General features: G+C 49.4%; 55 protein-coding genes (2 of these 55 cut by a window edge). 36 read left to right on the plus strand and 19 right to left on the minus strand.

Annotation, left to right across the window (positions count from 1 at the left end):
- A protein-coding gene (gene malQ, locus AJE_RS07945; protein WP_008950417.1) for a 4-alpha-glucanotransferase crosses the window boundary here: on the plus strand, positions 1-629 show its 3' end. The gene continues 1510 nt to the left of window position 1, outside the view; the window shows 629 of its 2139 coding nt (coding positions 1511-2139); its start codon lies beyond the left edge, outside the window; its stop codon occupies positions 627-629.
- Positions 630-740: 111 nt separating this feature from the next.
- Positions 741-2642, plus strand: a complete 1902-nt coding sequence (locus tag AJE_RS07950; RefSeq protein ID WP_237709325.1) for a glycoside hydrolase family 13 protein — start codon at positions 741-743, stop codon at positions 2640-2642.
- A 257-nt stretch (positions 2643-2899) separates the two neighbouring features.
- On the opposite strand, the gene AJE_RS07955 is transcribed toward AJE_RS07950, so the two are convergent.
- A complete protein-coding gene (locus tag AJE_RS07955) occupies positions 2900-3136 on the minus strand; it encodes a hypothetical protein (protein ID WP_008950419.1) in 237 nt (78 codons plus the stop codon).
- A gap of 200 nt (positions 3137-3336) precedes the next feature.
- A complete protein-coding gene (locus AJE_RS07960; RefSeq protein ID WP_008950420.1) occupies positions 3337-5757 on the minus strand; it encodes an alpha/beta hydrolase family protein in 2421 nt (806 codons plus the stop codon).
- A 237-nt stretch (positions 5758-5994) separates the two neighbouring features.
- Here AJE_RS07960 and AJE_RS07965 point away from each other — a divergent pair, with 237 nt between their 5' ends.
- Entirely contained in the window at positions 5995-6570 is a 576-nt protein-coding gene (locus AJE_RS07965) for a porin family protein (RefSeq protein ID WP_008950421.1), read from the plus strand.
- A gap of 47 nt (positions 6571-6617) precedes the next feature.
- On the opposite strand, the gene AJE_RS07970 is transcribed toward AJE_RS07965, so the two are convergent.
- Complete coding sequence (locus AJE_RS07970) at positions 6618-7985, minus strand: IS4 family transposase (RefSeq protein ID WP_008949889.1); 1368 nt, start codon at positions 7983-7985, stop codon at positions 6618-6620.
- Between the two features lie 155 nt (positions 7986-8140).
- Between AJE_RS07970 and AJE_RS07975 the strand changes: the two genes are divergently transcribed.
- Together AJE_RS07975 and AJE_RS07980 are read left to right on the plus strand one after the other, a co-directional pair.
- Entirely contained in the window at positions 8141-8608 is a 468-nt protein-coding gene (locus AJE_RS07975; protein WP_237709326.1) for a DNA-3-methyladenine glycosylase family protein, read from the plus strand.
- Between the two features lie 10 nt (positions 8609-8618).
- Positions 8619-9065, plus strand: coding sequence for a methylated-DNA--[protein]-cysteine S-methyltransferase (locus AJE_RS07980; RefSeq protein WP_008950423.1), 447 nt, complete (start codon positions 8619-8621; stop codon positions 9063-9065).
- Positions 9066-9102: 37 nt separating this feature from the next.
- Here AJE_RS07980 and AJE_RS07985 read toward each other — a convergent pair whose 3' ends face one another.
- Positions 9103-10755, minus strand: coding sequence for a coiled-coil domain-containing protein (locus tag AJE_RS07985; RefSeq protein ID WP_008950424.1), 1653 nt, complete (start codon positions 10753-10755; stop codon positions 9103-9105).
- A gap of 243 nt (positions 10756-10998) precedes the next feature.
- Between AJE_RS07985 and AJE_RS18135 the strand changes: the two genes are divergently transcribed.
- Positions 10999-11172, plus strand: coding sequence for a DUF3012 domain-containing protein (locus tag AJE_RS18135; protein WP_008950425.1), 174 nt, complete (start codon positions 10999-11001; stop codon positions 11170-11172).
- A 59-nt stretch (positions 11173-11231) separates the two neighbouring features.
- On the opposite strand, the gene AJE_RS07990 is transcribed toward AJE_RS18135, so the two are convergent.
- Positions 11232-12539: a short-chain fatty acid transporter gene (locus tag AJE_RS07990; RefSeq protein WP_008606309.1), complete on the minus strand. Its 1308-nt coding sequence runs from the start codon at positions 12537-12539 to the stop codon at positions 11232-11234.
- A gap of 186 nt (positions 12540-12725) precedes the next feature.
- Between AJE_RS07990 and AJE_RS07995 the strand changes: the two genes are divergently transcribed.
- From AJE_RS07995 to AJE_RS08010, 4 genes are all read left to right on the plus strand, one after another.
- Positions 12726-13514, plus strand: coding sequence for a peptidylprolyl isomerase (locus AJE_RS07995; RefSeq protein WP_008950426.1), 789 nt, complete (start codon positions 12726-12728; stop codon positions 13512-13514).
- A 129-nt stretch (positions 13515-13643) separates the two neighbouring features.
- Positions 13644-14393 (plus strand): kinase, encoded by a 750-nt coding sequence (locus AJE_RS08000; protein WP_008950427.1) that lies wholly within the window; start codon positions 13644-13646, stop codon positions 14391-14393.
- 13 nt (positions 14394-14406) lie between these two features.
- Positions 14407-14910 carry a GNAT family N-acetyltransferase gene (locus AJE_RS08005; RefSeq protein ID WP_008606313.1) on the plus strand — a complete coding sequence of 168 codons (504 nt, stop codon included), beginning with the start codon at positions 14407-14409 and terminating at the stop codon, positions 14908-14910.
- A gap of 44 nt (positions 14911-14954) precedes the next feature.
- Entirely contained in the window at positions 14955-16058 is a 1104-nt protein-coding gene (locus AJE_RS08010; RefSeq protein WP_008950428.1) for an SLC13 family permease, read from the plus strand.
- Positions 16059-16084: 26 nt separating this feature from the next.
- On the opposite strand, the gene AJE_RS08015 is transcribed toward AJE_RS08010, so the two are convergent.
- A complete protein-coding gene (locus AJE_RS08015) occupies positions 16085-16678 on the minus strand; it encodes a hypothetical protein (protein WP_008606317.1) in 594 nt (197 codons plus the stop codon).
- Positions 16668-17192 carry an RNA polymerase sigma factor gene (locus AJE_RS08020; protein ID WP_008950429.1) on the minus strand — a complete coding sequence of 175 codons (525 nt, stop codon included), beginning with the start codon at positions 17190-17192 and terminating at the stop codon, positions 16668-16670. Before AJE_RS08020 ends, AJE_RS08015 begins: the two co-directional genes overlap by 11 nt.
- 243 nt (positions 17193-17435) lie before the next feature.
- Here AJE_RS08020 and AJE_RS08025 point away from each other — a divergent pair, with 243 nt between their 5' ends.
- The 5 genes from AJE_RS08025 to AJE_RS08045 all read left to right on the plus strand — a co-directional run bounded on the left by AJE_RS08025 (position 17436) and on the right by AJE_RS08045 (position 21194).
- Positions 17436-18893 (plus strand): amidohydrolase family protein, encoded by a 1458-nt coding sequence (locus AJE_RS08025; RefSeq protein ID WP_008950430.1) that lies wholly within the window; start codon positions 17436-17438, stop codon positions 18891-18893.
- 202 nt (positions 18894-19095) lie between these two features.
- Positions 19096-19374 carry a superinfection immunity protein gene (locus AJE_RS08030; RefSeq protein WP_008606321.1) on the plus strand — a complete coding sequence of 93 codons (279 nt, stop codon included), beginning with the start codon at positions 19096-19098 and terminating at the stop codon, positions 19372-19374.
- Positions 19375-19539: 165 nt separating this feature from the next.
- Positions 19540-19779, plus strand: coding sequence for a type II toxin-antitoxin system ParD family antitoxin (locus tag AJE_RS08035; RefSeq protein WP_008606322.1), 240 nt, complete (start codon positions 19540-19542; stop codon positions 19777-19779).
- 1 nt (position 19780) lies between these two features.
- A complete protein-coding gene (locus AJE_RS08040; protein ID WP_008606325.1) occupies positions 19781-20086 on the plus strand; it encodes a type II toxin-antitoxin system RelE/ParE family toxin in 306 nt (101 codons plus the stop codon).
- 214 nt (positions 20087-20300) lie between these two features.
- The gene (locus tag AJE_RS08045; protein ID WP_008950431.1) at positions 20301-21194 is read left to right on the plus strand and encodes a type 2 periplasmic-binding domain-containing protein; all 894 of its coding nucleotides are present in this window, start codon (positions 20301-20303) and stop codon (positions 21192-21194) included.
- A 13-nt stretch (positions 21195-21207) separates the two neighbouring features.
- Here AJE_RS08045 and AJE_RS08050 read toward each other — a convergent pair whose 3' ends face one another.
- Positions 21208-22965: a coiled-coil domain-containing protein gene (locus AJE_RS08050; RefSeq protein ID WP_008950432.1), complete on the minus strand. Its 1758-nt coding sequence runs from the start codon at positions 22963-22965 to the stop codon at positions 21208-21210.
- A gap of 324 nt (positions 22966-23289) precedes the next feature.
- On the opposite strand from AJE_RS08050, the gene AJE_RS08055 reads away from it, so the two are divergent.
- The 3 genes from AJE_RS08055 (at position 23290) to AJE_RS08065 (ending at position 26448) form a co-directional block, all read left to right on the plus strand.
- The gene (locus tag AJE_RS08055; protein WP_008950433.1) at positions 23290-25233 is read left to right on the plus strand and encodes a DNA topoisomerase III; all 1944 of its coding nucleotides are present in this window, start codon (positions 23290-23292) and stop codon (positions 25231-25233) included.
- Positions 25234-25445: 212 nt separating this feature from the next.
- Positions 25446-26144, plus strand: a complete 699-nt coding sequence (locus AJE_RS08060) for a nucleotide-binding protein (protein WP_008950434.1) — start codon at positions 25446-25448, stop codon at positions 26142-26144.
- A complete protein-coding gene (locus AJE_RS08065) occupies positions 26131-26448 on the plus strand; it encodes a hypothetical protein (protein ID WP_008950435.1) in 318 nt (105 codons plus the stop codon). Before AJE_RS08060 ends, AJE_RS08065 begins: the two co-directional genes overlap by 14 nt.
- A 74-nt stretch (positions 26449-26522) precedes the next feature.
- On the opposite strand, the gene AJE_RS08070 is transcribed toward AJE_RS08065, so the two are convergent.
- Together AJE_RS08070 and AJE_RS08075 are read right to left on the minus strand one after the other, a co-directional pair.
- Positions 26523-26945, minus strand: a complete 423-nt coding sequence (locus AJE_RS08070; protein WP_008950436.1) for a DUF3010 family protein — start codon at positions 26943-26945, stop codon at positions 26523-26525.
- A gap of 13 nt (positions 26946-26958) precedes the next feature.
- On the minus strand, positions 26959-27321 hold the full coding sequence (locus tag AJE_RS08075; RefSeq protein ID WP_008950437.1) for a hypothetical protein: 363 nt from the start codon (positions 27319-27321) through the stop codon (positions 26959-26961).
- Positions 27322-27488: 167 nt separating this feature from the next.
- On the opposite strand from AJE_RS08075, the gene ccoG reads away from it, so the two are divergent.
- From ccoG to AJE_RS08090, 3 genes are read left to right on the plus strand one after another with little or no spacing between them, the layout of a single operon-like run.
- Positions 27489-28922 (plus strand): cytochrome c oxidase accessory protein CcoG, encoded by a 1434-nt coding sequence (gene ccoG / locus AJE_RS08080; protein WP_008950438.1) that lies wholly within the window; start codon positions 27489-27491, stop codon positions 28920-28922.
- Positions 28923-28926: 4 nt separating this feature from the next.
- On the plus strand, positions 28927-29922 hold the full coding sequence (locus tag AJE_RS08085; RefSeq protein ID WP_039928317.1) for a serine/threonine protein kinase: 996 nt from the start codon (positions 28927-28929) through the stop codon (positions 29920-29922).
- A 46-nt stretch (positions 29923-29968) separates the two neighbouring features.
- Complete coding sequence (locus tag AJE_RS08090) at positions 29969-30604, plus strand: thiol:disulfide interchange protein DsbA/DsbL (RefSeq protein ID WP_008950440.1); 636 nt, start codon at positions 29969-29971, stop codon at positions 30602-30604.
- A gap of 53 nt (positions 30605-30657) precedes the next feature.
- Here the strand turns inward: AJE_RS08090 and AJE_RS08095 are convergent, their stop codons facing one another.
- Entirely contained in the window at positions 30658-31050 is a 393-nt protein-coding gene (locus tag AJE_RS08095) for a DUF4920 domain-containing protein (protein WP_008606338.1), read from the minus strand.
- Positions 31051-31181: 131 nt separating this feature from the next.
- Positions 31182-33212 carry a S9 family peptidase gene (locus tag AJE_RS08100; protein ID WP_008950441.1) on the minus strand — a complete coding sequence of 677 codons (2031 nt, stop codon included), beginning with the start codon at positions 33210-33212 and terminating at the stop codon, positions 31182-31184.
- A gap of 233 nt (positions 33213-33445) precedes the next feature.
- Between AJE_RS08100 and AJE_RS08105 the strand changes: the two genes are divergently transcribed.
- Together AJE_RS08105 and AJE_RS08110 are read left to right on the plus strand one after the other, a co-directional pair.
- Entirely contained in the window at positions 33446-34006 is a 561-nt protein-coding gene (locus tag AJE_RS08105) for a DUF6942 family protein (RefSeq protein ID WP_008950442.1), read from the plus strand.
- Positions 34006-34479 (plus strand): hypothetical protein, encoded by a 474-nt coding sequence (locus tag AJE_RS08110; RefSeq protein WP_008950443.1) that lies wholly within the window; start codon positions 34006-34008, stop codon positions 34477-34479. The genes AJE_RS08105 and AJE_RS08110 overlap by 1 nt, the downstream gene beginning before the upstream one ends.
- Here the strand turns inward: AJE_RS08110 and AJE_RS18435 are convergent.
- From AJE_RS18435 to tnpA, 4 genes are all read right to left on the minus strand, one after another.
- Complete coding sequence (locus AJE_RS18435) at positions 34397-34864, minus strand: hypothetical protein (RefSeq protein ID WP_138984215.1); 468 nt, start codon at positions 34862-34864, stop codon at positions 34397-34399. The genes AJE_RS08110 and AJE_RS18435 overlap by 83 nt on opposite strands.
- Positions 34865-35183: 319 nt before the next feature.
- On the minus strand, positions 35184-36713 hold the full coding sequence (gene tnpC, locus AJE_RS08115) for an IS66 family transposase (protein ID WP_039927826.1): 1530 nt from the start codon (positions 36711-36713) through the stop codon (positions 35184-35186).
- Positions 36714-36762: 49 nt separating this feature from the next.
- Positions 36763-37110 carry an IS66 family insertion sequence element accessory protein TnpB gene (tnpB, locus tag AJE_RS08120; RefSeq protein WP_008606915.1) on the minus strand — a complete coding sequence of 116 codons (348 nt, stop codon included), beginning with the start codon at positions 37108-37110 and terminating at the stop codon, positions 36763-36765.
- Entirely contained in the window at positions 37107-37484 is a 378-nt protein-coding gene (tnpA, locus tag AJE_RS08125; RefSeq protein WP_008606916.1) for an IS66-like element accessory protein TnpA, read from the minus strand. The genes tnpB and tnpA overlap by 4 nt, the downstream gene beginning before the upstream one ends.
- A 34-nt stretch (positions 37485-37518) precedes the next feature.
- Between tnpA and AJE_RS08130 the strand changes: the two genes are divergently transcribed.
- The 4 genes from AJE_RS08130 to AJE_RS08145 all read left to right on the plus strand — a co-directional run bounded on the left by AJE_RS08130 (position 37519) and on the right by AJE_RS08145 (position 43012).
- Entirely contained in the window at positions 37519-38244 is a 726-nt protein-coding gene (locus AJE_RS08130; RefSeq protein WP_237709327.1) for an HNH endonuclease, read from the plus strand.
- 190 nt (positions 38245-38434) lie between these two features.
- Entirely contained in the window at positions 38435-39757 is a 1323-nt protein-coding gene (locus AJE_RS08135) for an ATP-binding protein (RefSeq protein WP_008950445.1), read from the plus strand.
- Positions 39758-39789: 32 nt separating this feature from the next.
- Positions 39790-40263: a methyltransferase family protein gene (locus AJE_RS08140; RefSeq protein ID WP_008950446.1), complete on the plus strand. Its 474-nt coding sequence runs from the start codon at positions 39790-39792 to the stop codon at positions 40261-40263.
- A 160-nt stretch (positions 40264-40423) separates the two neighbouring features.
- A complete protein-coding gene (locus tag AJE_RS08145; RefSeq protein WP_008950447.1) occupies positions 40424-43012 on the plus strand; it encodes a TonB-dependent receptor plug domain-containing protein in 2589 nt (862 codons plus the stop codon).
- Positions 43013-43062: 50 nt separating this feature from the next.
- Here AJE_RS08145 and uvrA read toward each other — a convergent pair whose 3' ends face one another.
- Positions 43063-45885, minus strand: coding sequence for an excinuclease ABC subunit UvrA (gene uvrA, locus AJE_RS08150; protein ID WP_008950448.1), 2823 nt, complete (start codon positions 45883-45885; stop codon positions 43063-43065).
- A gap of 22 nt (positions 45886-45907) precedes the next feature.
- On the opposite strand from uvrA, the gene AJE_RS08155 reads away from it, so the two are divergent.
- The 7 genes from AJE_RS08155 to AJE_RS08185 all read left to right on the plus strand — a co-directional run bounded on the left by AJE_RS08155 (position 45908) and on the right by AJE_RS08185 (position 54794).
- Positions 45908-47482 (plus strand): MFS transporter, encoded by a 1575-nt coding sequence (locus tag AJE_RS08155; protein ID WP_039928320.1) that lies wholly within the window; start codon positions 45908-45910, stop codon positions 47480-47482.
- Positions 47483-47504: 22 nt separating this feature from the next.
- A complete protein-coding gene (ssb, locus tag AJE_RS08160; protein WP_008606349.1) occupies positions 47505-48089 on the plus strand; it encodes a single-stranded DNA-binding protein in 585 nt (194 codons plus the stop codon).
- 151 nt (positions 48090-48240) lie between these two features.
- Positions 48241-49497 carry a tyrosine-type recombinase/integrase gene (locus AJE_RS08165; RefSeq protein WP_039928303.1) on the plus strand — a complete coding sequence of 419 codons (1257 nt, stop codon included), beginning with the start codon at positions 48241-48243 and terminating at the stop codon, positions 49495-49497.
- Entirely contained in the window at positions 49487-51061 is a 1575-nt protein-coding gene (locus AJE_RS08170; RefSeq protein ID WP_008950451.1) for a site-specific integrase, read from the plus strand. The genes AJE_RS08165 and AJE_RS08170 overlap by 11 nt, the downstream gene beginning before the upstream one ends.
- A complete protein-coding gene (locus tag AJE_RS08175) occupies positions 51033-53084 on the plus strand; it encodes an integrase (protein ID WP_202799378.1) in 2052 nt (683 codons plus the stop codon). Before AJE_RS08170 ends, AJE_RS08175 begins: the two co-directional genes overlap by 29 nt.
- Positions 53071-53496 carry a hypothetical protein gene (locus AJE_RS08180; protein WP_237709328.1) on the plus strand — a complete coding sequence of 142 codons (426 nt, stop codon included), beginning with the start codon at positions 53071-53073 and terminating at the stop codon, positions 53494-53496. The genes AJE_RS08175 and AJE_RS08180 overlap by 14 nt, the downstream gene beginning before the upstream one ends.
- A 257-nt stretch (positions 53497-53753) precedes the next feature.
- On the plus strand, positions 53754-54794 hold the full coding sequence (locus tag AJE_RS08185; RefSeq protein ID WP_008950454.1) for an IS481 family transposase: 1041 nt from the start codon (positions 53754-53756) through the stop codon (positions 54792-54794).
- A 47-nt stretch (positions 54795-54841) separates the two neighbouring features.
- Here the strand turns inward: AJE_RS08185 and AJE_RS08190 are convergent, their stop codons facing one another.
- Positions 54842-55156 carry a helix-turn-helix domain-containing protein gene (locus tag AJE_RS08190; RefSeq protein WP_039928305.1) on the minus strand — a complete coding sequence of 105 codons (315 nt, stop codon included), beginning with the start codon at positions 55154-55156 and terminating at the stop codon, positions 54842-54844.
- 141 nt (positions 55157-55297) lie between these two features.
- Between AJE_RS08190 and AJE_RS08195 the strand changes: the two genes are divergently transcribed.
- Positions 55298-55807 carry a hypothetical protein gene (locus AJE_RS08195; protein ID WP_008950456.1) on the plus strand — a complete coding sequence of 170 codons (510 nt, stop codon included), beginning with the start codon at positions 55298-55300 and terminating at the stop codon, positions 55805-55807.
- Positions 55798-57165: a DEAD/DEAH box helicase gene (locus tag AJE_RS08200; protein WP_008950457.1), complete on the plus strand. Its 1368-nt coding sequence runs from the start codon at positions 55798-55800 to the stop codon at positions 57163-57165. The genes AJE_RS08195 and AJE_RS08200 overlap by 10 nt, the downstream gene beginning before the upstream one ends.
- 146 nt (positions 57166-57311) lie before the next feature.
- Here AJE_RS08200 and AJE_RS08205 read toward each other — a convergent pair whose 3' ends face one another.
- Positions 57312-57671 carry the 3' end of an endonuclease gene (locus AJE_RS08205; protein WP_039928322.1) on the minus strand. 579 nt of this gene lie beyond the right edge of the window, so the window shows 360 of its 939 coding nt (coding positions 580-939); its start codon lies beyond the right edge, outside the window; it ends in the stop codon at positions 57312-57314.

Here is a 57671-nt window from a genome sequence, read left to right on the forward strand (position 1 = left end):
CCGGCTGTTATTTGCGGATGCCGGCGCAGGAGTTGTTTGCCATTTTGGCACTGGAAAGCCAGCGTAATCACTGCGTCGTGATTGGGGAAGATTTGGGCACGGTACCAGCGGAAATCAGTGAACTGATGCAGCATTATCAGGTACTGTCTTACCGGGTATTTATGCTGGAGCAAAAGGCTGGCAGCTATCAACACCGGGATCTGACCTATCCACCGCAGGCACTGGCAACAGTTACCACACACGATATGCCTACGCTGGTCGGCTTCTGGCAGGAACTGGACTTAGCGCTACGTCATCAATTGGATTTATTCCCCAGCCCAGCCGTGGCCGACAGCCTGCACCAGCTAAGAGAGAGCGAAAAGCAGATCCTGCAACAGCAGCTCGGCATTGCGCAGCCGGATGCGGCAACGCTGGTTCGTGCCTGTCATCTGTATACCGCAGCGACGCCGGCACGCTTATTCGCCTATCAGTTGGAAGACCTGGTATTGCTGGAAACGCCGGTCAATATACCGGGTACCAGCACTGAATATGCGAACTGGCAGCGCAAGTTACCGCAGAATATCGAGACGATTCTGAGCGATAACAAGGTACTGCAGCTGATGCAAGAAATTAAGCAGGCGCGCAGTTAAGCGCTCACAGCAGGTTGAAATTAAACGCGGGCTTAATGCTATCGTGCAGCGGCCAGCAGAACGCCACGCCACCCAAAACGGTGGCGTTTTTCTAACAATAAATGAGAGAACATGATGTTAAGAAAATCCCTGGCTCTAATGCTGGCAAGCGCCGTCACTGGCATTATCTTGTGTTATCCGCAACCCGCTCAGGCTTACTGCCCGCAAACATCCGATGCTACTCCCAGAGGCCCGATCGCGTTAAACGAACAAGGTGAATTCGTGCCAGACTGGGCAAAAAGTGCGGTTTGGTATCAGGTGTTTCCGGAGCGCTTTCGCGATGGTGATCCCAGCAATAACCCGACGGTAGGGGATATTGCCGGTGCCGATCCGGCTGAGCCACCTAAAGTCTGGCAGATCCATCCATGGGGCAGCGACTGGTACAAACGCCAGCCCTACGAAGTGGCCAACGGTGAACCTGAATTATGGCGACATCTGTTACGCCGCCGCTACGGTGGCGATCTGCAGGGGGTGATTGACAAGCTCGACTATATTCAAGATATGGGTTTCAATGCGATCTATTTAAACCCGGTTTTTACTGCTCCCTCACTGCATAAATACGATGCGGCCAGCTTTCACCATATCGACCCAAATTTCGGTCCGGATCCGGCGGGTGACCGGGCACTGATTGCCACCGAGAATCCATTAGACCCCAGCACCTGGGTCTGGACCAAAGCCGATGAACTGGCGCTGGAACTGATCAAACAAGCGAAGCAACGTGGTATCCGGGTTATTTTTGATGGTGTGTTTAACCATATGGGCATTAACAGTTTTGCCTTTCAGCATCTGCAACAGCATCAGCAGCAATCGCCCTACAAAGACTGGTTTACCGTACACAGCTTTCGTGATGAAAAAACCGGTAGTGAATTCCGGTATGAGGGCTGGTTTGGTGTCGCGTCATTACCCGAGTTTAAAGAGGATGCCCAGGGTCTGGTTGCCGGGCCACGGGATTATGTATTTGCCGCCACTGCGCGCTGGATGAATCCGAAAGGTCAGGGCCGCGAGTTCGGTATTGATGGCTGGCGATTAGATGTCGCTTTCTGTGTCGCCCATGGCTTTTGGAAAGACTGGCGGCAGCATGTCAAAACACTGAACCCTGACGCCTACATCACTGCCGAACTGGTGATGCCGCCGGAGTTGGTAAAACCTTATTTTCAGGGCGATGAGTTTGACGGTGAAATGAACTATAACTTTGCCTTCACCGCCGCTGAGTTTATGTTTAACCCGGCGCCACAACGGATTAAGGCAAGCGAATTTGACGCCAAGCTGGCTGAAATGCGCGCGCTGTACCCCAAGGGCGTGGCTTACGTCACCCAGAATTTATTTGGCAGTCACGATTCGAACCGGATTGGCTCCCATATTGTGAACCGTGGCATCGGTAACTTCCGCGACTGGGGCACCTATTTTCAGTTGTCACAAGTCAGCCAGAATCCAGCGTATCAGGTGCGCAAACCTAACGCTGAGGAACTGCGGTTACAAAAGCTGTTTGTTATTTTTCAAATGACCTATGTCGGGGCACCGATGGTCTACTATGGCGATGAAGTCGGGATGTGGGGCGCTAACGACCCTGATGATCGTAAGCCAATGATCTGGGACGATATTCGTTACGAAGACGAAATCACTAACCCGGATGGGAGTTTACGGCCTGCTGACAAGGTTACGGTAAATCGTCAGTTACAGCAGCATTACCGGCAATTGATTCAACTGCGCCAGCAACTGCCGGCTTTGCGACTGGGGGATTATCAGACCCTGTTGGTCGATGACCAGCGCGAGCTGTATGGCTTTGAGCGCCGTTACCAACAACAACGGGTACGGGTACTGTTAAACAATAGCGAGCAGCCACAGCAGATCACCCTACCAAAAGCACAGGCCAACTGGCAGGATGCGCTAAGCCAACTAGCAATCAGCCACAATGGCGATACCATGCAACTAACGATTCCAGCCAAATGGGGCGCTGTACTGGTTGCTAACTAACGGCCAGACAAGATCTGCGTTTTTGACCCGCTCTGAAAAGTGCGCACTTTATGCAGAGCACTGCATGATTGAAAGAACGCATTTGTGTTGTCTACAGATTGAGGTAATGGAATACCAAACCGATCAACCAGGTAATGATACCGCAGTAAAGAGCCTGCTTATTTTCGTCTGGTTTAGGCTCTTTGTTCTGCAGCGCACAAGCAAACTTATAGCCAAAACCAGCTCCCACTGATGTAAAACTCAGCTGTAATAACAGATCAATTGTCATTCTTTTTATGTTGCGATGATGGCTGGCCTATTTTCCGATAGCGGTCTGCGAGCTTAGCAAGCGCGAATATCAGACCACTATACAATAAGCCCAACGGCAAAATTGCCGGGATTAAATAGTCAACACTAATCAGCACCTGACCAGTATTTAGCTTATCGAAAATATTCCATAATCCAAGTCCGCCAAAAAATAGCAGTAGTAATATCATGGGGATATATGGCCGCATGCTCTCTCCTTATTAAGCCTCGCAGCGTTGATAAACTCAGTACCAAACACCTCACTTATGAGCAGCGACGAGGCGCTAAAACAATGTCGGAAATCTCTGTTCGCGCTTTTGCGCAGATCTCGTGTCCTAGTCGCAGCAAAAGAAAAAGCGCTGGGTTTAGCAGCGCTTTTTATTATAGATTAACTTTATTGCAACACAACTTACTTGGCAGTATCGGCCTTAGCGTTTTTCACAAACTCATCCAGCCAGGCCGTGGTTTCCCACAGCATATGTAGCACAGACTCACGGGCGCGGTAGCCGTGTGATTCCAGTGGCAACATCACTAAGCGGGTGGTGCCGCCGTTGCCTTTAATCGCCTGATATAAGCGCTCGCTCTGCATGGGGAAAGTGCCGGCGTTATTATCATCACTACCATGGATCAGCAGTATGGGTGTCTTAATTTTTTCGGCATGGAAGAACGGCGACATCCGCACATATAACTCCGGATCATCCCACAGGGTACGCTGCTCCATCTGGAAACCGAACGGCGTTAAGCTACGGTTGTAGGCGCCGCTGCGGGCAATACCGGCTTTAAACAAATTGGAGTGCGCCAGTAGATTTGCTGTCATAAAGGCACCATAAGAATGACCGCCAATCGCCACCCGGTTCGGGTCTGTTACGCCGCGCTCTACACCTGCAGCAATCGCCGCTTCCGCATTTAAGATCAGTTGCTCGATAAAGCTATCATTCGGCTCCTGCGTCCCTTCGCCAACGATCGGCATGGTGGCATTATCCAATACCGCATAGCCCTGAGTTGCCAGGAACTGCGGTGTCCAGTAACTGATGCGGTTAAAACGGTACGGCGAATCACTAACCTGACCGGCAGCGTCAGCACTGCGGAACTCGCGCGGATAAGCCCAAATCACGGTCGGCAGTGCGCCATCGCGGGCTTTATCGTAGCCGGCAGGTAGCAGCAGTGTCGCCGACATCGGAATACCATCAGCACGCTGATAATTAATCAGCTCACGGCTAATACCCTGGGTATGCGGCATCGGGTGCGGTGTTTTGGTCAGGGCTGTCAGTTCACCGCTGCTGAGATCGCGCAGGTAGAAATCCGGCGGCAGATCCGGCGCCTCACGCTGGGTTAACAGCTTGCCTGATGGTAACAGCGTATAAGGGAACTCGTAGAAAGGCGCTTCCGAACGCCATAAACGGCGGGTTTCGCCAGTAGCCAGCTGACGTTGATCGATAAAGGGTCTGTTACCCTCTGGTGACGCGCCTACGCCCGTTAAATAAATAGCGCCATCCGCTACCCGCAACAAGCGCTGGCCGTTAGCGGCCGTGGTTAATAACGGACTGCCCGGATCATTATAACGATCTTCAGAGGAGCGCTCCCAGAATACCCGGGCTTGCTGCGCCGGATCCAGATACCAGACTTTTTCATTGCGATCCTGCCACCAACGCTCCCAGACCAACAGGCTGCCATCGGCGGCCGCTAACAGGTAGGAGAAACGGAAGCTTAAATCCAACAGCTTTTCTGGCTCGGCGTTAAAAGGTGCAGCCAGTTGGAACAGCTGATCCCGTACTGTCACTTTATTCGCCGGATCGCCACCATCCGCCGCTTCAGCCCAGTAAAGTGTTGCCGCCTGATCCGGGCGCCAGCCTACACTGCGCCGGCCAGTGATAACCGCGTCAAAGGCTATCGGTAAATTATCGGCTACCGGTTGCTGCACCACCTGATATTGCAGCTTGCCGCTGGCGTCCCACACCTCGGTGGTATAAGCAAAGCGCGATACCGGTACCGCATAGGAAAACGGCTGCTCAATACGGCTGACCAGAATAAAGTTATTGTCCGGCGATAACTCGGCACCACGCAGCAGTTGTGGCTTGCCCAGGGTAGTCACCTTATTGTTCAGGCCGACTTTTACCAGCTGACTGGTAAAGTAGTAGCTAAACAGGGCTTCATCATGTTTGTTTTTTAATAAGTCCTGATAGGTACGGGCTGGTGCAGTGCGGCCACGGGCTTCGGTAATCACCGGGCCAGTTGGCACCTTGCTTTGCACCGGTTCAGCACCCCGTTTGGCCGGAATACTGGCGGCAAAAATCGCTTTGCTATCAGCAGTCCATTGCAGCGAGCCCCCCCAGATGGCATTTAACCGGATATTGCTCCAGCGGCTGGCCCGCAGTTTTTGCAGATCCACCTGCCACAGTTGGGCTTCGTTATCTTCCAGTTGAATAAAAGCCAGATAACGGCTGTCGGGGGAGAAATTCAGATTGACCGCTTTCAGATCCTTCGGCAAGCCTTTGATCGTTTTTGTCTGCTGCGTATCCAACTCGATCAATTGTAATGACGAGACATAGCGTGGTTGTGACGGACCATTATTCGCCGGATTAAACCTTACGCCAGCCAGCCGGTATTCCGGTGCCGCCAGATCGGCAATACCCGGTAAGGCGGCAAAACCGGTACTTAGCATCAGCTTGCCATTTGGGCTTAACATCGCCCCCGGTGCCGGTGCCGCATCAACGATAGCTACAATCTCTTTTACCGGCTGCTGATAGCCAATATCCACAGCCGTTGCCAGTGCCAGTTGACTGCAACTGAGCAAGCTACCCAGTAACGCAGCGCGAAGGAACATCTTCATTGTTGGATTCCCTGTCTTTTTGTTAGCCCTTTGTTATAACAGCTTTTGCCGGCAATACCAGCTTGCTTTCGACCATGTTGAGAAAAACTGAGATAAGCGCCAGCAAGACTGCGCTGCGAGTTACAAGTTGTTACATTGTCGTAGCGAACATAACGCAAAGGCTCAGCGCTATTAAGGTGCAATTCAGCGGGCGGGCTGCAGTATCGATAGCGTTACCCCAACTAAGAGGACGCTGTTATGTTAAAACCCTTTATCGCGCTTTTCGTGATCAGCGCTCTGGCTGCACCAGCTCTGGCTATGGATTCGCCGTTCTATGTCGGTGGCCAGGTCAGCGCCACTAAGCTAAAAGAAAGGGACAGTAGTGAGAGTATTTCCTTCGACTTTACCACCTTATCTGTGCTGGCTGGCTACCAGTTTAATCCTTACGTCGCTGCTGAGGTACGCTTTGGTACCGGTGTCAAAGGCGAGCGTTACCGCGAGCCGGGTTATCTGGAGGAACTGACCGTTGACCAACAAAGTATGCTGCTGTTAAAGGCCGGCGTACCGTTTTCCAATAGCTTATCGCTGTACGGTTTAGCCGGTTATGGTGCCAGTAAATTTAAATATGAGGTGCAGGACGAGGGTTTTCGTTTTACCGATAGCGAGACGCTGGATGGCTTTGCCTGGGGCGTCGGCGCTGGTCTGAAATTTACCCCCAGACTCACCGCGACCCTGGAATATTTACAGCTACCGCAGGAGCGCTTCCGTGACGGCAGTGAAAGCTACAAGTTAAAAGCCAATAATCTGAGCCTGGGTATTAATTACCAGTTCTGATTAAGCGCCATAAAAAACAAACCCCGGTCAACTGCCCTGTCTCTTGATCACAAGTCAGCCTCAAGAGACTTTGCTAGGTCATAACCTTCAAGGATGGTTTGTAGTTTGAACCATCCTTGCCACAATACCTTGACCGAGGCCTTGCCGGTTTGTTTTGTATCTTTCCACCCACCGAGCTTTGCAAGCTCGGTATAAGCCCACTTCATCGAGGGGACGGTGTCAGGTAAGGTCCTGCTGACCCGTTTTATCCATAACAATTTCCAGGCTTTTGGCGACAGCACCTGTTCACAACTTATCTCGTCTGGTTGTTCGCGCGCAAACTTCAGCTGCACTATTCTTACAGCAATAAAGGCGCTGATGGTCACAAGCCGCTCAATGTTATCTTTACTTTGTAAGCGGGCATTCTCAATATCTGTACCATCCGTTTTCCAGGCTTTGTGATATTCTTCTACTAACCAGCGATGCTCGTAATAACGGATGATGTTCAGTGCATCTGCTTTGCTCTGGACTGGTTCGGTAGTCAGCAAATGCCAATTTAACGCGTTTTTGTCATCGGCTCGCTCTTCGCACCCGACATAATAAAGCGATAGTGATTCGCCACGCTTATTTGCCGGCACTTGCAACGTGACTGGCGCAAAGACAATGTCTACTGTTGCTGTACGTGCTTTACGTCCACCTTTTTGCGCTATATGGATTTGCTTTTGTCCGGCGCTTTCAAGACCTGCAGCATAGTCGTAGAGCTTCTGTTCAGACTGCTCAATATGGCGACTCTGCATGGAACGAACCACGAAGCGATGTTGCTTTGAGAGCTTATACTGCAAGTACTCATAGATATCAGCTTCGCGGTCGCAGACGGATATCACATCGGCCATTTTAGCGCCTAATCGTGCCGATAGATTGACCGAAGCAGACTGCCACTTGAAGCTTTCTTTCTCTTCATAAGGTGTTTGTGTTCGCACATGTTTCTTTCCGCGCGTGCTGATATCCCGTGTCCAGCGGGATTGTTCAATTAATCCAACAAGCTCTTGTTGCTCAGGAGCGAATAACAAAACGCTGTGCGCAAGTATGCCCCGATAGTTATTTCCTTGATTGACATGACCAAGCTCATCTCGCACGGAACGATGGCTGTAAGTGATGGCAGTGGTATCCTCTAAAGCCAGTAATAAATTATGTTTGGCGGCTTGCGCTGCTGTGACCAGATAGCCTGCTTTTGCTATCGCGTCAGCATTGACGTGCTCATTACGGATAAAACGATAAGCGCCTTCCATATCGGCGGGGGATTGTGTAATAGACACGAATGGCTTTCCTGGATCGTTTGCTAAGGTTTCCGCTAACTTTACCAGACGTGTGGTTCGGCGGGGATCCCCTAAGTCGGCCTGACCAAAAGTACTTTTTGCCCATTGTGCATTGTTCATCAGTATTCACCTTTAGATTAAGTGAAAGATCTGATCGGAAAGCGTGCGGAGAGTTCAAAAAATCCCCCAGTAAAAACCGGGGGATTTGTGTATAAGAGACAGGCTATTGCCAGGGCCTGCGCTTACCCGGCTTATGGAGCCCTTTTGAAGCTGGAGTGCGGGCAATTCTAGGGCAGCAAGTTAGCGTGCAGGCCGCCCGGCAGCTATTAAATACGCTGGTAAAGCAGCTGGGTGCACCCTGTGGCGTGGCGGCTACTCTGGTGGAGGCGCCGCGCTTCTTTCCTACTGCGCAAGCAATCGCGGCTAGTGAATTAGGTTTTTTGAAAATGCCACAGGCGCGACGGGATACCTTGCGTCGCTTTAGTGAACATATGCTGCATGATACCGAGCCGGATAATATCGACCGCTGGCAACAGCTAAAAGGTATTGGCCCCTGGACCTGCCAGTACGCCCGGATGCGCGGTTTGGGCGATCCGGATATCTGGCTGGCCGGTGATGCCGGTATTAAGAACGCCCTGCAGCAAACTGAGCTGGCGTTAACCGCAGAGAGCGGCCGGCCCTGGCGTAGTTATTTAACCCTGCAGTTGTGGCAGTCGCTGGCAAAACCGCCGCTGGCTGATTAGGAGAGTGAGAATGTATTACAACTATCTGCACAGTCCATTGGGGCTGATTGAAATTGCGGCTAACGAGCAAGGTCTTACTGCTGTCAGCTTTTGTGCTGCGGCGACACAAGCTTGCAGTGAGCAACCGCTGCTGCTGGCGGCCAAAACGCAACTGGCTGCCTATTTTGGCAAAGAACTGACCGAATTTGATTTACCGCTGGCCGCAAGCGGCACCGCCTTTCAGCAGCAGGTCTGGCGCGCCCTGACCGGAGTACCCTATGGTCGCACCGCCAGCTATCGTGATATCGCTATCGCTATTGCGAATCCAAAAGGTGTGCGGGCGGTAGGACTGGCCAACAGTAAAAACCCGCTGGCGATTATTGTGCCCTGTCATCGGGTGATTGGTGCTAACGGTACTTTGACCGGCTATGCCGGCGGGCTGGATAAAAAAGCCTGGTTACTGGCGCACGAGCAATGATGGGCGGCAGCTACCGCTGCCGCCAGTTGGATCAGGGCTAGGCTTCTACCCCTGCATTTTTGAGTTGCTGCTCCAGGGCGGCAATTTTTAACTGCGCCTGTTTGTTGGAGAAGGTTAAACGCTCAATGGTCGAACTGCTATTGTCTTTAACAAAGCTTAATTGTTCTTCCAGCTTGATAAGCTGCTGTTGAATCTGCGACTTTTCCAGTAGCGCCTGTTGTTGCGCTTCCCGCAGCTGCTGCGACTCATCTCGTTGCAGTTTAATAGTTTCGCGTTGTCTGGCGATATTGGCGGCGGTAACTTCACTTTGCTCTTTTAGCATCACATTAGCATCGCGTAAGTGAGCCAGCTTGCTTTCATAAACTTGTAACTGAGCTCTTAGACGCTGTAACTCCTGCTCTTGTGCTTCAAATTCATGTTCAGAGCGCATCTCTGGTAATTGGGCAGTCAGTGATTCAAGCTGCCGGGTTTGGTTGGCAATTTGCTCGGCTTGCTCTTCTATCACTTCTTTCGCTTCTTTCAGCTGTTCAAGATAATGTTCCTGAGCCTGCTGCAGTTTAACCAGTTGCTGCTCCTGCTCGGCCAGTTGTGCCTGCGCCTGGCTAAAGGCTGCCAGTTGTTTTGCCGCGTCTTCCTGTTCCTGTTGCAGCTTTTTCTGCTGATTGTCATAGGCCTGCTCGGCCTTTTGTAATTGCTGCTCCAGCAAGGCAACCTGTTGTTTCTGCTGCGACAACTCCTGTTGCATCTGCTCCAGCCGTTGCTCCAGTTGCGTTACATGCTCAGATTGTTTTGAGCTGGATGAGGAGTGCAGCTCATTATAGGCAAGCTGCAGGCTGTCAAACTTCTGGGTCAGGATCTCCAGTTGCTCAGTTGCCGCTCTGGCGGCCTCATGAGCCGTGGTTTTCTGTTGTTCCAGCTGATGCAACTGTTGTTTTAATTGACTGATATCGGCCTGGTGCTGATTCAGGTTTTGCTGTAACTCATTCAGTGCTTTCTGGCGTTGGGTTGCTAACTTTTGTGCATCAGTAAATTGTTGATGCAGGTCACTGTTGTCAGCATTTTGTTCCTGAATTTGCTGTCTTAGCTGATTGAGCTGCTGTTGCAATTCCGCATACTGTTGTTCGTGCTCGGCCAGTTGCTCGGCATTAAGCTCTGTTACCGGCATTGGCGCTGCTATAACAGTTGGCGCTGATTCTGCCGCCACCATCGCCGCAGTCTCTGTTGCTGTATTGTTCAGACTAACAGTTTCTGGCTCATGAGCTGTCTCTTCGGGTGTTTCGGTTACCGCAGCCGTTACCTCAGCAACGGTTGGAGTTTGCTCCTCTGTCGCCAGCTCATGCAGCGCTTGCTGCAATTGTGGGTCTTCTGTGTTGCTATCTGCGCCGCTATGCTGTTCTGGCTGATCTTTCTCAACCTGCTGGCGTTTCCCAAGTTGTAATAATTTTGATAAAGAACCCGGTACTTTTTCTGACAGCGAAGAGAGTGCGCTCAGGCCCAGGCCACCTTTCGCGGCTTTGTCCTCATGATCGGCAGGGGGTTGATAATTATTTTTACTACACCACTGATCAAAGTGCACCATAATGCTGGTGCGGCTGCCACCGATTTGTTTAATAAGGCGCTCCAGAGTGATCGGTTGACCGCTTTGTTGTAATTGTTCACAGGCTGTTTTTACTTCATTGTAATTTGCCATGTTTTCCTCTGGTTTTTTACAAAATGGAGGCTCAGCATACTTATTTTTAACTTAAACGGAAATAGACATTTTGTGCTAGTTCTGGCACTTTTCTATTCGGGGTAAAAATGCCGAACCTCCTGTTTTGCCTCGCCTGTTGCGCTCTTCAATCGGGATGCTGTCAGTGACTCCAGCCGGGCTTCGGTTATGCTTTAAAGTTCGTTATGATAGAACAGCGGCAGTGGCCGATATTAGGAGGAAAACATGAAAAAGGTATTGGCGTTAGTGGCGTTAACTGGCCTGTTGTTAGCGGGTTGCGCCCCGGAAGTCGGATCAAAAAAGTGGTGTAAAGCCATGGAAGCCAAGCCGAAAGGCGACTGGACGGCCAACGAAGCGAAAGATTTTGCTAAACACTGTTTATTTAAAACGGAAGAATAAAGCTCGCAGAGCCAACAGCTATTGACTGTTGGCTCTATAGTTCAAGCGCAAAGCTATATTCAGGCAAAGGTCAGCACTAAGCTGATAATGACACCACTGATCAGCAGCTGCAGCAGACAAAAGCCCATAATGTCCTTCGCTTTTAACCCGGCAATTGCCAATACAGGCAGCGCCCAAAATGGCTGAATCATATTGGTCCAGGCATCACCCCAGGCCACGGCCATCGCGACCCGATTGACATCGGCGCCCAGCTCTAATGCCGCAGGCAGCATTACCGGTGCCTGCACCGCCCATTGGCCGCCACCGGACGGTACAAAGATATTGACGATACCGGCACTGATAAAACTCCAGAACGGTAAACTCTGGGCACTGGCGAAACTGACAAACCACTCCGACATACTCTGCGCCAGCCCTGATTGAATCATTACTGCCATAATGCCGGCATAAAACGGGAATTGGATCACAATACCGGCACCACCCTGGATCGCCTGTTGCAGGCTGTGCAGTAACCGCCGCGGCGTGCCGTGTAGCACTATGGCCAGAAAGATAAACAAATAGTTGACGATATTCAGGTTTAAACTGCCACCTTTGACAAAATACTGCACCAGATAGGCGATACCGGCAAATCCCACTAACAATGCCAGCAGCATACTGTTTTCCAGTTTATCGGCCGGCCGCTCATTACTGCCGGCCGGTGCCGGTTGATCCTGCAATTTAGCCGGGTCGACATAGATGCTGTCAGCGGCTTTGGGTAGCATTAAGCGGTTAACCAGCGGCACCGCGATAAACAGGATAGCGAGCAGCAGCAGATTAAAACTGGCAAAGATGGTGTCAGTCGTTGGAATCAGACCAATCAGGTTTTCGCTAAAGTGCCCCGGTGTGGCAATGGTCAGCGGCACTGAGCCGGCCAGGCCGCCATGCCAGACAATAAAGCCAGAATAGGCACTGGCTACCAGCAAGCGGTAATCGACCTGAATCTGTCGTGCCAGAGCTTTGGCAAATAAGGCGCCCACCACCAAACCAAAGCCCCAGTTCAACCAGCTGGCCAGTAGTGAAATCAGTGTCACCAGTATAATGGCCTGGCCCGGACTTTTCGCCAGCGCGGCCAGATGATTCAGTAAGCCGGTGACCAGTGGCGTACTGGCCAGCATATAACCTGCTACCAGCACCAGCAACATCTGCATCGAGAAGCTGAGCAGGCCCCAAAAGCCATCGCCCCACTGCGTCACAACCGCCAGCGGGCTTTGTTGTTCAAACAACATGGCGGCAGCAAACACCACCAGGGTTAACAGCAACACAAAAATATAGGGGTCGGGCAGATAGCGTTCGACCAGTTTTACAAAGGGTTTAGCCGCAGTATTTAGCATAGGGGGCTCGCTTATCGCTGGATAGATGTGCTTTACCTTAAAGCATTTAGTTAGCTCATGCCAATTCGCAATTGACTCTATCCTGCTGTTAGGAGCTGCTGGCCATGATATTGGCGGTTTTTTGGCTGGCTTCAAGAGGGCGATTTGCAGTATGCTTGGTGCTCTGGCTCAGAAACGGATACAACAATGCAATTTACCAAGATGTTTGCCGGTGCGGCACTTTTAGTGAGTAGTCTGCTGCCCTTTTACACACAAGCGACCATAGTACAATTTAAAACCTCGTTAGGCACCTTTGAGGTCAACTTGTTCGATGAAACCACGCCGGAAACGGTAGCGAATTTTTTAAAATATGTCGAACAGGAACGCTATCACAACTCGGTGATCCATCGTATGGTGCCTGACTTTGTGGTGCAGGGTGGTGGTCTGTACTATCCCGGTGAATTGCCATTAAAGGCTATTCCTACCTTTGCCGCGGTGAAGAACGAGAAAAAGTGGTCCAACCGTCGTGGCACTATTGCCATGGCCAAACTGGACGGCCAGCCAGACAGTGCCACCAGTCAGTGGTTTTTTAATTTGAAAGACAACCATGCCGGTAATGCTCAGTTAGATGCACAAAACGGTGGTTTCACTGTGTTTGGTCAGATCTCAGAGCAAGGATTGGAAATTCTGGATGAAATTGCCAAGTTAAAACGCTTTAATATGGGCGGTGCCGCGACCAGCATCCCGCTTCGCGATTACACGGCAGCGGATGCCGCGGCCGGTAAAACGGTGACAACCGATAATCTGGTGATGATTGAAAGTGTCGTGATTGTCGATGCCCGCCCGAATACGGCTGCCGGTTTATCACCTGCCCCGAATGAAGCTACAGTATTACCACCCGAAGAGGAAGAAGAGAAGAAAAGCTCTGGCAGTATGCACTGGTTAGTATTACTGCTGTTACCGCTGGCTCTGGTCCGCCGTCAAAACCGCCGGTAAAACTATTGCGGCAGTCAGTCCCCCGACTGCCGTAGGTGCTGCGATATGTTGGCGCGATCCACTCTCAGACAGCTCGAACTCACCCCGATAGATCGAGCTGCACTTTCAAACTATCAAGCAATATTAAGCATGCTCAGCCGGCAACTGCGGGCGCACAGCACGCCAGCCGTTATTGGCATCACAGGTGCCCAGGGCACTGGCAAAAGCACCCTGGCCAGCTTGCTGGTTACTGAGTTGCTGGCGCAGGGTATAGGCTGTGCTGCGGTCTCATTGGATGACTACTATCTGACACGCCAGGCGCGACAGCAGCTAGCTGGTACTGTGCATCCGTTACTGGCGCAGCGTGGCGTACCGGGTACGCACGATATCGGACGGGCGCTCAGTGATGCCAGACAGGTACTGGCCGGTGCAGCCGTCGCCTTACCGCGGTTTGATAAAGCCCTGGATGATTCTTTGCCAGACCGGCCTGCTGCACAGCTGGATCTATTGATTGTCGAAGGCTGGTGTTTGGGGTTGGCGGCAGAAGCAGAATCCGGGTTGGTATCGCCAGTGAATCAACTGGAGGCCACCGAAGATAGCAGCGGTGCCTGGCGCCGTTATGTCAACCAGCAATTGGCGGCAAGCTATCAACCCTACTTTGATTTGTTGCAGCCGCTGATTTGGCTTAAAGCGCCGGATTGGGACAGTGTTTGCCGCTGGCGCGCTAAACAGGAGCAACAGCTCTGGCAACAACGCGGTACCGGAATGACGACTGAGCAGTTAGCACGTTTTATGTTGCCATTTCAGCGTCTGACGCAGCTGAGTTATCAGCAATTGCCGGCGCGGGCAAACTATACTATTGTGCTTAATCAGGCGCAGCAGCCGCAGTTCAGCGGCTAACCGAGGACGCACCGTGATTTATACCCACCGTTTAATTATGCGGCCGCTGACCCTGGCCGATGCCCCCTTTATGCTGCAGCTGTTAAACGACAATAGTTTTATCCGCAACATCGGCGATCGCGGGGTACGCTCAGAAGCCGAGGCGGCCGCCTATTTGACGGCCGGCCCCTTAGCCAGCTACCAGCAGTATGGTTTTGGTTTACGCGCTATCGAGTTGCAACAAGGCGGCCAGTTGATCGGGATTTGTGGCTTAATTCAGCGTGAGACGCTGGATGCGCCTGATCTCGGCTATGCCTTGTTGCCGGACTATACCGGCCAGGGCTATGCACTAGAGGCAGCTAAGGCCGCCGTTCAGTGGGCGGTAGCGTTAGACCTGGCGCAACTGTATGCGGTGGTCAGCATGGAAAATGATGCCTCAAAGCGGTTGCTGGCGAAGTTAGGTTTTCGCAATCAGGGTGTGATTAACTGGCAGCAGGAAGAAGTATTATTGTACCAACTGCTGTTACCGACTAGCTAAAGCCCTATACTAGTGCTCTTTTGTCTTAAAGCACCGCCCCGAAAATGCCATTAATGCGCCGGGTTTTGTCCCGCCTGACTGAAGATTACTTATTGCTGGCACTGCTTGGCCTGCTGCCGTTGTTGTTGTGGTTAAAACCAACCACTGCTGGCGGCGTGCTGGTGTTAATCGACTGGCAAACGGTTTCGGCGCTGGCCGGTTTAATGTTATTGAGTAGAGCGCTCGAGGAAAGCGGTTATCTGGCCCGTTTTGCCGGCTGGCTGGTGGCACTGTGTCATGTTGAGCGTTTGCTGGCGGCCGTACTGCTGCTGTTTGCTGCGCTGCTGGCGGCCATTGTCACTAATGATGTCGCGCTCTTTATTCTGGTCCCCATTACCTTAAGTCTGGGACGGTTAACTGGTATTGCGACCGGGCGGTTGATTATTTTTCTGGCGCTGGCGGTGAATGCCGGCTCGGCCTTAACCCCGATTGGCAATCCGCAGAATCTGCTGCTGTGGCAGGCATCCGGCTACAGCTTCTGGCAGTTTACACTACTGATGGCGCCGCTGGCCCTGAGTTTGCTGGCGCTGATCCTGCTACTCAGCTATCCGGCATTCAGCGCCCGCCACTTAACGGTAGCAGTGCCGCATCAGGCCAGCCTGGACAACCGGCGCTTATTTGGCTGGTCACTGCTTGGCTATCCGTTATTTATTCTGGCGATGGAACATCAGTTGGCGCCTCAGGCCGCCTTGCTGGTGCTATTAGCGTTTTTACTGTTCAAGCGCAGCGTAGTCAGCGGTATTGACTGGTTATTATTAGTGGTGTTTAGCCTGATGTTTATTGATCTCGGGTTGTTAGCACAGCTGCCGCTGATGCAACAGCTGGCGACCCAGTTGCTGGCCTTGCCTGGAGGCAGTTATACCGGAGCTGCTTTGATGTCGCAGTTGATTTCCAATGTGCCGGCAGCGATTTTTTTGCAGCATTTTACCGACGACTGGCGCGCCTTAAGCTGGGGCGTCAGTGTCGGAGGCTTCGGGCTGGCTATAGGTTCGCTGGCCAACCTGATTGCATTGCGGCTTAGCAAACAACCCGGTTTATGGCGTGAGTTCCACTATTGGTCGCTACCGGTGTTTGCCGGCAGCGTATTATTGGGTTGGCTGCTGTTATAGCCTGAGTAGCGTTGTCTGTACGTATGCTATTCAACGTGCTGAAAGTCCGTTGCAAGGGTGCTTAAGCGCGCCAGCTCCAAGGTCTTTTGCTGTATTTTTCGTTGTAGCCAGTAAATGCCCAGCACTGACAGCGGTGAAATCACCAGGCCATACAACTGCAGTACCTTTGGGGCAATAGCGCCCGGTTGCCACCAATTGCCTAGCCACAACAAGATACTAAATATGATAAGGGCTGCAAAGGAAAGCTGGTTATATCGATAATATTGCAGGCTTAACTTACAACTGCGCAGCCGAAATTGCAGTAGGCCATTGCTGCTCCAATTATCATAAGCCAGTATAGGTTTATGTACTTTCCAGCTTACGCAGAGGGTTGCTATCGCTCCGATAAGCAAAAAACTTGCGGTAAGATAACCCAGCCAACCTTGCATATCCCTTAGGAATAGATAAGCCGCTATCATCATTACCAAAGCGCAACACCATTCGCCATACATAAGCAATCGTTGCCGCTTTTGTCGCTGATTGGCTTTGGCTAAATCTTCAGCGCTGGGCGCTTGCTCCTGCGGTGTCGCTTGTTGTTGCCAGCTTTTTGCTAGCGCAGCAAAATCAACGTTATCTGCCATTTTGCATTAACTCCAATAGTTCTGTTTTAGCACGGTTTAAGCGCACTCTCACTGTGCCCTGATTGATCTGCAGGATTTCTGCAATCTCTGGGGCATCTAAATCTTCCATTGCCAGCAAAATAACTTGCCGATTAGCCGGCGATAAGCGTCGTACGGCGTGCATGAGTTGCTGACTTTGTTGCTGTTCATCAACATCCGTAGAGGGACAATCTTGCACAAAATGCTGTTGATCTTCCTCTTCTAAGCTACGCCATTGTTGGCGGCTGGCGCGGGCAATATGATCCACCGTAACGTTATGCACAATGCGAAACAAATAGGCCCGTGGCATTTCTGCCGCTTGGATACGGGCTGCTGATTGATGCAGCGCCAGAAAAATATCTTGCTTTAAATCCTGGCGCGCTGCCGGATCGGCCTCTGAAGCCAACAGGGTACGGCTAATAGCACCCTGATTGTGTTGCCAGAGCTGCAGTAAAAACTGCTCTGGCGTATTGGCACTGTGCTTAAAAAATCTCAAACAAACCTCGCGATGTTCTCTGTTGTATTTTTATAGCGTTCTTATTATTGCTCAGCGCCCTGCTTAGTTATTTAAAGCCAAGTTATTTACAGATAGTTCTCTGAACGCTTAGGTATAGTCTGCCGCAATGGCAAAAGTGTTACATAAAAAAATTAAAAAAAAAGATGTAACGGTTCACAACATGGTTACGACTTCTACAGCAAACACCGTAATTATCCCCAATTCATGTTGGAGCTATTAAAGATGAACACCGTAACATTCAAACCTTGGATACTGACCTTGGTCATGCCTTTAGTTGTTACAGCACTGCCCTCAGTGTCTGCGTCCGAAAGCGTGCTATATCATAATGCCACCTTAATAAATCCAGCTACTGAGCAGCAATTAACTAACGGCTGGTTATTAGTACAAGACGGCCGTATTGTGAAAATGGGCCAAGCAAAAGCTGCCAGTTTGCCTGCCGCCAGTAAACAAATTGATTTACAGCAACAGTATGTACTGCCGGGATTAATTGATGTGCATTTACATCTAACGGCAGGGCCCCACCGCGTTGAAATGCGCGACGGCGCACCCGTGCTAACGATGGCAGGTCATAGTGAAGTAACCCGCTATCACGCCATTAGTACCTTAGCGACAGGTGTCACTACTGCCTTTAGTCCCGCCGGGGATCCGCAGGCCAATGCTGATTACGTGCAGCAACAGCAGGCAGGGCAATGGCTTGGTCCGAAATTGCATTATGCCGGATACGTGTTTGAACCTACGCCCATCTTCGGAGGAGCCATTTACCCAACGGATGAAGCCAGTTGGCGGGCTGAAATTGCTAAACAGCAAGCCTTGGGGGTGGATTACATTAAATTATATACCGGTTTGACCGCAGATGAAGTTGCTTTAGGCGTGCGCTTAGCACGTGAGGCCCGGCTTAAAACCATCGCACACTTGGACAGTGTTAGCTGGCAATATGCTGCTGATTTAGGGATTGATATTTTAACTCATGCCCTCCCCACCAGTGCTGAGCTGTTAACTGGCGCCGCCAAAGCAGCTTATCAAGCCGAGCGTAAAAACCACTATAACCAACGTTTTATTTATAGTTGGTTCCAGCATGTGGACTACGACAGTGAGCCCATGCGGCGTTTGATTACTACCTTAGTAAAACAGCAAACGCGTATCGACTTAACTATGGTGGTCAATGAGCTGTTTTATTTTGCCCGAGAACTTGATGCTATTTATCCAGAAGACGCCATGTGGGTATTTCATCCTCAAATGCGCCAGCGTTGGCGCGCGCTAATGGCTGCCCCCAGCTATGACTGGAGCACAGCAGACTTTGCTGCGGCGCAGCAGCAATTACCGAAAGTACAAGCACTGTTTAAACGTCTGTACGACGCCGGTGTGCCGCTGGCGATAGGTACTGACAGCACTGCCAGTGGCCCATTTTATTTGCGGGAACTGGAATTGACGAAAGCTGCCGGCTTAAGCAACTGGCAGGTATTACAGCTGGCAACCAGTGGTGGGGCGCATCATCTGGGGCTAACCGATCACGGGCAACTAAAAGCAGGTTATGTCGCCGATTTTATTGTGTTAGCCGCTAACCCAATTACGGATCTGCATGCCCTTAACACCCTACATACTGTGGTGCAGCAGGGAAACCTAATGCAGGTCGAGGCGCTAAAGGCGCAACTGAGCTCGCTAAGCCAGTTTGAATTTTAACCACCTTCTCTAAACAATTAATGTTACTAGCTAAGGAAAAATCATGGAAATACTACAACAGTGTTTAACGCAAATTAGTCCAGCCTGGTATCAAAGTAATAGCAATGAGCTGGTGTGATTCGGCATCTTTTTTGTCGCCATGTGGCTGATTGCCATCGTGATCGACGCAACGTTACAAAAAATTCAACAAGAGGGCTAAGTCATGGATATGTTAAATCAGTGGATCGCAACATTCAGTAACACCTGGCAAGAGGCCGATTGGGTATTTCTGGTGTTATTTGGTCTATTTTTCTTCGCGGTATGGTTTCTACCCAGTCTGCTAGCGCTGCTGTTTAACCGCCGCCATCTTGGAAAAATTGCGCTGCTAAATGTACCAGCAGGCTTTTCTGTGATCGCCTGGGGTGCGCTAATTGTGTGGGCGGTAACTGGCAAATTAGGCGAAAAGCTAGCGGCAAAAGCGCGGTTAAAGCCGGTTTCGTGAAGTAGGTTATAGAAAATGAGTTGCGCCTGCATACAAGCCTGTTGCAGGCGCAATGCTTTAGTTAATTTAAATTAACACCGGGGCCAGTTATATTTTGATTTATTGGCAAAGTTTGCCATACTCTCTTTTGTGCTAATAAGCCTCGATAGTCACGGGAGTAGATAAATGGCAACGATGAATGTGTCTTTACCTGACAGCATGAAGCAATGGGTTGAATTGCAAGCAAAGGATGGCCGTTATAGTAACGCCAGTGATTATGTTAGAGATTTAATTCGGCGCGATCAGGAACAAGCAGCAAAAATTGCCCAGTTACAACAGCGGGTTACCGAAGGGCTTGCCAGCGGTACTGGAGAGCGGACTATGGTGCAGTTAGCCGCAGAAGCTATGGCCCGAATGGGCGCTTAATATGGCCTATCAGCTAAGTAAGCTGGCTGAAGAGGATATTATTAATATCTTCATTAGTGGTGCAACACAGTTTGGTGAGCAGCAAGCCAGGCGTTATCACAACCAATTAGCCGCAACATTCGATTTTTTAGCCGCGAATCCGTTGGCGGCGCCAATTAGAACAGAAATTAGCCCACCGGTACATCTACACCCGGTTGGCTCACATCTTATTATTTATCAGGTAACAGCAGATACCGACATTTATATCATCCGGGTGCGGCACCGTCTGGAAGATTGGACACTCGCCCCCGATACTGTTACAGCCTAATACTATCGCCCTCATTTAAAATCAGCAGCGGTACCAGGCTCCTTAGCAGTTGCTGCATATGCAGCAACTGAAATACAGTTTGTCCAACTTTAACCAAGAGTAATATTACCTATATCATTCGCTTGGAATATGCTCTGATAAAGTCGGAGTTGTGGTTTAAGCTTACTGAGTGTTAATGTCAGTAACGGACTCAGTGTTAAGAGGAAGGAACCCTATGCGTTTAGCTTGCTCCGGATTATTACTGGGCTGTTGGCTGGCATTGCAGCTCCCGGCGGTAGGTGCGGCTACGCCAATTATCGCTGCCGATTACCTGGAAACCTCACCGCACCGCGAATTGATTGAGTATGCGTTAAAGGTTACTGAAGCGGATTATGGGCCTGTTACCCTGACGTTCGGTGGTGAGATGGTGCAAGGCCGGGCCGAGCAACTGCTAAAAGACGGCAAGCTGTTACATCTGGTGGTGTTTGCGCCTTCGCCGGAACGCGAACGCGATCTGCTACCGGTGTATTTTCCATTAAGTCAGGGGCTGTTGGGTTATCGGATCTGCATTATCAATAGCGGACAGCAGTATAAGTTTGAGCCGGTTAAGACGTTACAGGATTGGCAAAAGGCCGATCTGACAATCGGACAAGGCACCCACTGGCCGGACGTAGCGGTGTTACGGCATAACAGCCTGACAGTTGTCACCAACCCCTTATATACGCTGCTGTTTGAGATGGTGCGCCAGCAGCGCTTCGATTGTTTTGCCCGCAGTGCGGATGAGTTAGCACGCGATTTGCAAAGTGAGCATGCAACGGGTCTGGTGGCTGAACGGCGCTTGTTATTGCATTATCCGCAGCTGTCGATGATCTTTGTGTCGCAGAGTTTTCCGCAGCTGGCCGAGCGTTTACAAAAAGGCCTGGAGCAGGCCTATGCCGATGGCGTGGTGCAGCAGCATTTTCGCCGCCATTATGGCACCATTGTTGACCAGTTACGCTGTGAGCAGCGGCAGCTGCTAAAACTGGAAAACCCACAGCTAAGTGAGGCCAGCCGTCAGGCGCTGCTGCGCTTTGCCTATACGCCGGAGCAGTTATTAGCGGCGCCGGCTGCGGCTTGCAAAGGGCAGTAAAACTACTGCCGTCTTAACAACATTCCTGTAATTTGCGTTCCAACTGCTCAATCCGCTCCTGCGCCTGTTCGCGGTAACGGGTTAGTCGTTCGATAGTGGCAGCAGAATTTGATTTCACAAAATTAACCTGTTCTTCCAATTGCAGTTTTTGCTTCGACCACTGATAACGCTCAGCCTGGATCTGCGAGGCCTGATCGCGTTGCTGCTGCAGCTCTTCCCGCAGTTGTTTAATGATTTCACGTTGCTCTGCCTGATGATTAGCCGTCAGGGCACTCTGATGTTTTAACAGCGCAATAGTGGCTCTTAATTGTTCCACATTGTCAGAGTTCTCAGTGGCCGGTGCGTTTAGCATCGCTTTTAACTGCGCCAGCTCCTGAGTTAAATCCGCCACCTGATCGGCTTGACGGGCCGCCGCTGCGATGGCTTCATCGCGTTCGGCGATCAGACTATCCAACTGGGTTGTATCAACGGTAGCTACCGCAGCCTGTTGCTGTTGCAGCTCGGCAAGCTGTGCCTGTGCTTGCTGTAACGCTTCCGTTTGCATGGCCTGTTGTGCAGTTTGTTCTGCCACAGCGGCCTGATGCTGCTGTTGCAGGCTGGCCAGTTGTTCGCGCAGCTGTACCACTTCTTCAGTGTCTGCAACCACCTCTACGCTGATCCGTTGCTGCAATTCTTGCTGCAAATGCTGATTTTGTTGCCGTAATTGTTGCAGTTGCTGCGTTAGCTCTGCTGCGCCATTCTGGCCGCGACCAGCCAATTGCTCCAGTACCGCATCGCGTTCGGCAGTCAGTTCAGCACACTGATCGGCGTACTCGGCCAACTGTTGATGGATCTGTTTCTTCGCTTCGAAGTACTGGCGTTGCTGCTCGGTGCTGCGCTTGCGCAGTTGTTCATGCTCATCGTTCAGGCTATCAAAGCGCTGTTGTTGCGCCGCCAGTTCTTGCTGCCATTGCGCCTGTAACTGAGTTAATTGCTGTTGTTTCGCGTCGGCTTCCTGCTCTGCCAGTTGCAGTTGCAGTTGCAGCGCAGCGAGTTGGGCAGCATTGGCCGTCAGTTGTTGCTGATAAGCGGCGGTTTCATCCTGCAGCTGTTGCAACTGTTCCAGCCGGGTTAACGCTGCCTGATAGTTTTGTTCCAGCTGCTGTAACTCTTGCGTCGTATCTTCCAGTTGCTGTTGTTGCTTCTGCAACTGCTGTTGATATTGTTGCAGTTGCTGCTGATTAAGTTCGGCTTCTGCTTCGGCATTGGCTAATTGCCGTTGCGCCTGCTCCAGCGCCTGCTGTTGGGTGGTTAACTGCTGTTGCAGTTGTTGCTGCTCCAGCTGTAACTGGTCACGCTCAAAGCTGACATTGGCAAAATTATCAGCTTGCAATGCCAGCTGCTGTTGCTGGTTAGCCAGTGCTTGTTCCAGTTCAGATTTACGCTGCTCTGCCTGGCGTAAATTTTGTTGCAACAGTTGCACCTGCTCCACCGCTTTAACTTCGGCCTGCAGTGCTTCGGTTAACTGTTTATTTAACTGGTCGGTTTGCCATTGGGTCTGCTTCAGGGCTTCCCGCTGAAAGGCTGCCATAAAGTCTTCGCTGAAAACCGACGCTGAGTTTGCAGCGTCCTGCTGTCGCTGTTGCACCTGCTCGGTGCGCCACTTTTTATAGTGCGACACCACGGTAGCCTGAGCATCTGATACTTTAGACAGCAAGTAATCCAGAGACACCGCCTTGCCAGAGCTCTCTAAATCATCACAGATCTTCTTAACATCAGTATATTGCGACATGATTCTTTACCTTTTACCAACCAATGGGCGTGTTCGCTATGCGCTGCCCGGAATGAAAGCTTAAGGAATGGCAGAGCCTTGCGCAAAGGCTAAATGCACAAAATTTGCACAGCGCAAGGTGTTAGCTGCGGATTTAATTCATCATATTGATCTTTAATAAATTATTTTTTTAACCTGCATTATTTTGCGCGCTGAAAGCGTGTAAAAAAGCAGCGGAATAGCCCGAAGGTATTAGGGGGTAAAACCTTGGTTTGCGCGATACACTTTGCCAAAGCTAAATTTTACCGCTAAATTAACTGATTATTTATACAGTTGTTGTGCCTGATGATCCTATATATCGCGGAAAAGCCCAGTGTCGGCCGTGCCGTGGCCGCTGTTTTGCCCAAGCCGCACCAGTCCGGTGACGGCTTTATCAAAGTTGCTACCGGTGATGTGGTGACCTGGTGCATTGGTCACTTATTGGAATTAGCCGAACCAGAGCAGTACGCGCCGGAATATAAAAGCTGGCGCAAAGCGCATTTGCCCATTATTCCCCAGCAATGGCAGCAACAGGTAAAACGCCAGACCAGTAAGCAATTTCAGGTAGTAAAGCAGCTGATCAAGCAGGCAACACAACTGGTGAATATGGGGGATCCGGATCGGGTGGGACAGATCTTGGTCGATGAAGTGATCCACTATGCCGGTGTCAGCCAGGCGAAACTGGCCGCTACCCGGCGCTGCCTGATTAATGATATGAACCCGGCAGCCATTAAAAAGGCGCTACAGGATTTACGGCCAAATAGTGACTTTATCCCACTGGCGACCTCGGCACTGGCCCGCGCCAGAGCCGATTGGCTGTACGGCATTAATATGACGCGTTTATGTACACTTTTGGGTCAGGATGCCGGTTATAAGGGAGTGTTATCGATTGGTCGGGTGCAAACTCCGGTACTGGGTTTAGTGGTGCAGCGTGACCTCGAGATCGAAAACTTTGTCAGTAAGCCCTTTTATGAGGTGTGGGTTACGCTGCAAACGGCACAACAGCAGCAATTTCAGGCCAAATGGCAGCCCAGTGCTGCCTGCGCACCTTATCAGGACGAAGAGGGCCGGGTACTGCTGAAAAAACTGGCCGAAACCGTAGTACAGAAAGTCAGCGGCCAGGCCGCTGTTGTGAAAGCAGTGAGCCGCGAGCAGAAAAAGCAAGCACCACCGCTGCCATACAGCTTATCGGCACTGCAGATCGATGCAGCCAGGCGTTTTAATCTCAGCGCCCAACGTACGCTGGATCTCTGTCAGCAACTGTATGAGCGGCATAAGCTGATCACCTACCCCCGTTCAGATTGCCGCTATTTGCCAACAGGACATTTTGCAGACCGTCATAGCGTGAGTCAGGCCATTGCGAAAACGGCAGTAAATCTGGCCAGTGCGGTGACGACTGCTGATCTGAGTTTACATAGCAAAGCCTGGAATGACGCCCAGGTCGGGGCGCACCATGCCATTATCCCAACCTCGACCAGTATCGATGCCAGCCGCTTAAGCCGCGAGGAGAAGCAGCTGTACGAACTGATTGCCAGACAGTACTTAATGCAGTTTTACCCCTCCTTTCAGTATGTCGAACATCAAATCGATAGCGAAGTCGCCGGCGGACTCTTTATTGCCAGGCAAAAGTCGGTCATTGCCGAGGGCTGGAAGCAGCTGTTATCCGGCGGCGTCAGCGCCGGCAAGGATAGTCAGCCCAACTCAGATTATGCGGCCAGGCCATTACCCGACGTAAAGCCCGGTGACGTCCTGCAATGTGTTGCCGGCAAGCTGGACGAGAAACAAACCAGTCCGCCCAAAGCCTTTACCGATGCCACCTTGCTGGCGGCCATGACCGGTATTGCCCGTTATGTGCAGGACCCGGAATTAAAAAAGATCCTGCGGGATACTGATGGCCTGGGTACTGAAGCGACCCGCGCCGGCATTATCGAGCTGTTGTTCAAGCGCCGGTTTTTACACAAGCAGGGTAAAGAGATCCGCGCTACTGCGGTGGGCCGGCAGTTTATTGGTTGCTTGCCGCCACGCCTGGTATTACCCGATATGACCGCGCAATGGGAAGCGCAGTTAGAAGCGATAGCTGAAAAAAAACTGGCTTACCGTGATTTTATGCAGCCGCTACAGCAGGAACTTACCAGCTTGCTACAGGACATCGACGCGCAGCCGCAGTCCTTTCAGGGGTTAGCCCAAAAGGGTTATGCGGTAAAAAGGCGACGTGCCGCCAGGCCCCGCCGTGCCAAGCGTACCGCCTGATGCATATTGGCTAGATAGGCGTTGGCGATATTTTGCACTAGGCTCAACAAACCGTCGGCAGCCGCTTTTTTGGCTACTGGCTGGAGATAGCAGGAAATTCGCCTACACTTATGACGTGCCATCGCTCTTCTGAGCAAGGGGTGGCACGCCCTGGCGGGTATGTCGTCAGAGCGAACAGCCAACGCTGTTTCTACACAGAGAAGGTGCATAAAATGATATTGTTAGTTGGTGGTGAAAAAGGTGGCAGTGGCAAAAGCTGTCTGGCGCAGAATATAGCCGTCTACTTTTCGCGGGAAAAGAATGCCAATGTCATGCTGGTTGACTGCGATCCGCAGCGAACCACATCGGATTGGGTGCAAGAGCGCCATATGAATCCGGAATTACCCTGGATCAACTGCGTACAGATGTACGGTAAGATCCGTTACGAGCTGAAAAGTCTGGAAATGCATTATGATGTGGTGGTGGTAGACTGCGGTGGTCAGGATAGCGTAGCCTTACGTTCGGCAATGGTAGTTGCCAGCCATGTGCTATTCCCGTTGCGCCCCAAGCGGCGAGACTTAAAAACGCTGGAGCACCTGGAAGATTTAGTCAGCGCCTGTAACGTGGTTAACCCGGACATGATCGTCGGCTGTGTGCTGACGCAATGTCCGGCCCTGCCAAATCAGGCCAATCGCATTCTGGATGCGAAAGAAGTATGTAAAAGTTTTAATTTGCGGGTGCTGGAAAACATCACTTACAGCCGTAATATCTATGACGACAGTGAAGAAAAAGGCTTGTCGGTAATGGATGTGGATAACGACGGCAAGGCCGCCGGCGAAATCCGGGCAATTATTGAAGAACTCCTGTCGATGAAGGCGATTCAAGAAGATGGCGCTAAGCGACCTGAAGAAAAAGTCTTTGCAGTCAAATAAACCCAGCTTTACCGTTGATGAGTTTATTGATGATGCACATAACTACGCCTTGGGGCTGCCGCAAATCGTCAGCTTACGGCAATTATTACCGGAAGAAGACGAGCCGCCGCGGCTCCCGATGCGCCATGCGACCTTTACCCTGAGTGAAGAAGCGATTAGCGCCCTGAGTGAGTTAAGTGAATTAACCGGTGAACCCAAATCCAAACTGATCCGCAAGCTGATTTTGCGTGCGACCAAGTCAGTGCAGTTTGATTTAGCCAAGGTAAAAACGGCGAAAGCCAAATTACCACCGGGTGGCAGTTAGGCTGTGGTTCAGTAACTGAAATCTGAGCTCGTGCCGCTGCCTAAGTAGCGGCACGAGCCGAAAATCTGTTTACGTTAACGCGCCAGATAGGCGTAAGCGGTCAAAAAAGCGGTTTCCTGAAACGCCTTTAATCCGGTCGCTTTGAAATCGACCGGTAATGGAAAGCGTTTAATTTGTTCTTTTAGCTCAGTAGCGGATAACAGGCTAACATTACAATTGTCCAGCAGTTGTAACGCCGCCTCAATTTTAAATCCGACCGCACCACCGGCGAACTTGCCTTTTTGTGGCCGCTCTTTAATCACCAGATGCTGGATCTTGTAATCTTCGACTAACTTGCGCACAGCAAATTGAAATTTACGTACCTGATCGGACTGATTATCCTGACTCAGTGCAATCCGGGTTTGCCGGCAATCCGGCAGGTTAAACAAACCGTCCTGGTATTCCATTAAGCATAAAATTGCTTCACTGCCTTTAATCTCAACGCCACATACGCGCATCTTAGTATCCTGTTTAGTTGCCGCTCAGGCGGTCATAGTACTTTTCAATAATGGCACAGCTACGCTGCAAGGGCTCACCAAAAAGTACCGGGTTAAAATCTTTGTTAATACAGTAATTTTGTCTGAAACGTAACACTGAGTCTTTATTCTCGGCCGCTGCGGCTAAAAACTCCTGTTGCCGCAGCCCCAGTGACTTACTGTAATCCTTAAGTTCACGTTGGATCGAGGCCAGCGCCTGTGAGTCAGACTGCCATTCAGTCGGGATCAGGCTCACCGCATAATCAACCACTTTGTCACGATACGGCTTTAGCGGCGGCTCGCCGGAAAAGGTTAACAACAGCAAAAAAATGACGACGAACCAGAAAAAGGTTTTCATGTACTGACTCCGGCAACAACTTAGACGCGATCTTACCTGAATCCTGGCTAAACTGCATTAGCGGCAACAGCCGCTGCTTCAGTCTTTCCTGATGTACTTTTATTTTATATCAATAATTCGGTACGGGTTACTGATATACTAAGCAGGCTGGTAGTCATAGCTGGGGAATGATGGTGGACGAGCAAAAAATTGAAGTAAAAAATATTCCAACCGGAGTAAAAATTCACCGCCCGCCCGAGGGCAATCCAAATAAGTATGCTTCCCGGGATCGGATCTATGTCCGGGCAGTAAAGGGGTTACACCAAAGCCTGCGTCGCAATATTGGTTTTGTGTTTATGGCGTTGTTTTTCGTGTTGCCCTGGATCCAGTTCGATGGCCACCAGGCAATTTTGCTGGATATCTTTGAGCAAAAATTCAATATCTTCGGCCTGACGCTCTGGCCACAGGATTTTACCCTGTTGGCCTGGCTGTTTATGATTGCCGCCTATGCCCTGTTCTTTGTAACAACCTTCTATGGCCGGGTGTGGTGCGGTTATATGTGTCCGCAAACGGTCTGGACCTTTATCTTTATGTGGTTTGAAGAAAAGATCCAGGGTACCCGTAATCAGCGCATGAAGCTGGATCAGGAACCGATGAGCTTTAATAAGTTCTGGCGCAAGGCATTAACCCACTTCTGCTGGTTGGCATTTGCCTTGTTCACTGCGTTGATTTTCGTTGGCTACTTTACCCCTATCGGTCCGCTGTTTGTTGAGTTCTTTACCTGGCAGGCCGGCTTCTGGGCTACCTTATCGGTGCTGTTTTTTACGCTTTGTACCTATGGTAACGCCGGCTGGATGCGGGAAATTATGTGTACGCATATTTGCCCCTACGCCCGTTTCCAATCGGCGATGTTTGATAAAGATACCTACACCGTCACCTATGATGCCGCCCGTGGCGAGAACCGTGGCCCGCGTAGTAAAAAAGATGCGAACTATAAGGAAAAAGGCCTGGGCGACTGTATTGACTGTAACCTGTGTGTGCATGTCTGCCCAACCGGCATTGATATTCGCAATGGCTTGCAATATGAGTGCATTAACTGTGGTGCCTGTATCGATGCCTGTGACGATACTATGGAGAAAATGGGCTATCCGAAAGGCCTGATCAGCTATACCACCGAACATACGCTGCAAGGCCGGCCGGCCAAGGTGTTACGGCCAAAACTGGTTGGCTATTTTCTGGTGTTGGTGGTGGTATGCGGTGCCTTTATGGTGAATCTGGCAATCCGCTCCCCGCTGGAGCTGGATATTATCCGTGATCGCGGCGCCTTGTACCGGGAAACGCCGGAAGGGCTGGTGGAAAACACCTATACCCTGGGTATTATCAATAAGTCACAACAGCCGAAGACTCTGGTATTAACGGTAACCGGTATTGATAACCTGCAATGGCTGGGGCCAACCGAGGTGGAGCTGGCCGGTGGCGAGAGTCGCAATGTGGTAGTCAGCCTGGCGCTGGACCCTTATGAGGCGAAACGCCCGGTGCTGGACCTGACCTTTAGCGTGCATCACAAAGATGCGCCTGAAGTGCGGGCCGAGCAGGGTAATAAATTCTTCAGTGGTCGCTAAGCCAGTGCAGCAATTTGATTTCTCTACCCTGCAGCCGGAGCTGATTCTTGATGCGCTACACCACTATGGCCTGGACGTTAGTTCAGGCCTGCTGGCACTGAACAGCTATGAAAACCGTGTCTATCAGTTTAGTGCTTATCGCGATAATGCGGTCAGCGCCGCGCGCTATGTGGTGAAGTTTTATCGCCCGCAGCGCTGGAGTCTGGCGCAGATTCAGGAAGAGCATCAGTTTGCTTTTGAATTGCAGGCTAATGAGGTGCCGGTGGTGGCGCCATTGTGCTTTGATGGTGAGAGTGTGTTACCGTTTCAGGGCTTTTATTTTGCGGTTTTCCCAAGCCGTGGTGGCCGAACCCTGGAGATCGACAATGACGACCAGCTGGCATTACTGGCGCGCTTTTTAGGCCGGCTGCATCAGGTTGGCCGGCAACAGGTGTTTCAGGCACGCCCCCAGCTGAGCATCGACAGCCATTTGCGGCATAGTCAGCAGGTACTGGCGGCGCTGCCTTTGATCCCATCCTATTTACGCCCGGCCTTTGATTCGGCGCTGCAGCAGGTGATTGCTGAAGCCAGCCGGCAATACCAACCGAAAACCGTGATCCGCTTACACGGTGATTGTCATGCCGGTAATTTGTTTTACAACGGGGAAAGCCCGTTCTTTGTGGATCTGGATGACTGTCGCAGCGGGCCGGCGATGCAGGACCTGTGGATGATGTTAAACGGTGACCGGCAACAGCAGCGTGATACGCTGGAGCTGATGCTGGAAGAATATGAACAATACTGTGATTTCGACCGGGCCGAGTTGAAACTGATCGAACCGCTGCGAGCGATGCGTATGATTCACTATATGGCCTGGCTGGCGCAGCGCTGGCAGGATCAGGCCTTTGTAATGAACTTTCCGTGGTTTGCGACAGACAAATACTGGGAACAACAATGCCTGGCACTAAAAGAGCAATTGGCGCTGTTGCAACAACCACCGTTAAGTCTGGTGCCAGACTACTGAGAATTTGTTAAGCTTGCGTCCATCCTTATTGATCAGAGGTTTTAGAATGAAAAAGTGGTTAGTAGCTGCTGCGGCAGCTGTGCTGTTACCCCTGTCTGCCGTCGCCAGTAATTTTCAGGTTGGTAAGCACTATGAAGTGATTGCTGAGCAGAGAACCGCCAAGCCGGAAGTGAAAGAATATTTCTCATTCTTCTGTGGTGGTTGTTACGCTTTTGAGCCTATTGCCCAGCGTCTGGCGCAGTCTCTGCCGGACGGGGTAGAGTTTAAAAAATTCCATGTTGATTTTATTCGCGCTGCGTCACCGGAAATTCAAAATGCGCTGGCACGCGCTTATGTGGTCGCAAAAAACCTGGGTAAAGGTGATCAGGTGTCGACTGCCATTTTTAACCAAATTCACCGCAGCCGGGTGCCGTTTCGCAGCGAAGACGATATCCGTAATCTGGTCCTGATTAACGATATTGATGGCGAAACCTATGATAAAGCCATGCGCAGCTTTGGCGTGCGTGGTGCGGTCAATCAGATGATGAAAGAGCAGCAGGAGCTGAGCGAACGCCGCGTGCTGACCGGTGTGCCCATGCTGGTGGTGAATGGTAAATATAAGATCCTGAATGAGAGCTTGAGTCAGCGTAATATGCAGCAGGAAATGCAGCAGTTAGTCGAATACCTGCTGAGTAAAGATTAAGACAGTTTAGTCAGTGCAAGTCAAAGGCCAGCGTGACGCTGGCCTTTGTCGTTTTACTCGCCGGCAATTTCAACGGCAGTTGGTACCAGCTGATACGCATCTGGCTTGCCTTCACCCTGTGGCCAGACTTTAACCGTGCCAGTGGCGTAGGCGGTTTTACCCTTGGCGCTTAACGGAAACACCATATCACCGTCCCGCACCTTGATCCGAAAGCGCGGCTCATTTTCGGCGGTAGCCAGCGTCATCCAGCACTGTTGCTTAGTGCAAACCCCGGTGACTTCGCCTACTACCGTAACCTGTTGCTCCAGATAAGCTGCCGGTTTAGCCAAAATGCTGGCAACGGCGGTGATTTGTTGCTTATTGACGGTGTCACCAAACGTTACCGGCTCTGCTGCAATAACAGCGGAGGCCAGTAGCAAGCTCAATGCGGTAGTGATTAATCTCATAGTACCCTCAAGTTAAATAAGAAGCATTCTTATGCAATTTACCTGTAATATGCGGTCTTTGCCAGCATCTGCCGGCCTTTACAGATAAAAAAACGCAGCATTGCGCTGCGTTTAGATATTTAGTTTAACCCTTAGCGGGCACCCGGCTCGGCAAAGCGGGTCATCCAGTCTTTCACCTGGTTATACCAATAAATCGAGTTATTTGGCTTCAGGATCCAGTGGTTTTCGTCCGGGAAGTAGATCATACGCGACTCGACACCGCGGCTTTGCAGGGTGCGGAACAGCTCAAAGCCCTGCCCAACCGGGACCCGGTAGTCTAGCTGGCCATGGATCACCAGAGTCGGAGTATTAAAGTTGCCGGCATAGTAGTGTGGCGAAATGCTCTTATAGATCTCCGGGTTATCCCAGTAGTGACCAAAGCGGGTGGAGTGCACTGCAAAGTCAGCCGACATCTGCGAGTACATATTGTATACCGCGGCATGGATCAGCAGGGCTTTAAACGGATGCTCGGTACCCAGCAGAATTGACGTTAAGTAGCCGCCATAGCTGGCACCACCGGCCACCATACGCTCGCTGTCAATCCAGGGCTGATTCTGGAACCAGGCTGTGGCGGCCTGAATATCAGCCAAAGGCTTGGTGCGCCAGTCCGGGTTAATCGCATCGGTAAAGTCCTGGCCAAAGCCACTGGAACCGTGGAAGTTAGGCCAGGCGGTGACATAACCCCAGGACGCGAAGGTTTGCGCATTCCAGCGGTAGCTAAAGCTGTCGGTAATGGCATTGTGTGGGCCGCCATGGATCAGCAGGAATAACGGATACTTTTTCGATTTATCAAAACCGGCCGGGTAATGTACCCACATCTGGATGTCATTACCATCAGCACCCTTATAGGTAACCGACTCGTAACTACCCAGCTCGGTTTTTGCCAGCAACTCATCATTAAAGCTGTCCAGACGGGTAGTGCGACCGTTACGGATATCCACTTTGACCAGCCGTGCCGGGAACATAAAGCTTTCGTTGGTGGCTACCAGCACGTTATTGCCAGCCAGGGCCGGGCTGTTAAAGCTGGTGTTTTTGGTAATGGCTCTTTCTTTACCGCTGCGGGCATCAATTTGATACAGGCGGCTGGTGCCGGCGTCATCAATGCTGGCGAAGAAGCTACGGCTATCGTTGCTCCAGACAAAGTTGCTAACTGAACGATCCCAGTTGCCCGTCAGTTCGCGCGTGGTTTTCGCTGCCAGATCATAAATCATCAGCCGGGCGGTATCGCCATAAAAACCCTGAATTTTTTGCCGGCTAAAGGCTAAGCTTTTGCCATCCGGGCTAAAGCTTGGGTTGCTGTCCGGTGCTTGATTATCCGGGGTGATATTTTCTGCTTTATCGCTGCCAATAGCCGCTAAGAAAATATCAATTTTCGGATCAACGGTATTGTCTGAACCGTTAGCATTAAAGGCGATAAAGCGCTCTTGCGGGTGCACGTCGTAGCTGCTGGCGCTCTGGCTGGAGCGAGGCAGTTCCAGACCAAATTTCTGGGTTACCGGCTCAACAGTACCGCCTTTGGCCGGAATACGGAACACATGAGCCTGGCGGTTTTCGTCAATCCAGTGATCGAAATGGGAATAGGGTAAGGCGTTCCACTGCCAGGCCGAGACTTTTTTGTCTTTGTTGGCTTTTAACTCTGCCGCCATCTCTTCCCAGTTTTTACCCGGCCAAACGCGGCTGATAAAATACAGATGCTCACCTACCCATTTAATGCCATAAACCCCGGTTGGCACTTCAGTTAAGCGCTGGGCTTCACCCGGTGTGGTTAATGGCAGCAGGTAAATCTGGCCGGCTTCATCTTTATTACGCTGGCTGATAAAGGCCAGGGTTTTGCCATCCGGCGAAAAGGTCGCTTCGCTGGCGCGCATACCATCCACCGTCAGCGGTCGCTGCTGGCCCTTGTCGTCAAATAACCATAGACGGGTATGGCCCTGATCGGCTTTCACATCAAAGCGGGTAACAGGGGCAACGATAAACTTACCGTCAGCGGAGGCTACCGGGCTGCCTATGCGCTCCAGTTGCCACATCCGCTCGACACTTAAGCTGTTATCCTGTTCGCTGCTGGCCAGTGCCGCCAGCGGTAACCACAGAAGTAACAGCCAGAGTTGCTGTAGTTTTTTCATCTTGGACTCCGGTTGTTTTTTATTGTCGCTGCGATGTTAGCACAAGTGCGGACTGGCCCAAGCCGTTTTGCCGCAGCATGCGGCGTTTTAGTCGGAAATGCCACCTGGTGGTATTGCTACTGGCTTTATGATCCGGCCGCTTGATATCTGATGTGTATTGGAAAAGTCTGTCATAGGGCCTTAGGGATTTTGCTATACTGCCGGCCGTTGTAACGCCGGATATCAGACAGCCAATGGTGAGCAAGCCCAATCAAATACAGACAACAAGCCAGTATGGCCTGGGTGATCCCGATGCCCGCTTTTGTGTTTATGTCGCGAACCGACCACCCATGCTGGAATATCAGGCTCTGGCCCAGATTCAGCCGCTATGCCGCGGCGAAATCGCGCTGATCAATCAGGCCTGCGGCAATGGCTGGCGCAAGGTGTTTAATGTTTACGCCAAGCTGCTATTTGCGCTGCCGCAAACGCCGTTGTTTACATTCCACCAGCATGCCGCCAGCTGGCAAGATTATCGCGATAGCCGGCTGTTACAAAACGGTAGTGATACTGCGCTATTATTTTCCGCACCACAGCTTGAGCCGGTAACAGATCGCATCCATATTATTGCCGGCCGCACCTTTGCCAAAGCGCTGCTGGAACAGGGATTAGCAGCACAGTTGCAGTGGCTAACTGCCGAATTTGCTATTGATAAGCGGCAACGGCTGTTGGTTTGCCCGTATTTTGACTACCGGCAGCTTAATAATGAGAAAATTGATTATCTGGTTAGCCTGATTCGGCAGTTGGAGACGTTTTAATGAACCTGTCTGCGCAGTTACAGCAGCTTTCGACTTTACTACAACCTTACCCTTTTGGTATTGGTGGCAGTTGTTTACTCTGGCAATTGGGGCTGGAGGCGAACCCGGGCGATATCGACGTGGTTTGCCGCGAGCAGGATTTCGACGCCATTTGCCAGCTGTTAGCTCAGCATTATTCACCAGAAGCCGTAACCTTTAACCCTGACTTTGTCACCCGCCACTTTGCCCGCTTTAGCCAGCCGGGGCAGCGTGATATTGAACTGATGGCCGGCATTGCCGTGCTACAGCAAGGCAGGCTAATCGAATGGACATTCCACCCGGAACGCTGCTACTGGCAAAACCAGATCTGCTTTATGCCCGCCAGCGACTGGCTGGAACTATATGGTCTGTTTAACCGCCCCAAGCGGGTGGAGACGTTACAGCGGTATTTGGCGCAGAGCAATTCACCTTGCTCCAAGCGAGATGCAGTTTGACAAGCTGCCCGAGTACGAGCATTTCAAGAATGAGCATCAGGTCGAAGTCACTTTTGTACAGTAGCGCAAAAATATCAGTGAACATGCTGATGCCAACTAAGAAGATGCAAATATTCAGAGCCCAGTTATAACCTTGAATTAAGCCCCAGATACTGCTGATTACAACAACAAAACAAGCAGAGACAAGGATAAAATTGGCGAATGAGCGTTCAATGTTGATGCTGACAGCGTCAGAGAGGTGTGGTTGAAACCAATAGAAAGCCAAGAAAAAATATGACAGCAGGTGAAACCCAAGCCCTAAAATCGCTAACAGCTTGAGCCAACCAGGTATAAGCTGAATCCGTTGTAGTTTCAGCACCACTCTTAAGCTCTCTTCGCTTGACATCTCAGATCTCCTTTCCGTTATAAAATTGATAATAGCCCAGCAGCTAGAGTCAATCAAATCTTGTACGCCATCTCAGTCTTTGCGATATAAGCAATGATCTTGGACTTTTTAGTTAATATGCTTTTACTAGCGAAAATAAACTTGGGGAGACACGGATGGCGCCACTAAATTGGAGCAGAGACCAAAGCTTAGTCGCTTTTAGTTTGTACTGGCGTTTACCTTTCGGGCGTTTTCACTCCAATAATCGTAAGCGTCCGGCGATCACAGGTAGGTGTTCTAATTTAAGTGTCCACTTAATTTTTAGTGGACACTTAGTGTCTTAGATCGCATCACCTGGCTGGACAGATAAGTCGATGTTCCAGGGTAACAGTTCATCAATGCGGTTGATCGGATGATTACCGATACGTTTTAACACGGCAGTTAAATACGCATTGGGATTGATGCCATTGAGCTTGGCGGTGCCAAGTATCGAATACAGCACGGCGGCCCGTTCCCCTCCGCCAACAGAGCCGGCAAACAGGTAGTTTTTCCGACCCAGGGCGATGGGCCGTAATGACCGCTCCGCACTGTTGTTATCTATCTCAGCATAACCATTATCCACGTACGCCACCAACGCGTCCCATTGCTTTAGTGCATATTGGATAGCTTTAGACAACGCAGAGCCTTTTGATAAGGTGCGCAGGGTTGTCTGTAACCAGTTGTTAAACTGTACCAGGATAGGTTTTGCCTGCAGACTTCGCAGGCGCTGTCGTTCATCCGGTGGTTGCCCTCGCGCCTGTTTCTCAATCACATACAGTGATTGGATTATGGTCAGGGCTTCTTCTGCCAAGGGGGACGGGCCGGATTGGGTAATGTCATAGAACTTACGCCGCACATGGGCCCAACAACCATGCTGGGTGATGTGGTTTTGGTATAAGGCATTGTAACCGGCATAGGCATCAGCCTGCAGCGAACCTTTATACCCGGTTAAATGGGCAGTGGGGTGCAGACTTTTTCTATCTTCACTGTATTGCAGCCACACGGCAGGCGGTGTGGTATCGCCCCAGGAACGACCATCACGCACATACGTCCAATAGCGACCGGTTTGCGTGCGGCCTTTTCCTGGTGATAAGGTTGGCGCGGTCGTGTCATCCGCATAGATATGTTGACCGGCTTTGACATGGCGTCCAATCGCCTCAGCAAGGGGCGTTAATAATGCACCGGATTGACCAACCCAGTCTGCCAGCGTCGAGCGCTCGATATCAATGCCTTCCCGCTCCATCCGCTCAGCCTGACGGTACAGTGGTTGATGGTCGAGGTATTTATCGACAATCACTTGTGTCAGCAATGCTGCGCTGGCCAGGCCTTTTTTAATCACCCGCTCCGGAGCCTGACCTTGTACCAGCGTGTCGCAGTGCTGGCAGCTGAACTTAGGGCGTACAATGCGGATAACCCGATAAGATGCGGGTACGACATCCAACATTTCAGAGACATCCTCACCGATATGGGTTAATTCGCCCTGACATGCCGGACACTGGCAAGGTGCATCAACACGCTTTTCTTCACGTGGTAACTGTGCCGGTAAGGTCACACGACGACGCGCAGTGGCTTTCTCTTCGACAGCGCCATCGGTAAGTTTCGGTAAGGCGGCCGTCTGCATCTCCAGCTCTTCTAACTGCAATTCCAGTTGATGGATTTGCTTGTCCAGATGCTCCGAGGAACGACCAAAACGGGCGCGCTTTAATACAGCTAATTGATGGCGTAATGACGCAATAACCGTGTCTTGCTGGGCAAGCGTTTCCTGCAGTTGCAGGATAATCGCCTGCAACTGTTTCGGGTCATTGGGTAAGGTAGGTGCCAGCATTTTCATGCGGCGTATTATAGCAAAAAGCGATGGATAACTCATTGATTAATTGTATTTAAGCTGTGTTTTTTGGCGTATTTTTTCTGGCGGGCGGACGCCAGTCTAAGCCTTCAAGCAGTAGCGCTAACTCCGCTTGGGTTAAATGCACAGCACCGGATTTTGCGACAGGCCAGACGAACTGTCCCTGCTCAAGACGCTTGTAGAATAAACACAAGCCCTGACCATCCCACCACAGTAATTTCACCCGGTCACTACGCCGTCCGCGAAAGACAAACACATGACCACTGAAAGGGTCTTTTTGCAGGACGTGCTGCGCCATGGCAGCCAGGCCATCAAACCCTTTGCGCATATCGGTGAAACCCGCACACAGCCAGATACGCACATCACGCGATAACATCATCATGATAACGCTGCCACCAGTTGCGCTAACAGGGCCGGTGTCGCCTCGTGCAACATCAACTGATGACCACTTCGAAATGACACCGTGATGGCAGCTTTAGGCAAAACGGGGGCTGCTGCATTAGCCGGGCGGACGCTGACAGGTAGAAAAGCTGAAGCAGCTACAGGCGCATCCGGTTCACCTTTAGCGCGTCTGACCCACAAAGCCTGACCCGCCTCAGCTTCACGCATCCAGCGAAATACCTGGTTGGTGTTCACATCGTATTTGCGGGCTAATTCAGAAACGGACAGTGTACGCTCTTTGGATTCTCGGACAATCTGCCATTTAAACTCAGGGGAAAAGACCCGGCGCACATCGGGGTGTTTTAAAGCTGTCATTCATAAGTCCTCACAGTTGGCAACAGTGAGCACTATGATGCGTGATCAGTTAGCAAATAAAAGATGTGTTCGCCGGACGCTTACCAATAATCCCGAAATTATAAAATATGCTGCTTTAATTCAGCGCACCCCATCGGCGTTAGCAATGAAGCTCTCCAACATTGCCAGTTTAGATCCTGCCATTTTGATGACCGGTCGCTCGGGATTAAAAGCCGCGTCAAAAATGGATAAAGCATTATGGCAAGAAATGCAGCAAGATTGGCCGACCTTTGTACTTGCTATGGCACAGGCAGAGGCAAGTTTCATTGGTGCCCAATCAGAGCAAATGCAGCAAACCGAAGACGTTAAAATCACCACTAAGCTAAGTGAAGTTCAACAGCGGGTTGGTCAGAGCTTTTTTCGTAATGCCGTATTAAGCGCTTATGATTATCGTTGCTGTATTACCGGCTTAGCAAATCCTCGTTTATTGGTAGCGAGCCATATCGTGCCATGGCGTAGTGACGAGCAAAATCGGCTTAACCCAAGTAATGGTTTGGCGTTATCAGCTCTCCACGATAAAGCTTTTGATTTGGGACTTATTACTATTAGCGAGGATTATCGAGTCATCGTTTCGACAAAGTATAAACCGACAACAGATCCGTTTTTCGATGAAACGATTTTACGCTTTAACCGGAAGCCGATTCTATTGCCAGAGAAGTTTTTACCTGCTCCCGAGTTTCTAACCTTTCACCGAGAGCAGATTTTTGAGAAGGCAGTGTAAAGGCTGAATTTGTTTTCTGCTATTTTCGTCATCATCTTGGCGATTAGACGTTTCCATGCACTGCGACCTCACTTTTACGCGCACAAAAACGCAATTTTTTACACTTTTATGCGCGTAAAAATGTTGATTTGTTTGTTTTTATGCGCATAAAAGTGTAGTGTTGTCGCTGTTTCCCTTGCTGGAGCCTGCCATGCAACGTGAGTTATTAACGACCTTACTAAACTGGAAAGCCTTGCCGGAACGCAAGCCGCTGCTAATTGACGGCGCCCGGCAGACCGGTAAAACCTACTTACTGCAAACTCTGTTTGGTCAGCATTTCCCTAGAGTACTGCGTATTGATTTTCTGGAATCGCCAAAGATGGCTGATGCCTTTGCCGGCTCTTTAGTACCGCAAGATGTACTGACCAATATAGAGCTGTTAACAGGTCAGCCGTTTAATCTGCAAACCGACTTATTAATCCTCGATGAAATTGGTGAATGCCCGCGTGCCGTTACCGCCCTAAAGTACTTTGCCGAGCAAACCCCGCAGGCGTTTATTGCTGCCAGTGGCTCTAATATTGGTTTGCTGAATACTTTCCCGGTGGGCAAGGTGGAACAATACAATTTACGCCCTTTAACCTTTCGCGAGTTTTTGTTGGCCGCCAATGAGCCGGCCTTACTAAAGGTGTATGACGCAGCGCAAAACTCCGCTGCTACCCACAGCAGATTGTTTGAAAAGTTAACTGATTATTACTTTACTGGTGGTATGCCGGAGGCGGTGAGCCTGTGGTTTAAATTGGTTGATCAGAGCATTTTGGAGCGGGTTAGAGCGGTTGCAAAAGTACAGGCGGATCTGCTGGCTGGTTATAGCCGGGATTTTGGTAAATATGCCGGTAAAACCGATGCGGCGCTGATAGAAGCTATTTTTACAGCTGTACCGTCACAGCTGGCAGCTGTGGTAGATGAGTCGGTTAAGCGCTTTAAATTTAAAGATGTTTATGCACGTAAATCACGTTATCAGGATCTGGAAACCGGCATTGCCTGGCTGGAAAAATGCCGTCTGGTATTAAAAAATTATCCGCTTGAAGGGTTGCCCCGCAGTTCGCTGGCTGCTTATAAAAAAGATAATATGGTAAAGCTGTTTCTGTTTGATGTCGGTCTGCTAAACCACATGCTTGGTGTAAGTTATCTGGAGCTTAAGCAGCAGAATTTTGAGTATAAAGGCTATATTGCAGAAAATTTTGTACAGCAGGAGTTGGCTGCGCTGGGGATCGATCCATGTTTTTCCTGGCATGATGCCAGAGCGGAAATTGAATTTATTCTAACTGATGCGACAGGCAATATTGTTCCGTTGGAAGTGAAAAGCGGTAAGCGCACCCGTGCCCGATCGCTGCAATCCTTTATTGAAAAATGCCAGCCGCTAAAAACGATCAAATTAACGGGAACTCAGGGCTCTTCAGCGCTGGAACAGCAACATCTGGTGTACCCACTTTATTATACCGCGCATGCCGTTACTCAGCATCTGTTGACATAAAGGTTAGACGTTATCGCTACAGGGAGCCAACCATGTCATTTTTAGAACTTAAAATCCCGCCGCTATTGTTGGTGCTGTTATTTGCGCTTGGGATGTGGCTGCTGGCACCACTTACTGCGCCATTCTCTGTGCAATTGGCGCTACCGGCGTTATATACCACAGTGTTAGCGCTGTGTCTGGCGATGACCGGCATAGCGGTGGCATTGGCCGGGGTATTGGCGTTTCGGCGTGCTAAAACCACAGTGGATCCGCGGGTGCCGCAACAAAGCTCCAGTCTGGTGCTAGTGGGCATATACCGTTATAGCCGTAACCCAATGTATCTGGGGTTTTTATTGTTGTTGGCAGCCTTTGCCTGTTATTTGCAGAGCCTACTGGCTTTGGCTTTTTTACCGCTGTTTGTACTTTACTTAAATCAGTTTCAGATAAAACCCGAGGAGCGTTTTTTACAGCAGAAGTTTGGCAAGGATTATCAGGTTTATTTACATAATGTAAGGAGATGGTTATAGCGATAATGCTTTTCTACTATTTGCCTGTCTTGCTATTTTCGTTTTTTATCAGCTACTTGCAATTTCACTCCTATGACGTTCTTGTTGTCATGTTTCTCATGTGCTAATTTTTAGCTGGCTAAAGTGTGGCCATGTAAATAAACATAAGAAAAGGACATCCATGAACATTCCATTTAAACTCTCACTGTGCGCTGTGGCGACGGCCTCCCTGCTTTTACCGCTCGATTCCATCGCACAACAACAAAATACTGAAAGCTCCGACCTGCAACAAGTTGAACGTATTGAAGTAACCGGCTCCCGGATCAAGCGTAATGATCTGGAAGGCGCCGTACCAATCACGGTGATTGACCGTGATGCCATTTCCAAGTCTGGTTTTTCTAATCTGCAACAGCTGCTGGAGCGGACGCCGGTAGCCGGTGTGGGCACGTTTTCTACCCGCGGTAATAATCAGGACTCCACCGCCAATGGCGGCGCTGCCATCAGTTTGCGCGGCTTTGGTGCTGATGCTACCTTGGTATTGATCAATGGCCGGCGGGTTGCAGTAAGTGCCTTTGCCGAAAATATTGCCAATTCCTTTGTCGATATTAATAGTATTCCGGTGGCCGCCATTGAACGGGTAGAAATCCTGAAAGATGGTGCTTCTGCCGTGTACGGCTCTGATGCCGTTGCCGGCGTGGTCAACGTGATACTGCGTAAAGATTTTGAAGGCACCGAAATCTCCTTTAGTCACGGCGGTACAACAGGGCCATCCTATGATGAAACGTCGGCCAGCATGGTGTGGGGGACTCAGGGTAAAGAGGCCAGCGCCACGCTGATTCTGGATTACTTTAAGAACACTACTATTCTGGGCTCGGAGATGGGCCGCTTTGGTACTGCCAATCAGGCACCTTATGGCGGTAATGATTTACGTTCATCGCGTGGTTATCCGGGTAACTTTATTGTCAACGGTGTCACCCGGATCGACCCGGGCTGTCCGGCAGATCAGGCTTTTGGCCAGACCTGTGTTTTTGACTATGGTCCTTTTATTATGGCTGCCACCCCTGCTGAGCGTGTAGGCGCGGTATTAATGGCCAGCCAGAACCTGGGTGCCAATACTCAGGCTTATGCCGAGTTGTCGGTACAACATAACCGGTCTAAGGCGCAGGGGGCGGCAACGCCGCTCGATGGCGATGCAGGTCTGACTGTACCGGGTACTCATCCCAACAATCCTTTTGGCACTGATATCAGAATTAACCGCTTCAGAACCGTTGATGCCGGCCCCCGTACCTGGGATATCGAGTCTGACTCATTACGCCTGGTATTGGGCGTGAAAGGCCAATTTAATGAATTGGATTGGGATATTTCAGCGCAAAAAGGCCGTAGCGAGTCGATGCAAACCGGCAGCAAGTCGCAGGGCTGGGTAAGAACCGACTTTTTACAGCAGCAGATCAACCTTGGTCGTTATAACCCCTTTGGAGGTTTCAGAAACTCTCCGGAAGTGATTGATGCGATTACTACCAGTCTGGTGCGTCGCGGCGAGTCACATCTGACCGCCTTTGATGCCAGTATCAGCGGTGATGCCTTCAAGCTGGGTGATCAGATGGTGTCGTTCGCAGCCGGCGCGGAATACCGTAAAGAAGATGCCTTTGACCAGCCGGATGATCAGTTCCAGCGTGGTTTGATTTTTGGTACCGAATCGGTATCTGCTCAGGCTGAGCGCGATCAGTATGCCGCCTATATCGAGTTTCTGGTACCACTGACCGACCAGTTAGAGTTAACCCTGGCTGGTCGCTATGATGATTACAGCGATTTTGGTTCGACCACTAACCCCCAGGTTAGTATCAAGTGGCGGCCACAGGATAACTTTACTGTACGGGCATCCTATGGTCAGGGTTTCCGGGCGCCATCACTGGCCCAGATTGGTTTAGGGCCGTCGCAGGAGTCGGTATTCTTTACTGATACTTTCCGTTGCCCTACCCCTGATGCCAGCAATCCGGCGTGTGCTGCAACTGACTATACCATCGTCTTTGTCGGCGGTGAGGGCTTACAACCGGAAGAGTCCGAGACCTTTAATATCGGCTTTGTCTGGCAGGTCACTGATCAGTTTGATATCAGTGCGGATGTGTGGAGCATCACTCAGGATAATAAAATCGACAAAAACGACTATGAAAACGTGTACGCTGCGGAGTGTAACCGTCAAAACAGTACCCTCTGTGTGCGGTTAGCGCCTTTGCCGGGTCAAACGCTGGGAGAGCTGTCCCGGATCTTCAATAGCTACATTAATATCAGCTCGCAGGAAGCCAGGGGCTTGGATCTGTCAACGGCTTACCGCTTCAATCTGCAGCAGTATGGTGCCTTGCGGCTTAGCCTGGACTACTCCTACACCGATTCATTTAAGAAGAACGGTATCGAGTACGCCGGCGAGTACAACTATCCGCAGCATCGCTGGTTAGCGACTGCCGACTGGAGCTACGGCGATTGGGGTCTGGTGACCAGCCTGAACTATGTGGGTGCCTTTGAAGATTATGCACCTCCGGCCGAAGTGATGAGCACCAAAACCCGCACCGTCAGTGCCCAGGCATTGCTGGATATTCAGGGCCGTTACAGTCTGAACAGCAATACCACTCTGATGCTGGGGATGAACAATGCGCTGGATAAGGATCCGCCATTTGCGATTGGTGACGGTGATGCCGATCTGTATGGCTATGCCTCTAAAGTGCACAACCCACGCGGCCGCTTTATTTACGGTAAGATCAATTACCGTTTCTGATTAGCTCGTTAGCCTAACCGAGGCAGCACTGTTGTGCTGCCTTAATCGGTTTATCCCAACATCGGCTTTAAATATTTCCCCGTGTAAGATTTCTCACAGGCGGCTACCTGCTCCGGCGTGCCGGCAATCAGGATTTCGCCGCCGCCGCTGCCGCCTTCCGGGCCTAAGTCGACAATCCAGTCGGCGGTTTTAATCACATCCAGATTGTGCTCAATGACCACTATGGTATTGCCATGATCACGCAGCCGGTGCAGTACATTCAGCAGCTGCTGGATATCGTAAAAATGCAGACCGGTGGTCGGTTCGTCCAGAATATACAGGGTTTTACCGGTATCGCGTTTACTCAGCTCGCGCGCCAGTTTTACCCGTTGCGCTTCACCGCCGGATAAGGTGGTCGCCGACTGCCCGAGCTTTATATAGGACAGGCCAACATCCATCAGCGTTTGCACCTTACGCTTAATCGCCGGGATGGCGTCAAAGAAATCCAGTGCATCTTCCACCGTCATATCCAGCACTTCGTGGATATTCTTGCCTTTGTATTTAATTTCCAGCGTTTCGCGGTTATAGCGTTTACCCTTACAAACATCGCAGGGCACATAAACATCGGGTAAAAAATGCATTTCTACTTTAATGACACCATCGCCCTGACAGGCCTCACAGCGACCGCCTTTGACGTTAAAACTAAAGCGGCCGACCTGATAGCCGCGTGAGCGCGCTTCCTGGGTACCGGCAAACAGCTCGCGTACGCCGGTAAAAATACCGGTGTAGGTCGCGGCGTTAGAACGCGGCGTGCGGCCAATCGGGCTTTGATCGATATCGATTACTTTATCAAAATGCTCCAGCCCGCTTACCGCCTTATAGGGCGCCGGATCGTCACCTTCGGCCTTATTTAATACCCGGTGGGCGATGCGGAACAGCGTATCGTTGATCAATGTCGACTTTCCGGAGCCGGACACCCCGGTAACACAGGTCATCAGGCCAAAGGGAATGGCGAGATCGACGTTTTTCAGGTTATTGCCGCTGGCGCCGGTCAGCTTTAACCATTTATCATTCAGTGGCGTACGCTTCGCTGGCACCGCGATTTTGCGCGCCCCCGACATATACTGGCCGGTCAGTGACTCTTCTACCGCCATCACCTGTTGCAGCGTGCCCTGCGCTACGATATTGCCGCCATGCACGCCGGCGCCGGGGCCGATATCAATAATATAGTCCGCGGCCCGCACGGCATCTTCGTCATGTTCAACCACGATAACGGTATTACCCAGATCGCGCAGATGATTCAGTGTCGCCAGTAAGCGATCATTATCACGCTGGTGCAGGCCGATAGAGGGCTCATCCAGCACATACATCACGCCAACTAAACCGGCGCCGATCTGGCTGGCTAACCGGATGCGCTGTGCTTCGCCGCCAGACAGGGTTTCGGCGCTGCGTGACAGGTTCAGGTAGTTAAGGCCGACATTCACCAGAAACTGCAGCCGATCCTGAATTTCTTTTAATACCTTTTCGGCAATTTTGGCTTTCTGGCCGGTTAAACTCAGTTGCTGGAAAAATGCCAGGCAGTCGCCAATCGCCAGTTCTACCACTTGCGGTAAGGTGGTTTTACCAATAAAGACGTGGCGGGCTTCGGTACGTAGCCGGGTGCCATGACAGCTGGGGCAAGGCTGGCTGGCCAGATATTTACTTAGCTCTTCGCGCACCGAGTTCGATTCGGTTTCGCGGTAGCGGCGCTCCATATTCGGCAAAATACCCTCAAACGGATGGCTGCGCAGCACAATATCACCACGGTCATTCAGGTATTTAAAGTCGATAATGGTATGGCCGCTGCCATACAGGATAACGTCTTGCTGCTTTTTGCTCAGGCTGTTAAAGGGCACATCCAGCTGAAAATTGTAGTGTTCAGACAGTGCTTTGAGCATCTGAAAATAATAGAAGTTACGCTTATCCCAACCCCGGATCGCCCCGCCAGCCAGACTCAGCTCATCACTGACCACCACTTTTTTCGGGTCGAAGAATTGCTTCACGCCCAAACCATCGCAGCTGGGGCAGGCACCGGCCGGGTTATTAAAGGAAAACAGCCGTGGCTCCAGCTCGGTCATGGAGTAACCGCAAGTCGGGCAGGCATAGTTGGCGGAAAACACCAGCTCTTCAGCATCAGGCTGGTCCATCAGCGCCACCCGCGCCACGCCGCCCGACAGTTGCAGTGTGGTTTCGAACGACTCGGCCAGCCGCAGTTTAATATCATCCCGCACCTTAATGCGGTCCACTACCACTTCAATGGTGTGCTTTTTCTGCAGATCTAACTTTGGCGGATCGGACAGATCGCAAATTTCGCCGTCAATCCGCGCCCGCACATAGCCCTGTGCTGCCAGATTTTCCAGCGTTTTAACATGCTCACCTTTGCGCTCCTGCACCACCGGTGCCAACACCATCAGCTTGGTACCTTCCGGAAATTCGGTGGCTTTATCCACCATCTCGCTAATGGTTTGCGCGGCGAGGGGCAGATCATGCTCCGGGCAACGCGGCTCGCCGACCCGCGCAAATAATAAGCGCAGATAATCGTAAATTTCGGTAATGGTACCCACAGTAGAGCGCGGATTATGGGAGGTCGACTTTTGTTCAATCGAGATCGCCGGTGACAAGCCTTCAATATGATCGACATCCGGCTTTTCCATCAGGCTTAAAAATTGCCGGGCATAGGCCGACAGCGATTCGACATAGCGGCGCTGCCCTTCGGCATACAGGGTATCAAAAGCCAGCGACGATTTACCGGAGCCGGATAAACCTGTTACCACGATCAGTTTGTCGCGTGGCAGGGTTAGCGAAATATTCTTCAGGTTGTGGGTGCGGGCGCCGCGGATCTCAATTTTGTCCATGGTGGTTCCATTTAGCCGGATAATGCTGTACAAATATACACTAGGCTGTGCAGTAATTGCCAGCGACAAGCGGATTAAAGCTGCTTATACGCCGCCAGTCCGGCTTTGGCCCGCCGTAGGCAGAATTTCACTGTCGCAATGGCAGGCATTGCTGCGGGCGCTGCCGCCGGCCGGCTTTTTTATGCTAAACTGCCGCCCTGTTTATTTTGAACCTCTGGTGTTAGCTGTTCGCATGCATCATTTGAATGCCCTGGAAAAGCGCGCCGCCGTAGCGCTGGCGCTGGTGTTTTCAACCCGTATGCTCGGGCTCTTTATGCTATTGCCGGTGTTTGCCCTGTATGGCGAACAGCTGGCCGGTTTTTCCCCGCTGTGGATCGGGTTAGCGATTGGCGCCTATGGTTTAACTCAGGCGATGTTACAAATTCCTTTTGGTTGGCTGTCGGACAAAATTGGCCGACATAGAGTTATGCTGCTGGGCTTAGCGCTGTTTGTGCTGGGTTCGGTCGTGGCAGCGCTGGCAGAGTCCGTTTATCTGGTGACGCTGGGCCGGGTATTGCAGGGTGCCGGGGCGATTTCCGGTGCGGTATTGGCATTGGCAGCCGATCTAACGCGCGAAGAGCAGCGGCCGAAAGTGATGGCGATTATCGGCGCCACCATCGGTTTATCCTTTGCCTTGGCAATGGTACTGGGGCCATTATTGGCGAAACTGGCCGGTTTAAGTGGCGTGTTCTGGTTTACTGCGGTAATGGCGGTGGCGGCCATGTTGTTGGTTGCTTTCGTGGTGCCGAAAAGTGTCAGTAAGGCACCGGCTGCCGAAACCTTAGCTTTACCGCAAAGTTTGGCTGCGATGTTCCGGCATCGGCAATTATTACAGCTGGACTTAGGCGTATTATTGTTGCACCTGATGCTTACGGCGATGTTTGTTGCACTACCGCCGCTACTGGCGTCGCAGCAGTTCGCGGCAGAGCAGCATTGGCAGCTGTATTTACCGGTATTATTGCTGTCGTTTGTATTTATGGTGCCGATGATGCTTATTGCGATGCGCCGGCAGCAGGAAAAACGGTATTTTTTAATAAATATACTATTATTAGTTATTGCGATGTTAATCGCTTGGCAGGCAAACAGCTTCTGGTTGTTGGCGCTGGCGCTGCTGGTATTTTTTACCGGCTTTAATTTTCTGGAAGCCAGTTTACCGGCAATGGTGTCGCGGGTGGCACCCGCCGGCCAGCGTGGCAGTGCGATGGGGATTTACTCCAGCAGCCAGTTTTTCGGTGCCTTTTTAGGCGGCTTGCTGGGTGGTGCTATCGCCCAGCACTTTGGTTTTATGGCGGTGTATGGCGCCCTGGCAGTAATTGGTTTAGTATGGCTTATCATAGCCAGCACCATGCAGGTGCCCGCCCGTGCCCAGCGCTTATCGCTACCGGTTGCTGTCAGCACTGAGCAGCAAGCCGGCCAGCTGGCAGCCAGGCTCAGTAGCCTGGCCGGGGTACAGGAAGTCACTATTTTATTGGCCGATCAGCGCTGCTACCTGAAAGTCAGTTCGCAGCAGTTTGACATCGCACAGGCTCAGTCTTTGATTGCCGCTGGCAATCAGTAACAATTTTGCAGGAGAAATACGCATGGCGCGTGGAATTAACAAAGTCATTTTAATCGGTAATCTGGGCCAGGATCCGGAAGTCCGTTATATGCCGCAGGGCGGCGCCGTCGCTAACCTGAGCATTGCGACCTCTGAAAGCTGGAAAGATAAAGCTACCGGCGAAATGAAAGAGCAAACCGAATGGCACCGGGTCGTGATTTACCAGCGTCTGGCAGAAATTGCCGGCGAATATCTGCGTAAAGGCTCTAAGGTGTATATCGAGGGCAAGCTGAAAACCCGTAAGTGGCAGGATCAGCAAGGCGTAGAGCGTTACACCACCGAAATCGTTGCCAATGAGCTGCAAATGTTGGACGGTCGTGGCGAAGGCCAGGGCGGCGGCATGGGTGGTGGTATGGGCGGTGGCCAGCAAGGTTATCAGCCGCGGGCGCCACAACAAGCCGCTCCGCAGCAAGCTGCCTATCAGGGCGCACCCCAACAGAATTTCCAGCCGCAAGGCAATTATCAAAAGCCGGCACAGCCACAAGGTGGCTTCCAGCAACAGCCGCCAGCGCAGCAGCGCCCGCCGATGGAACCACCAATCGACTTTGATGACGATATCCCGTTCTAGAGTTAACCTGAGACATATTTTGTAAAGAATATCTATTAAGCCCTTATTATAAGGGCTTTTTTGTTTTTTTATACCTAAATTATATGTAAAAAATAAATTGACAAATTTTGTTTATTGTATACCTTTAATAATTGTAAAGATTGGAGGTGTAATGCGAGCTGATTTTGGAACGACAACATTTGTTATGGATAGTGGAGAAAGGTCCTGTTTAATTATAGACAGAATGACTGGTATGCCCCTCTTCTATCCTAATTTATTCCTCACTACTCAGTTTCGTAATGCTCGATCCAATTCGTTTTCATCTATCTTATCAGCCGCTAATAATTTAGTAGTTTTACTCCGTTTCCTAGACAGTCGTGGGATTGATCTTGAACAGCGCATAACTAACAAAACATTTTTTGAAGTTAATGAGCTGGATGATTTAAGAGATTTCACTCAAAGAAAGTTTTTCTCAAAAACAGTTGCTAACTCAGTTTCTTCAATGTTTTCCATGGATGAGTTGGAGGAATCAATAGGATTTGTTGAATCACCTACCCAGTATATGCGTTTAACAACTATTGCTGAATATGTATGGTGGATTTCACATCATCTACTTTCGAGACCCTCTGCAACTGAATCTAAGCAAATCGATAGAATTAGGGCTCATATTAAGTCTAGACGTCCATCTAGAAAAGGACGTAATAATGTTGAAGACCGCTCTCTTGATGACGTTCAATTGGAAGCTTTATTTGAAATTATACGTGTTGGTTCGGAGTTCAACCCATTCACACCGGAAGTTCAACGTAGAAATCGATTAGTTATTTTATTGCTCTATCACTTAGGAATCAGAGGTGGAGAACTATTAAATATTAAAATTGAGGATATAGATTTTTCTAAGCATCAATTAAAAATAGTCCGGCGTGCTGATGAAATAGATGACCCACGAATTAATGAGCCAAATGCAAAAACACTAGAGAGAATTCTTCCAATTTCAGAAACTCTTATTAAAGAGCTTCATGATTATGTTACAAAAGATCGACGTAAAGTTCCTAATGCAAATAGAAACGGTTTTCTTTTTATAACTTACAAAGCAGGACCTAGCGTGGGACAGCCTCTCTCAAAATCTGGATATAATAAGTTAATGCGTGTTGTAAAAGCTGTTTCACCACAACTGTTCTTCTTGACAGGACATAAGCTTAGACATACATGGAACCGTAAATTTTCTGAGCTTATGGATGATATGGATAATCCACCCAGCGAAGCGAAGCAGGAGCAAATCCGGTCTTATTTGATGGGTTGGAAACCCAGCTCTGGGTCTGCTACACATTATAACAAGCGCTTTAGACAAGAGCAGGCAAATAAAGCTGCTTTAGCACTTCAAAAGAGCAGTGGGACTCGTCTGCCAAAGGATTTACGTAATGATGAATAAAGAAAAGAAGCAGTTATTAGTCATTCATAATGGTTCTACAACAAGGATACCGGCCAAGGCAAAGGGTTATGACTTTGATGTTAACGACACGACTTGGGTGTTGGATAAAAATGTCTCTACTAATTTGAGTGTAATTCATAGTTTCTTATCCGGCAAAGTGTTAAAAGGATGTTTAAGTACGCTCAGTTTTTATGCATCAAATCTCTCATCACACCATACAAGAAATGTTGTTGAACGCTTTCAGCACTTTCTTCGAGAGACCGAGGCCAATGAAATAACTGATACTGTATTGATCAATTACCGCACATCTTTGACCAAGGCAACTGAATGGTATTTAGGCACTATCAGAGGTTTTTTACGGCGATGGTATCAGCTTGGCTATTTTGGTATTAGCGAAGAAATTATTACTTTGCTCGATGGTTGGACGATTAAAGGTCATCGAAAAGGCGATGCCGTTAAACGAAAACATCCAACCCTAGGACCACTAACAGATAATGAGTTGCAGGCCTTCAACGAAGGCGTCGTTAAAGCTTATGAGCTAGACCGCATTAAAACCTCAGATTTAGCCATTTCACTGGCGGCGAGTAACTCTGGGCGGCGACCAATACAGATTTCTCATTTAAGAGTTGTTGATGTTCTGTGCGGGACTAACAACAAAGGTGAACCTTTCTATGTGCTTAATTTCCCTAGAGGGAAGCATGGCGAAGGCTTCAGAGCTAAATTTAAACCTTTTGCGATCACCCATGACCTATGGTCCATTCTGTCTGCTCAAGCCAAGAGCGCGGTCACCTTAACGGAGAAAAAGTTGGGGTTTCAGTTGCAAGAACAAGATCGGCAACAAATCCCATTGTTCCCGGATTACAGGGTATTATTTCAAGTTACCTCTCCAACCGAATATCGAGCGTTACTGGCAAGTGACAAATTACATATGTCTGCAGCGGAAGTAACAGACATCCTGCAATTTGCTGCCGAGGAAGCAGGCGTTAAATCAGAGCGTACAGGAGAGGACCTATTTATAAATGCTCGCCGCTTTAGATACACAACAGGAACCAGAGCTGCCCGTGAGGGATTCGGTGAACTTGTTATTGCTGAACTCCTAGATCATTCAGATACTCAGAATGCAGGCGTATATGTGAAAAATATTCCGGAGCACGTTGAAAGGTTAGATTCCGCAGTAGGTTTTCAATTGGCACCTTATGCGCAGGCATTCGCCGGAGTCTTAGTTGATTCTGAAAAAGAGGCAAAACGTGGCGATGATCCAACAAGCAGGATTCGTACTGGAGTCGGTAAAGGTGTTGGCACATGCGGCGAGCATGGTTTTTGTGGTGCAAATGTACCTATACCTTGTTATACGTGCATGCATTTTCAGCCCTGGCTCGATGGGCCACATAAAGAAGTTTATCAAGACTTATTGGAAGAGAGAGAGCGAGTCAAAAGTATCACTGGCGATATTCAAATTGCGGCAATTTTGGATAGAAGTATAGTAGCTGTTGCGGATGTTATACTGCGCTGTGAAAAGCGAAGAGCGGATCTGAATGAAGAAAGAAGGCTTAACAATGGCTGAACTATTTCAGTTTAAACCACATTTCGAAGTTACAGCATCAGAAAATCTGAGTCTTTTTATTGGGAAATGTCGTGACGAGCTTAAAGTCTTTGGGGAAAACCTAGATTGGCAATCTTTTGTTTGGCCAAAAATAGCGGTATTTGCAAAGTTAGGGGTTACGACTCGTAAGCCAGCGTCTAATGAATGCATGGATGATACATTTACTGAATTTGCTAAGGCTTATCTTCGTTATCAGCAAGGGCATAATCCAACAGGCACCAGAAATGAGCTCAAGGCGCTTAGAGCTGTTGAAGCAGCTCTTATCCAAGTTAAAGGTAATGCTTCAATTGATAGACTATCTATTGATTGTTTGGATGAAGCAGTTGTTTTAGCTAAGCAACACTACTCTAGCGGGTCAGCATATCAATGCGGAAGAGAGATTGAGCGATTAGCCGTATTTTTATCAGATAACAATTTGATACCTTCAAACTTAAAAACATGGAAGAATCCGATTCCCAGGCCTAGCGATACAACGAAAACGGGGAAAGAGGCAAAGGCGGTAAGAGAGAAAAAATTACCAAATGAGATTGCTTTAAATGCAATAGCAGAGATTTTTGCAAGTGAGCCATCTAAACAAAGAGATATTTTTACGACTTCAGTTTTTGCTATGTTAATGGCTGCCCCGTCAAGAATCACTGAAATCCTTACTCTACCAGCTGACTGTGAAGTAACTGAAATAGATAAGAATGGGGTCGAACGCTACGGTTGGCGTTTTTTTTCGGGAAAAGGGTATGAGGGTGACATCAAGTGGATACCAACAGTTATGGTTGAGGTTGCCAAAACTGCTGTGAAGCGCGCTAAGGGCTTATCGTCTCATGCCAGAAAATTAGCTAGGTGGATTGAAACGAATCCAGATAAATTTTATCGACATGAAAATTGTCCAGATGTTTCCGATACCGAAAAACTAACTATAACGCAAGCTTGCCAAGCTCTGGGACTCTCTATTAAAGACGAAAGTACCTGTAGGTCAGGTTTAAAAAGTAAAGGATTAAAGCAAGCAAGTAACTTTCATACCTTAGATAGTCTTTGGGTTCATGTCAAAGAATGGTTACCTGAAGATTTTCCTTGGTTTGACAAAGATAAAGGTATTAAATACAGCAATGCATTGTTTGTTCTAAATATAAATCAGTTCCATGGCAACAGAGGTTGCCTTCCTTTGGAATTGTTCAAGCCGAGTAATAATTTTTTCAACAACGACATCATTACCAGAGAAAGCTTAGGAGGTGTCCATAAAAGCATTTTTGACCGTTATTCTTACTTTAATGAAGATGGATCTCGGCTGAAAATGACTTCAAAACAGGCTCGGCACTTACTCAACACAATGGCACAGCGTGGTGGCCTTTCAAATCTTGAAATAGCAAAATGGTCAGGACGCGCTGATGTGAAACAGAATCGTACATATAACCATATGACCGAATATGAGTTAGTCGCGATGGCTGAGCAGCTTGATACATCAAAAAGTCTGTTTGGTCCCATGGGTGAAGTCAGTAGCCACTTTCCAGTATCGATTCAGGAATTTAATACCTTGGAACAAGCTGCAGCTCACGTTACCGAATATGGTTACTGTGTGCATGATTACACAATGAGTCCTTGTGACAAGTACAGAGATTGTCTCAATTGTTCAGAGCAGGTTTGTATTAAAGGCGACACAGTAAAGCTTGAGCGCATTAAAGCGCAATTAGACAGAACCGAAGCGCTCTTACAAAAAGCAGAACAAGGTATTGATGAGGGAAGCTTAGGTGCTGATAGATGGTTTACCTACCATCAAAAAACAGCAACCAGATTACGAGAATTAGTCAGCATACTTGAAAATCCGGAGATTGAGAAAGGAGCACAGATTAAATTACGTGGTAATGACTTCACACAGTTACGTCGTGTTGTTGAGAAAAAGGCTGTCGAGTCAATTAGTAACGACTTATCAGACTGCGATGAAGCTTCGATTTTAGAAGATATCACAAAAATGCTTGGAGGTGGCATTGGCTAAGCATCTGAACAGACGAGATATTGCTGCAATCGTAAATTTGATTCGAGGGTGGGAAGAAGCAAAACTTACTTGGTCTGCTATTTGTGAGGAAGCCGAACCTTTGATCGGTAAGGTTCCAACAAGACAATCACTTAACGCCCATGATGCGATTACAACAGCATATCAGGCAAAGAAAGATTCTTTGAAAGGAAAAGCACCAAAAAAACCACTGCCTGCAAGCTTAAATGCAGCTGCTTCTCGTATTGCAAATCTTGAAGCAGAATTAGTAGAGGTTAAAGAGCAAAATCGTAAGCTCAAGCAGATGTTTACTATTTGGCAATACAATGCCTATAAACATGGGATGAAAGAATCTCAATTGAACATGTCGTTACCAAAAATAGATCGTGAACGTTCAGATAAAGAAAAACGATAACATATAAGGTAGGCGCGCAATTCTATTAATACGTATTAGCGGCTTGCAATATTTCTAAGAAGTATGCAGAAGAATATTGCAAAATATTACATGGACCATCATTTTTGAAATATCAGATAGGTATATTTAGATTTATTTATTCTGTCTTCTTATCTGAATTAGTCTCGACTTAATCTGACACATCTACTTGAAAAGATGAGAGTTACCAGTTTTGATATGGGTGTCGAATCCGTAATCAAAAACAAAAGGTAACTCTCATGCTGCATACTAACAATCCGATAATTAAACACAAGGCTGGGCTGCTGAATTTAGCTCAGGAGCTTAATAACGTATCAAAAGCCTGCAAGGTTATGGGCGTGTCACGTGACACGTTTTACCGCTATCAGGAGCTTGTCGCTGAAGGTGGTGTCGATGCTCTTATCGATAAAAGCCGTAGAGCACCAAACCTCAAAAACCGTGTGGATGAAACCATAGAAAAGGCGGTTATTGATTATGCTATCGAGTATCCTGCTCATGGCCAGCACCGCACCAGTAATGAGCTGCGTAAACAAGGCGTGTTTGTCTCTGGCAGCGGTGTTCGTTCTATCTGGCTACGACACGATCTGGAGAACTTTAAGAAGCGTTTGAAGGCGCTGGAAGCCAAGGTTGCCGATGAAGGTATACTCCTGACAGATGCGCAAATTACCGCCCTTGAGAAGAAAAAACACGACGATGAAGCCTGTGGTGAGATTGAGACTGCCCATCCTGGCTACCTGGGGTCACAAGATACGTTTTACGTTGGCAACCTGAAGGGTGTTGGCCGGATTTACCAGCAAACTTACGTCGATACCTACTGTAAAGTCGCGCATTGTAAGCTGTATACCACCAAGACGCCGATCACTGCAGCAGACTTACTCAACGACAAAGTACTGCCATTCTATGAGGCTCAGGGCTTGCCTGTGCTGCGCATTCTGACTGACCGGGGTACAGAATACTGCGGCAAAGTAGAACAGCACGATTATCAGCTATATCTGGCGATTAACGACATCGACCACACCAAAACCAAGGCCATGTCGCCGCAAACTAACGGGATCTGCGAACGGTTCCACAAGACGATATTGCAGGAGTTCTATCAGGTTACGTTCCGTAAAAAGCTCTATGGAGACCTAGCCGAGCTACAAAAAGATCTGGACGAATGGCTGGTTTATTACAACAATGAACGAACTCATCAAGGCAAGATGTGCAATGGCAGAACGCCAATGGATACTTTGCTGGATGGAAAGCAGGTTTGGGTGCAGAAAAATCTGACTCAAATCTAATCTGACAGACACCGTGAAAAACTGGTAACTGTCAGATCAAGTCTGAGCTAGTACATCTTATCCATAGAACTACGGAGCTGCTCCAGTAATTTTTCCTGATCAGATTCCGGCAACCCCCCAAAAATCTTCACCATCTCAGCTAGCTTATCTGATGAGCAGAAAAAATAGGCTACTGGAACATCAAGTTCTTTTGCGATTTTCTCCAAAGTCTCGAAATCAGGGACTCTGCTGCCTTGCTCATATTGGTTCATACGTGAACTAGCTGTATTACCAAAGCCAACCAAGATGCCCAGTTTGCGTTGGGAAATGTCTTTAGCGATTCGAGCCTCTTTGAGGCGTTTGGAGAATGGGTTGTTCGACACAAATAATGCATTTTTTTAGTCTCTGGATAGCGGAGATTGTGGGTTATTTTCTCCAACTATGTAATACTAACGTTTTGTGAGAGGCCTGAGAAGAAAAAACATTCCAATTAGGAAACACCCACTATAAAACCGGAGTTAGCCATGCCCAGAGAGTACAGCGTTAGTGAGGACGTGCTGAAAATCATTTCAACGTTTTTTGTCGATGGTTGCTATGTGTTCCAAGTTGTTGAAAAATTCATGGAAATGCACCCTGAGCTCACAATTAAACAAGCAAGAGTCAAAGCTGATAAATCCATGCGTTTTTTGGAAAGAAAAGGAATTTTGCAGTCAAAACACGATGAGGGTGGTACCCGTAAGTACGAACTGTTGCAAACCCAAGAGTCCGTAACGCAAACAAATTGTCAGACTTCTGAGAAGGCCATACAAAAACTGCGTGAAAAATGTAAAGCGCTTGAAGCTGAAGCTCGCGCCGCGCATCTAGAGTGGGAATATTTGATAAAGCTGAAAAAAAATCCTGAAATCAGTGTCATTAGTGATATTAGAGATATTACAGAAGTGCTGTGTAAAGAAGCCGAACAGAATACGCTGTTATTAACTGCGCAATATTCAGCATTAGAAAAAGTCCTAAAAAGGTTGAATGTATGCGCCTGAGAAAATGGCAGGCAGATTTTGTTCAGAAAACTATAAACGCTTTTAAACAAGGCCAGCGCATTTATTTTCTGTCTGCGGCACCTGGTGGTGGTAAAAGTGTAGCGTGCGCAGAGTTAGGCGCCAGAATGCACGATGAAGAAATGGTAGATCTGATTTTATGTCTGTCTCCCTCGTCTGAAGTACGCGACGGCATTTACAGAACCTGCAATCAACGTATGCCGACTCTTTTTCATAATGGCCTGGGTTCGATCGGGGAGTCAATGACCTATCAAAAACTGCTAACGCTAAAAGAAGAGTATTTAGAGCCAGCAAAGAAAAAGAAAGTTTTAGTCATCTGTGACGAAATCCACCATTGCGCCGGCGGTTTGGATGCTATCCCTAACGCATGGGGAAATAAGATTTTAAAACTTATATTTGAACTGGCTGATTATACGCTATTAATGTCAGGGACCCCCTGGAGGACAGATAATCTTCCAATAGCTCTTGCTGACTACTGTCATGCTGACGAGCTAGTTATCAACTATCAATATACTCTCGCTCAGGCTATGGCTGATGGGGTATGCCGACAACCTGTCATCACATTAATTGACAATGATGCCTGTAAAATAAACCAAAAATGTTTTAAATCTATTAATGAGGCGTTGAGCAAAACTGAGTTAATGTATCAACAGATCCTCGAAAATGAGGATGCCTTAAATTTCATTCTAAAATTGTCTGTGAACAAACTATTGTCGCTAAGGTTACTGACACCAGATGCTGGTGGTCTGGTTGTTGCGCATTCTGTTGAACATGCCAGAAAACTCAAGAAGATTTTGGAGACAGATTTTAATCAAACAGCTGTGATTGTTACCTACAAAGAAAAAAATCCACAGGCGATTATTGATAAATTCCGACATGGTTTAACGCATTGGATTGTCAGTGTTGGAATGATTGCAGAAGGAACCGACATTCCCAGACTTCAGGTTTGCTGCCATTTAACAACTGTGCGGACAGAACTCTATTTCCGTCAAATTTTGGGGCGAATTTTAAGGGTTCGTGATAGTGATGTATATTCACAGGGGTTTTTGTACACTTTTGCCGAAGCTCAGCTCAAAATGTTTGCAAATCGCATTCAAGATGAGATGCCAAACAGAGGTGTTCTTCGTTCCATCGAGCAGCAACCAAATGAATTGCAACAACATCATACCCAAACAAAAAATGCCACCAATGGAGGCAACTTGAATAATGAACCCTTGTCTTCAGGCCGATTTGTGCAAACTGACCTTATAGGTTTTGAAAACGCATTTTATTCACTGGAGTTTGCTGGAACCTTCCGTGAACAGGTCATAAAAACTTTTGCGAAACAATTGCTTGGGTAGTTCAGTAAATCAACTTACTTAAGAATGTATTTGGTCAAGATAAGGACAAGCGGACTCCTGATCGATACCCCCCAACCGGCCAAGATAATTGTCGTCAACCGGTCATCCTAATTGTCGCCGAACATAAATGAATTCAACAAAAAAATTTACCTGCAATTACCAGCTTTTCTAAACCCTGCAGCTATCGCTTCATGCTCAGTTTTAAACTCGATGGTGTTTGCAGGTGAAATTTGTTGATATCCCGGGCAGCCTGCAGGGAGATGGTAAACTCTGCTGTTTTTGTTGGCCTTAATCGGCGGGGAGCTTGGCACGCTTGGAGTTTGCTGTGTTTGCCTTGATGGCAGCTGGGTTACCACACCCTCAGCGCGGTTTTTATGCCCAAGAGACCAGGTGCGCTCACCGGTTACAAAGGGATTTGAATGCCCCATGCGTTTAGCAATGCGTTTATCTCGCTCGCGCTCCCACTCGGTAACGGGAAACTGCTTATCCCAAGCCATTAAAAGCTG

The sequence above is a fragment of the Alishewanella jeotgali KCTC 22429 genome, assembly GCF_000245735.1.
GTDB classification, from domain to species: domain Bacteria; phylum Pseudomonadota; class Gammaproteobacteria; order Enterobacterales; family Alteromonadaceae; genus Alishewanella; species Alishewanella jeotgali.

What these genes read in the sequence shown, in the direction of transcription:
- AJE_RS07950 (WP_237709325.1), top strand. Translation starts at nt 741, where the DNA reads ATGATGTTAAGAAAATCCCTGGCTCTAATGCTGGCAAGCGCCGTCACT.
- AJE_RS07955 (WP_008950419.1), bottom strand. Translation starts at nt 3,136, where the DNA reads ATGCGGCCATATATCCCCATGATATTACTACTGCTATTTTTTGGCGGA.
- AJE_RS07960 (WP_008950420.1), bottom strand. Translation starts at nt 5,757, where the DNA reads ATGAAGATGTTCCTTCGCGCTGCGTTACTGGGTAGCTTGCTCAGTTGC.
- AJE_RS07965 (WP_008950421.1), top strand. Translation starts at nt 5,995, where the DNA reads ATGTTAAAACCCTTTATCGCGCTTTTCGTGATCAGCGCTCTGGCTGCA.
- AJE_RS07970 (WP_008949889.1), bottom strand. Translation starts at nt 7,985, where the DNA reads ATGAACAATGCACAATGGGCAAAAAGTACTTTTGGTCAGGCCGACTTA.
- AJE_RS07980 (WP_008950423.1), top strand. Translation starts at nt 8,619, where the DNA reads ATGTATTACAACTATCTGCACAGTCCATTGGGGCTGATTGAAATTGCG.
- AJE_RS07985 (WP_008950424.1), bottom strand. Translation starts at nt 10,755, where the DNA reads ATGGCAAATTACAATGAAGTAAAAACAGCCTGTGAACAATTACAACAA.
- AJE_RS18135 (WP_008950425.1), top strand. Translation starts at nt 10,999, where the DNA reads ATGAAAAAGGTATTGGCGTTAGTGGCGTTAACTGGCCTGTTGTTAGCG.
- AJE_RS07990 (WP_008606309.1), bottom strand. Translation starts at nt 12,539, where the DNA reads ATGCTAAATACTGCGGCTAAACCCTTTGTAAAACTGGTCGAACGCTAT.
- AJE_RS07995 (WP_008950426.1), top strand. Translation starts at nt 12,726, where the DNA reads ATGCAATTTACCAAGATGTTTGCCGGTGCGGCACTTTTAGTGAGTAGT.
- AJE_RS08000 (WP_008950427.1), top strand. Translation starts at nt 13,644, where the DNA reads ATGCTCAGCCGGCAACTGCGGGCGCACAGCACGCCAGCCGTTATTGGC.
- AJE_RS08010 (WP_008950428.1), top strand. Translation starts at nt 14,955, where the DNA reads ATGCCATTAATGCGCCGGGTTTTGTCCCGCCTGACTGAAGATTACTTA.
- AJE_RS08015 (WP_008606317.1), bottom strand. Translation starts at nt 16,678, where the DNA reads ATGGCAGATAACGTTGATTTTGCTGCGCTAGCAAAAAGCTGGCAACAA.
- AJE_RS08025 (WP_008950430.1), top strand. Translation starts at nt 17,436, where the DNA reads ATGAACACCGTAACATTCAAACCTTGGATACTGACCTTGGTCATGCCT.
- AJE_RS08030 (WP_008606321.1), top strand. Translation starts at nt 19,096, where the DNA reads ATGGATATGTTAAATCAGTGGATCGCAACATTCAGTAACACCTGGCAA.
- AJE_RS08035 (WP_008606322.1), top strand. Translation starts at nt 19,540, where the DNA reads ATGGCAACGATGAATGTGTCTTTACCTGACAGCATGAAGCAATGGGTT.
- AJE_RS08040 (WP_008606325.1), top strand. Translation starts at nt 19,781, where the DNA reads ATGGCCTATCAGCTAAGTAAGCTGGCTGAAGAGGATATTATTAATATC.
- AJE_RS08045 (WP_008950431.1), top strand. Translation starts at nt 20,301, where the DNA reads ATGCGTTTAGCTTGCTCCGGATTATTACTGGGCTGTTGGCTGGCATTG.
- AJE_RS08050 (WP_008950432.1), bottom strand. Translation starts at nt 22,965, where the DNA reads ATGTCGCAATATACTGATGTTAAGAAGATCTGTGATGATTTAGAGAGC.
- AJE_RS08055 (WP_008950433.1), top strand. Translation starts at nt 23,290, where the DNA reads ATGATCCTATATATCGCGGAAAAGCCCAGTGTCGGCCGTGCCGTGGCC.
- AJE_RS08060 (WP_008950434.1), top strand. Translation starts at nt 25,446, where the DNA reads ATGATATTGTTAGTTGGTGGTGAAAAAGGTGGCAGTGGCAAAAGCTGT.
- AJE_RS08070 (WP_008950436.1), bottom strand. Translation starts at nt 26,945, where the DNA reads ATGCGCGTATGTGGCGTTGAGATTAAAGGCAGTGAAGCAATTTTATGC.
- AJE_RS08075 (WP_008950437.1), bottom strand. Translation starts at nt 27,321, where the DNA reads ATGAAAACCTTTTTCTGGTTCGTCGTCATTTTTTTGCTGTTGTTAACC.
- ccoG (WP_008950438.1), top strand. Translation starts at nt 27,489, where the DNA reads ATGATGGTGGACGAGCAAAAAATTGAAGTAAAAAATATTCCAACCGGA.
- AJE_RS08090 (WP_008950440.1), top strand. Translation starts at nt 29,969, where the DNA reads ATGAAAAAGTGGTTAGTAGCTGCTGCGGCAGCTGTGCTGTTACCCCTG.
- AJE_RS08095 (WP_008606338.1), bottom strand. Translation starts at nt 31,050, where the DNA reads ATGAGATTAATCACTACCGCATTGAGCTTGCTACTGGCCTCCGCTGTT.
- AJE_RS08100 (WP_008950441.1), bottom strand. Translation starts at nt 33,212, where the DNA reads ATGAAAAAACTACAGCAACTCTGGCTGTTACTTCTGTGGTTACCGCTG.
- AJE_RS08105 (WP_008950442.1), top strand. Translation starts at nt 33,446, where the DNA reads ATGGTGAGCAAGCCCAATCAAATACAGACAACAAGCCAGTATGGCCTG.
- AJE_RS08110 (WP_008950443.1), top strand. Translation starts at nt 34,006, where the DNA reads ATGAACCTGTCTGCGCAGTTACAGCAGCTTTCGACTTTACTACAACCT.
- AJE_RS18435 (WP_138984215.1), bottom strand. Translation starts at nt 34,864, where the DNA reads ATGTCAAGCGAAGAGAGCTTAAGAGTGGTGCTGAAACTACAACGGATT.
- tnpC (WP_039927826.1), bottom strand. Translation starts at nt 36,713, where the DNA reads ATGAAAATGCTGGCACCTACCTTACCCAATGACCCGAAACAGTTGCAG.
- tnpB (WP_008606915.1), bottom strand. Translation starts at nt 37,110, where the DNA reads ATGATGATGTTATCGCGTGATGTGCGTATCTGGCTGTGTGCGGGTTTC.
- tnpA (WP_008606916.1), bottom strand. Translation starts at nt 37,484, where the DNA reads ATGACAGCTTTAAAACACCCCGATGTGCGCCGGGTCTTTTCCCCTGAG.
- AJE_RS08130 (WP_237709327.1), top strand. Translation starts at nt 37,519, where the DNA reads ATGATGCGTGATCAGTTAGCAAATAAAAGATGTGTTCGCCGGACGCTT.
- AJE_RS08135 (WP_008950445.1), top strand. Translation starts at nt 38,435, where the DNA reads ATGCAACGTGAGTTATTAACGACCTTACTAAACTGGAAAGCCTTGCCG.
- AJE_RS08140 (WP_008950446.1), top strand. Translation starts at nt 39,790, where the DNA reads ATGTCATTTTTAGAACTTAAAATCCCGCCGCTATTGTTGGTGCTGTTA.
- AJE_RS08145 (WP_008950447.1), top strand. Translation starts at nt 40,424, where the DNA reads ATGAACATTCCATTTAAACTCTCACTGTGCGCTGTGGCGACGGCCTCC.
- uvrA (WP_008950448.1), bottom strand. Translation starts at nt 45,885, where the DNA reads ATGGACAAAATTGAGATCCGCGGCGCCCGCACCCACAACCTGAAGAAT.
- AJE_RS08155 (WP_039928320.1), top strand. Translation starts at nt 45,908, where the DNA reads ATGCTGTACAAATATACACTAGGCTGTGCAGTAATTGCCAGCGACAAG.
- ssb (WP_008606349.1), top strand. Translation starts at nt 47,505, where the DNA reads ATGGCGCGTGGAATTAACAAAGTCATTTTAATCGGTAATCTGGGCCAG.
- AJE_RS08165 (WP_039928303.1), top strand. Translation starts at nt 48,241, where the DNA reads ATGCGAGCTGATTTTGGAACGACAACATTTGTTATGGATAGTGGAGAA.
- AJE_RS08170 (WP_008950451.1), top strand. Translation starts at nt 49,487, where the DNA reads ATGATGAATAAAGAAAAGAAGCAGTTATTAGTCATTCATAATGGTTCT.
- AJE_RS08175 (WP_202799378.1), top strand. Translation starts at nt 51,033, where the DNA reads ATGAAGAAAGAAGGCTTAACAATGGCTGAACTATTTCAGTTTAAACCA.
- AJE_RS08185 (WP_008950454.1), top strand. Translation starts at nt 53,754, where the DNA reads ATGCTGCATACTAACAATCCGATAATTAAACACAAGGCTGGGCTGCTG.
- AJE_RS08195 (WP_008950456.1), top strand. Translation starts at nt 55,298, where the DNA reads ATGCCCAGAGAGTACAGCGTTAGTGAGGACGTGCTGAAAATCATTTCA.
- AJE_RS08200 (WP_008950457.1), top strand. Translation starts at nt 55,798, where the DNA reads ATGCGCCTGAGAAAATGGCAGGCAGATTTTGTTCAGAAAACTATAAAC.